General features: G+C 60.8%; 49 protein-coding genes, 1 tRNA gene and 1 riboswitch (2 of these 51 only partly in view). Of the genes, 26 read left to right on the top strand and 24 right to left on the bottom strand.

What is annotated here, in order from left to right; translation table 11 throughout:
* A protein-coding gene (locus SULPSESMR1_RS05125; RefSeq protein WP_089419848.1) for a tryptophan-rich sensory protein crosses the window boundary here: on the top strand, positions 1–21 show its 3' portion. Its footprint begins 669 nt before the window's first position; 21 of the gene's 690 nt are visible here — the last part of the coding sequence; its start codon lies off the left edge, out of view; the stop codon is at positions 19–21.
* Positions 22–46: 25 nt separating this feature from the next.
* On the opposite strand, the gene der is transcribed toward SULPSESMR1_RS05125, so the two are convergent.
* The 3 genes from der to SULPSESMR1_RS05110 all read right to left on the bottom strand — a co-directional run bounded on the left by der (position 47) and on the right by SULPSESMR1_RS05110 (position 3,670).
* A complete protein-coding gene (der, locus tag SULPSESMR1_RS05120; protein ID WP_089419847.1) occupies positions 47–1,522 on the bottom strand; it encodes a ribosome biogenesis GTPase Der in 1,476 nt (491 codons plus the stop codon).
* A 69-nt stretch (positions 1,523–1,591) separates the two neighbouring features.
* Complete coding sequence (locus tag SULPSESMR1_RS05115; RefSeq protein ID WP_089419846.1) at positions 1,592–2,944, bottom strand: PQQ-like beta-propeller repeat protein; 1,353 nt, start codon at positions 2,942–2,944, stop codon at positions 1,592–1,594.
* A 48-nt stretch (positions 2,945–2,992) separates the two neighbouring features.
* Positions 2,993–3,670, bottom strand: a complete 678-nt coding sequence (locus SULPSESMR1_RS05110) for a tetratricopeptide repeat protein (RefSeq protein ID WP_089419845.1) — start codon at positions 3,668–3,670, stop codon at positions 2,993–2,995.
* A gap of 243 nt (positions 3,671–3,913) precedes the next feature.
* Between SULPSESMR1_RS05110 and SULPSESMR1_RS05105 the strand changes: the two genes are divergently transcribed.
* Positions 3,914–5,188 carry an efflux RND transporter periplasmic adaptor subunit gene (locus tag SULPSESMR1_RS05105; protein WP_089419844.1) on the top strand — a complete coding sequence of 425 codons (1,275 nt, stop codon included), beginning with the start codon at positions 3,914–3,916 and terminating at the stop codon, positions 5,186–5,188.
* Positions 5,185–9,105 (top strand): efflux RND transporter permease subunit, encoded by a 3,921-nt coding sequence (locus tag SULPSESMR1_RS05100; RefSeq protein WP_089419843.1) that lies wholly within the window; start codon positions 5,185–5,187, stop codon positions 9,103–9,105. The genes SULPSESMR1_RS05105 and SULPSESMR1_RS05100 overlap by 4 nt, the downstream gene beginning before the upstream one ends.
* Before the next feature lie 44 nt (positions 9,106–9,149).
* Here SULPSESMR1_RS05100 and SULPSESMR1_RS05095 read toward each other — a convergent pair whose 3' ends face one another.
* The 3 genes from SULPSESMR1_RS05095 to SULPSESMR1_RS25400 all read right to left on the bottom strand — a co-directional run bounded on the left by SULPSESMR1_RS05095 (position 9,150) and on the right by SULPSESMR1_RS25400 (position 12,882).
* Positions 9,150–9,485, bottom strand: a complete 336-nt coding sequence (locus SULPSESMR1_RS05095) for a hypothetical protein (protein WP_089419842.1) — start codon at positions 9,483–9,485, stop codon at positions 9,150–9,152.
* Between the two features lie 4 nt (positions 9,486–9,489).
* The gene (locus SULPSESMR1_RS05090; RefSeq protein ID WP_089419841.1) at positions 9,490–11,334 is read right to left on the bottom strand and encodes an ABCB family ABC transporter ATP-binding protein/permease; all 1,845 of its coding nucleotides are present in this window, start codon (positions 11,332–11,334) and stop codon (positions 9,490–9,492) included.
* Between the two features lie 72 nt (positions 11,335–11,406).
* On the bottom strand, positions 11,407–12,882 hold the full coding sequence (locus tag SULPSESMR1_RS25400; protein WP_240311257.1) for a LysM peptidoglycan-binding domain-containing protein: 1,476 nt from the start codon (positions 12,880–12,882) through the stop codon (positions 11,407–11,409).
* Positions 12,883–13,013: 131 nt separating this feature from the next.
* Here SULPSESMR1_RS25400 and SULPSESMR1_RS05080 point away from each other — a divergent pair, with 131 nt between their 5' ends.
* The gene (locus tag SULPSESMR1_RS05080) at positions 13,014–13,562 is read left to right on the top strand and encodes a TIGR00730 family Rossman fold protein (RefSeq protein ID WP_089419840.1); all 549 of its coding nucleotides are present in this window, start codon (positions 13,014–13,016) and stop codon (positions 13,560–13,562) included.
* Here the strand turns inward: SULPSESMR1_RS05080 and rarD are convergent.
* The 7 genes from rarD to SULPSESMR1_RS05045 form a co-directional block, all read right to left on the bottom strand.
* The gene (rarD, locus tag SULPSESMR1_RS05075; RefSeq protein ID WP_240311258.1) at positions 13,499–14,440 is read right to left on the bottom strand and encodes an EamA family transporter RarD; all 942 of its coding nucleotides are present in this window, start codon (positions 14,438–14,440) and stop codon (positions 13,499–13,501) included. The two genes, SULPSESMR1_RS05080 and rarD, sit on opposite strands and share 64 nt — an antisense overlap.
* A gap of 110 nt (positions 14,441–14,550) precedes the next feature.
* Complete coding sequence (locus SULPSESMR1_RS05070; RefSeq protein WP_089419839.1) at positions 14,551–15,150, bottom strand: superoxide dismutase; 600 nt, start codon at positions 15,148–15,150, stop codon at positions 14,551–14,553.
* Between the two features lie 174 nt (positions 15,151–15,324).
* The gene (locus SULPSESMR1_RS05065) at positions 15,325–15,894 is read right to left on the bottom strand and encodes a sarcosine oxidase subunit gamma (protein WP_089419838.1); all 570 of its coding nucleotides are present in this window, start codon (positions 15,892–15,894) and stop codon (positions 15,325–15,327) included.
* Positions 15,887–18,907, bottom strand: coding sequence for a sarcosine oxidase subunit alpha family protein (locus SULPSESMR1_RS05060; RefSeq protein ID WP_089419837.1), 3,021 nt, complete (start codon positions 18,905–18,907; stop codon positions 15,887–15,889). Before SULPSESMR1_RS05060 ends, SULPSESMR1_RS05065 begins: the two co-directional genes overlap by 8 nt.
* 73 nt (positions 18,908–18,980) lie before the next feature.
* A complete protein-coding gene (locus tag SULPSESMR1_RS05055) occupies positions 18,981–19,310 on the bottom strand; it encodes a sarcosine oxidase subunit delta (protein WP_089419836.1) in 330 nt (109 codons plus the stop codon).
* Positions 19,311–19,412: 102 nt separating this feature from the next.
* Positions 19,413–19,730 carry a hypothetical protein gene (locus SULPSESMR1_RS05050; RefSeq protein ID WP_089419835.1) on the bottom strand — a complete coding sequence of 106 codons (318 nt, stop codon included), beginning with the start codon at positions 19,728–19,730 and terminating at the stop codon, positions 19,413–19,415.
* Between the two features lie 103 nt (positions 19,731–19,833).
* Entirely contained in the window at positions 19,834–21,078 is a 1,245-nt protein-coding gene (locus SULPSESMR1_RS05045; protein WP_089419834.1) for a sarcosine oxidase subunit beta family protein, read from the bottom strand.
* Positions 21,079–21,289: 211 nt separating this feature from the next.
* Between SULPSESMR1_RS05045 and ccmI the strand changes: the two genes are divergently transcribed.
* Genes ccmI through SULPSESMR1_RS05030 form a run of 3 tightly spaced genes read left to right on the top strand, consistent with a single transcriptional unit; the run spans position 21,290 to position 23,229 of the window.
* A complete protein-coding gene (gene ccmI / locus SULPSESMR1_RS05040; RefSeq protein WP_089419833.1) occupies positions 21,290–22,516 on the top strand; it encodes a c-type cytochrome biogenesis protein CcmI in 1,227 nt (408 codons plus the stop codon).
* Entirely contained in the window at positions 22,513–22,989 is a 477-nt protein-coding gene (gene ruvX / locus SULPSESMR1_RS05035) for a Holliday junction resolvase RuvX (protein WP_089419832.1), read from the top strand. Before ccmI ends, ruvX begins: the two co-directional genes overlap by 4 nt.
* Positions 22,990–22,998: 9 nt before the next feature.
* A complete protein-coding gene (locus SULPSESMR1_RS05030; RefSeq protein WP_089419831.1) occupies positions 22,999–23,229 on the top strand; it encodes a DUF1289 domain-containing protein in 231 nt (76 codons plus the stop codon).
* Here the strand turns inward: SULPSESMR1_RS05030 and SULPSESMR1_RS05025 are convergent.
* The gene (locus tag SULPSESMR1_RS05025) at positions 23,226–24,398 is read right to left on the bottom strand and encodes a GAF domain-containing sensor histidine kinase (protein ID WP_089419830.1); all 1,173 of its coding nucleotides are present in this window, start codon (positions 24,396–24,398) and stop codon (positions 23,226–23,228) included. The two genes, SULPSESMR1_RS05030 and SULPSESMR1_RS05025, sit on opposite strands and share 4 nt — an antisense overlap.
* A 220-nt stretch (positions 24,399–24,618) precedes the next feature.
* Positions 24,619–25,440, bottom strand: a complete 822-nt coding sequence (locus SULPSESMR1_RS05020; RefSeq protein WP_089422159.1) for a sulfite exporter TauE/SafE family protein — start codon at positions 25,438–25,440, stop codon at positions 24,619–24,621.
* Between the two features lie 158 nt (positions 25,441–25,598).
* Here SULPSESMR1_RS05020 and SULPSESMR1_RS05015 point away from each other — a divergent pair, with 158 nt between their 5' ends.
* The gene (locus SULPSESMR1_RS05015; RefSeq protein WP_089422158.1) at positions 25,599–26,774 is read left to right on the top strand and encodes a multidrug effflux MFS transporter; all 1,176 of its coding nucleotides are present in this window, start codon (positions 25,599–25,601) and stop codon (positions 26,772–26,774) included.
* A 3-nt stretch (positions 26,775–26,777) separates the two neighbouring features.
* Here SULPSESMR1_RS05015 and dusA read toward each other — a convergent pair whose 3' ends face one another.
* From dusA to dctP, 4 genes are all read right to left on the bottom strand, one after another.
* Entirely contained in the window at positions 26,778–27,785 is a 1,008-nt protein-coding gene (dusA, locus tag SULPSESMR1_RS05010; RefSeq protein ID WP_089419829.1) for a tRNA dihydrouridine(20/20a) synthase DusA, read from the bottom strand.
* 206 nt (positions 27,786–27,991) lie between these two features.
* The gene (locus tag SULPSESMR1_RS05005; RefSeq protein WP_089419828.1) at positions 27,992–29,392 is read right to left on the bottom strand and encodes a TRAP transporter large permease; all 1,401 of its coding nucleotides are present in this window, start codon (positions 29,390–29,392) and stop codon (positions 27,992–27,994) included.
* On the bottom strand, positions 29,392–30,018 hold the full coding sequence (locus SULPSESMR1_RS05000) for a TRAP transporter small permease subunit (protein WP_089419827.1): 627 nt from the start codon (positions 30,016–30,018) through the stop codon (positions 29,392–29,394). The genes SULPSESMR1_RS05005 and SULPSESMR1_RS05000 overlap by 1 nt, the downstream gene beginning before the upstream one ends.
* Positions 30,019–30,174: 156 nt before the next feature.
* Complete coding sequence (dctP, locus tag SULPSESMR1_RS04995) at positions 30,175–31,191, bottom strand: TRAP transporter substrate-binding protein DctP (RefSeq protein ID WP_089419826.1); 1,017 nt, start codon at positions 31,189–31,191, stop codon at positions 30,175–30,177.
* 475 nt (positions 31,192–31,666) lie between these two features.
* On the opposite strand from dctP, the gene acs reads away from it, so the two are divergent.
* Both acs and SULPSESMR1_RS04985 read left to right on the top strand, forming a co-directional pair.
* Positions 31,667–33,610 (top strand): acetate--CoA ligase, encoded by a 1,944-nt coding sequence (gene acs / locus SULPSESMR1_RS04990; RefSeq protein WP_089419825.1) that lies wholly within the window; start codon positions 31,667–31,669, stop codon positions 33,608–33,610.
* Between the two features lie 5 nt (positions 33,611–33,615).
* Positions 33,616–34,344, top strand: coding sequence for an adenylate kinase (locus tag SULPSESMR1_RS04985; RefSeq protein WP_089419824.1), 729 nt, complete (start codon positions 33,616–33,618; stop codon positions 34,342–34,344).
* 122 nt (positions 34,345–34,466) lie between these two features.
* Here SULPSESMR1_RS04985 and SULPSESMR1_RS04980 read toward each other — a convergent pair whose 3' ends face one another.
* Positions 34,467–34,988, bottom strand: a complete 522-nt coding sequence (locus SULPSESMR1_RS04980; RefSeq protein WP_198362855.1) for a DUF992 domain-containing protein — start codon at positions 34,986–34,988, stop codon at positions 34,467–34,469.
* Positions 34,989–35,016: 28 nt separating this feature from the next.
* Between SULPSESMR1_RS04980 and SULPSESMR1_RS04975 the strand changes: the two genes are divergently transcribed.
* On the top strand, positions 35,017–35,646 hold the full coding sequence (locus SULPSESMR1_RS04975) for a flavin reductase family protein (RefSeq protein ID WP_349813525.1): 630 nt from the start codon (positions 35,017–35,019) through the stop codon (positions 35,644–35,646).
* A 74-nt stretch (positions 35,647–35,720) separates the two neighbouring features.
* Here SULPSESMR1_RS04975 and SULPSESMR1_RS04970 read toward each other — a convergent pair whose 3' ends face one another.
* Positions 35,721–36,737: a Fe(3+) ABC transporter substrate-binding protein gene (locus tag SULPSESMR1_RS04970; RefSeq protein ID WP_089419823.1), complete on the bottom strand. Its 1,017-nt coding sequence runs from the start codon at positions 36,735–36,737 to the stop codon at positions 35,721–35,723.
* A gap of 272 nt (positions 36,738–37,009) precedes the next feature.
* On the opposite strand from SULPSESMR1_RS04970, the gene edd reads away from it, so the two are divergent.
* On the top strand, positions 37,010–38,815 hold the full coding sequence (gene edd, locus SULPSESMR1_RS04965) for a phosphogluconate dehydratase (RefSeq protein WP_089419822.1): 1,806 nt from the start codon (positions 37,010–37,012) through the stop codon (positions 38,813–38,815).
* 20 nt (positions 38,816–38,835) lie between these two features.
* Positions 38,836–39,477 carry a bifunctional 4-hydroxy-2-oxoglutarate aldolase/2-dehydro-3-deoxy-phosphogluconate aldolase gene (eda, locus tag SULPSESMR1_RS04960; RefSeq protein ID WP_089419821.1) on the top strand — a complete coding sequence of 214 codons (642 nt, stop codon included), beginning with the start codon at positions 38,836–38,838 and terminating at the stop codon, positions 39,475–39,477.
* Positions 39,478–39,721: 244 nt separating this feature from the next.
* Here eda and SULPSESMR1_RS04955 read toward each other — a convergent pair whose 3' ends face one another.
* Positions 39,722–40,597 carry a hypothetical protein gene (locus tag SULPSESMR1_RS04955; protein ID WP_089419820.1) on the bottom strand — a complete coding sequence of 292 codons (876 nt, stop codon included), beginning with the start codon at positions 40,595–40,597 and terminating at the stop codon, positions 39,722–39,724.
* Positions 40,598–40,744: 147 nt separating this feature from the next.
* On the opposite strand from SULPSESMR1_RS04955, the gene SULPSESMR1_RS04950 reads away from it, so the two are divergent.
* Positions 40,745–40,820, top strand: a tRNA-Thr gene (locus tag SULPSESMR1_RS04950).
* Between the two features lie 114 nt (positions 40,821–40,934).
* On the opposite strand, the gene SULPSESMR1_RS25335 is transcribed toward SULPSESMR1_RS04950, so the two are convergent.
* Entirely contained in the window at positions 40,935–41,087 is a 153-nt protein-coding gene (locus tag SULPSESMR1_RS25335; protein ID WP_217621146.1) for a hypothetical protein, read from the bottom strand.
* A gap of 20 nt (positions 41,088–41,107) precedes the next feature.
* Between SULPSESMR1_RS25335 and SULPSESMR1_RS04945 the strand changes: the two genes are divergently transcribed.
* From SULPSESMR1_RS04945 to cysG, 10 genes are all read left to right on the top strand, one after another.
* Positions 41,108–41,692, top strand: coding sequence for an ANTAR domain-containing response regulator (locus tag SULPSESMR1_RS04945; RefSeq protein WP_089419819.1), 585 nt, complete (start codon positions 41,108–41,110; stop codon positions 41,690–41,692).
* Positions 41,689–42,795, top strand: a complete 1,107-nt coding sequence (locus SULPSESMR1_RS04940; RefSeq protein WP_089419818.1) for an ABC transporter substrate-binding protein — start codon at positions 41,689–41,691, stop codon at positions 42,793–42,795. The genes SULPSESMR1_RS04945 and SULPSESMR1_RS04940 overlap by 4 nt, the downstream gene beginning before the upstream one ends.
* A gap of 264 nt (positions 42,796–43,059) precedes the next feature.
* Complete coding sequence (locus SULPSESMR1_RS04935) at positions 43,060–44,412, top strand: CmpA/NrtA family ABC transporter substrate-binding protein (RefSeq protein WP_089419817.1); 1,353 nt, start codon at positions 43,060–43,062, stop codon at positions 44,410–44,412.
* A gap of 66 nt (positions 44,413–44,478) precedes the next feature.
* Positions 44,479–45,561 (top strand): ABC transporter permease, encoded by a 1,083-nt coding sequence (locus SULPSESMR1_RS04930; protein WP_089419816.1) that lies wholly within the window; start codon positions 44,479–44,481, stop codon positions 45,559–45,561.
* 5 nt (positions 45,562–45,566) lie between these two features.
* Complete coding sequence (locus SULPSESMR1_RS04925) at positions 45,567–47,246, top strand: ABC transporter ATP-binding protein (RefSeq protein ID WP_089419815.1); 1,680 nt, start codon at positions 45,567–45,569, stop codon at positions 47,244–47,246.
* A gap of 3 nt (positions 47,247–47,249) precedes the next feature.
* The gene (nirB, locus tag SULPSESMR1_RS04920; RefSeq protein WP_089419814.1) at positions 47,250–49,694 is read left to right on the top strand and encodes a nitrite reductase large subunit NirB; all 2,445 of its coding nucleotides are present in this window, start codon (positions 47,250–47,252) and stop codon (positions 49,692–49,694) included.
* The gene (gene nirD, locus SULPSESMR1_RS04915) at positions 49,691–50,026 is read left to right on the top strand and encodes a nitrite reductase small subunit NirD (RefSeq protein WP_089419813.1); all 336 of its coding nucleotides are present in this window, start codon (positions 49,691–49,693) and stop codon (positions 50,024–50,026) included. Before nirB ends, nirD begins: the two co-directional genes overlap by 4 nt.
* Entirely contained in the window at positions 50,026–52,665 is a 2,640-nt protein-coding gene (locus tag SULPSESMR1_RS04910; RefSeq protein ID WP_089422155.1) for a nitrate reductase, read from the top strand. Before nirD ends, SULPSESMR1_RS04910 begins: the two co-directional genes overlap by 1 nt.
* Positions 52,662–53,621, top strand: a complete 960-nt coding sequence (locus tag SULPSESMR1_RS04905; protein WP_089419812.1) for a glycosyl transferase family protein — start codon at positions 52,662–52,664, stop codon at positions 53,619–53,621. Before SULPSESMR1_RS04910 ends, SULPSESMR1_RS04905 begins: the two co-directional genes overlap by 4 nt.
* 9 nt (positions 53,622–53,630) lie before the next feature.
* A complete protein-coding gene (gene cysG, locus SULPSESMR1_RS04900; RefSeq protein WP_089419811.1) occupies positions 53,631–55,010 on the top strand; it encodes a siroheme synthase CysG in 1,380 nt (459 codons plus the stop codon).
* Between the two features lie 66 nt (positions 55,011–55,076).
* On the opposite strand, the gene SULPSESMR1_RS04895 is transcribed toward cysG, so the two are convergent.
* Entirely contained in the window at positions 55,077–55,340 is a 264-nt protein-coding gene (locus tag SULPSESMR1_RS04895) for a DUF2312 domain-containing protein (RefSeq protein WP_089419810.1), read from the bottom strand.
* A 146-nt stretch (positions 55,341–55,486) separates the two neighbouring features.
* Positions 55,487–55,690: riboswitch (cobalamin riboswitch) on the top strand.
* Positions 55,691–55,827: 137 nt separating this feature from the next.
* Here SULPSESMR1_RS04895 and SULPSESMR1_RS04890 point away from each other — a divergent pair.
* Together SULPSESMR1_RS04890 and SULPSESMR1_RS04885 are read left to right on the top strand one after the other, a co-directional pair.
* Complete coding sequence (locus SULPSESMR1_RS04890) at positions 55,828–57,666, top strand: TonB-dependent receptor plug domain-containing protein (RefSeq protein ID WP_089419809.1); 1,839 nt, start codon at positions 55,828–55,830, stop codon at positions 57,664–57,666.
* Positions 57,617–57,671, top strand: the 5' portion of a protein-coding gene (locus tag SULPSESMR1_RS04885) for an ABC transporter substrate-binding protein (RefSeq protein ID WP_240311259.1). 818 nt of this gene lie beyond the right edge of the window; 55 of the gene's 873 nt are visible here — the first part of the coding sequence; the start codon lies at positions 57,617–57,619; its stop codon lies off the right edge, out of view. The genes SULPSESMR1_RS04890 and SULPSESMR1_RS04885 overlap by 50 nt, the downstream gene beginning before the upstream one ends.

The following is a 57,671-nucleotide window of genomic DNA, read 5'->3' as shown; positions in this document are numbered from 1 at the left end:
GTGCGCAGCGCACGTCTGTGACGACGTGCGCTGAGAGGTCGCAGCATCAGCTGCTGCGACGACCGTCGGTGTGTTTGCGCAGCTTGGAGGGCGGCGCCTTTTTGCGGCCCTTGTAGGGGTTCGAATCGTTCTGCCCGCGCATATACAGACGGATCGGCGTGCCCGGCATGTCGAAATCAATCCGCAGCGCATTTACCAGATAGCGCGAATAGCTTTCCGGCACCTTGTCGGGGTGCGAACACATCACCACAAACCCCGGCGGCCGCGTTTTGGCCTGCGTCATATACCGCAACTTGATGCGTTTGCCCTGCGGCGCGGGAGGCGGATGTGCCTCAACCATGCCGCTCAGCCAGCGGTTCAGCGCGGCAGTAGGCACACGGCGGTTCCACACGTCATAGGCTTTCATGATAGCAGCGTGCAAACGGTCCAGACCACGGCCCGTTTTGGCCGAAACAGTGATCAACGGCGCGCCGCGCAATTGTGGCAGCAGCCGCTCGAAACTTTCCTTCAGGTCACGCAGCTTGTCCTGCTTGTCGTCCTCGATGTCCCATTTATTCACCGCAATGATGACCGCACGTCCTTCGCGTTCGGCCAGATCGGCGATGCGCAAATCCTGTTGTTCAAAGGGAATCGCCGCATCCAGCAGCACAACCACAACCTCGGCAAACTTCACGGCTCGCAGCCCGTCACCGACGCTGAGTTTTTCAAGTTTGCCCTGAACCTTGGCCTTTTTGCGCATACCGGCGGTGTCGAATATCCGCATCGGTACAGGCACACCGTCATCACCCGCCCAGTCGATCCGCAACGAGATGGCGTCGCGGGTGATGCCTGCCTCGGGGCCGGTCAGCAGACGTTCGTCACCCAGAATCTTGTTGATCAGCGTCGACTTACCCGCGTTGGGGCGGCCCACAACGGCCACTTGCAGCGGTTTGGCATTGGTGGGCACCGGCACGACATCCATGTCGTCCTCGTCCTCATCCAGAATCACGTCGACTTCGGGGGCATCTTCGGCGGCGCGTTCGGCGAATTTATCGGCCAGCGGCATCAGATGGGTGTACAGATCGTTCAGCCCCTCGCCATGTTCGGCAGACAGGCGGATCGGTTCGCCCAAACCAAGGCTATAGGCCTCGATTACGCCGGCATCGGCGGCAGAGCCTTCGCCCTTGTTGGCGGCCAGAATCACATGGGCCGAGCGTTTGCGCAGGATTTCCGCGAACACTTGGTCGGTGGGGGTGACCCCTGCCCGCGCGTCGATCATGAACAGGCAGATGTCGGCCATGTCCACGGCACGTTCGGTCAGCTTGCGCATCCGTCCTTCCAGGGATTCGTCGGTGGCCTCTTCCAGACCGGCGGTGTCGATCACGGTAAAGCGCAGGTCGGCCAGACGGGCCGCGCCTTCGCGCAGGTCGCGCGTCACACCGGGTTGGTCGTCGACCAGCGCCAGACGCTTGCCCACAAGGCGGTTGAACAGCGTGGACTTGCCCACATTGGGCCGCCCCACGATGGCGAGGGTGAAAGACATGACAGTCTCCGGTTCAGGTCAGGCGCGTGGATGCGCGCCCCAAAGAGCACGCCCTAGCGCAATTCCGCATCAACGGAAAGCGTGCAATTGCCCGTTGCGGCCGACAACGTACAACGTACCACCCGCGACCACGGGTGCAGTGGTTGCGCCACCCGGTATTTCAGCGGTGCCGACAAGCGCGCCACTGACCGGATCAAAGCTGCGCAGCAGACCATCGGACGAGGCGACGCGCACGCGACCACCAGCCACAACGGGGCCATTGTGGGCATAGACTTCCGCGATTTTCTTGGGGCGGTCCTTGACGTAATTGGGCAAACGGGTGCCCCAGATACGGCTGCCATCAGAGGCATCAAGACGCACCAGCTCGTTGCGGTCGGTCACCGCAAAGATGCTGCCGCCAATGGGGTACATCGTGTCGATCGCGCCATCGTTGGCAGTCCACTGGCGCATACCCGACACAGCATCAAGCGCCACCATACGGCCCGCCTGATTGCCCGCATAAACAGTATTGCCAACTACAACAGGTGTACCGGTGACATCATCCACCTTCGACAGAGCACGGCCCGGACGTTCACCCAGCACCGACGCATCCCAGCGGCGCAAACCACCCTTGCGGAACACCGCCTGCAACTCGCCCGAGCCAAAGGCGAAAATCGCCAGTTCATCGGTCAGTGCGGGAGCAGGGGCGCCCAGAATATTCGACACCGACGTCGGTCCCGTTACCTGCCAGCTTATGCGGCCCGTTTTGGTATCAATCGCCCAACCTGTGTCGTCTCCGGCCATCAGATAGACCAGATCGCCATAAACCGTGGGCGCACCAGAGCCTGTAGCATCCAGTTGCTGGGTCCAGCGCACGCCACCGTTGGTGGTGTCCAGCGCAGTCAGCACGCCATAGCCGGAGGACACATAAAGCGTGCCATCCTTGACGGCCAGACCGCCACCGGTGGCATCGCCCGCATCATCGCGTTCGGGGCGCACATCAGCCTGCCAAAGGGTTTCGCCCGAAGTGGACGTGGCCGTGACGGTCGATCCGCTATCAAGGGTAAAGATACGGCCCGCGTCCACCACCGGATCGGCGGTAATGCGCTGGCGACGGCTGTCGCCCTGACCGATGTTGGCGCTCCAGATTCGTTGGGGCGCTGCTGACAGGGCCGGATGCACGGTGCGATAGGCAGGTGTGCCGATGGAATGTGTCCACGACCCGTTGTTCTGCGCCACAGGCAGCGAAATCGCCTGTGTGGTGTTTTCCGGTGCAACCGACACATCAAGATCGGCAGGATCGGGGTTTTGCAACACCGACCGGACAGGCTCGCGTTTGCCGGCCAGAATGGTTTCGGGCTCGTTACACGCGCTTAGGATCAGGCTGCCGCCAAGGGCCAGAGCCAAAGGCAAACGCGCCGCGAAAATGGGTTTCGATCTCATGGCTCTGCTCATTGTCGTTTCTGGTCCCGAGGCAAATTAGTCGTGTATTCAGTTGCCGTTGGCGCCGTTTGCGCCAAGGTCGGGCTCCCCACCCAGCGCCACAATCACCTGTAGCGCCCGCTGTTGCAAGTCTGGCGTCACTTCACTGTCGTCCAAAATGGTTTTAAGACGGGCAATCGCGGCATCTGTATCGCCGGTTTCCACGTCGATCATCGCCAGTTGCTCTGTCGCCAGCAGGCGCAGCGGCACCCCCGGTTGCGCCAGCGCCTCATAGCCTGCGCGGCGGTCCTCGACCGACATCGTGGCCGCGCCCTGCCCCAATATCTTGAACGATGCGATCTGGCGGTAGATCAGCGGCACGTCGTTGTTGTTGGCAACCTCTTGCAACTGCGCATTGGCCTCTTGGACGTTTCCGGCCTCGAATTCCTCCGACGCGGTCAAAAAGTTCAGCACCGCACGGGCCGAGGGCTGGCCAGTCTCGATTTCCGAGAATGCAGCCGCGCGCGCGGCGCTGTCGTCCAGCTTCAGCGCGCTGAGCATTGCGTCACCCAAGGCTTCTGCCTCGGCGCGGGTCTGTGCCTTGCGCCATTCGGTAAACGCCGCCCCGCCCACGATCAGCACAATGACCAGCACTGCGATCCAGCCATAACGACGCAACATGCCATACAGGCGGTCGCGGCGGACTTCGTCGTTCACTTCGTCAATAAAACTGTCGTTATTGCTCATGGCGTGGCCTCGGGTCTGTCACAGGGTCCGACCCTCTGGTGGGGCGCGGTTTCGCCCCTCTTAACGCGCACATGCCCGCAAGCCAAGGGGCACGCGCCCGAACCCGCCACCTGCGACCTTTTGCGAAATTGCACCGCAGGATGTAATTTTATGATCTGAACTGGTCAGTTCAGTGTATTAGGTACATATACTGTCAGCATCTGCATGGCAGAAGCGACACGTAGAATTCGAATCGGGGCGCATATGCGTATTTTTTCTATCCTTGCGGCGATTGTTGTCGCTGTCATCGTGCTGGCTTTTACCGTCGAACGCGAGGACACAATGGCCTATCTGCGCAGCGACACCGCCCCCGAGGCCGGAACCGAAACAGCCGCCCCCCGCCAGGAAGCGCCGGCCGCCGCGCCGCTGATCCGCGTCGTGGCCCAACATTCCACGGCGCGTGAAATCGACAGCGCCGTGGTGCTGCGCGGCCAAACCCAAGCCAAGCGTCAGGTCGAGGTCAAAGCCGAAACGACATCCACAGTCATGTCCGAACCGCTGCCCAAGGGCACATATGTCGAGGCGGGCCAGTTGCTGTGCAAATTGTCTCCCGGCACCCGCGGTGCGGCACTGGAAGAAGCGCAGGCGCGCCTTTCGGAAGCAAGCGCAGGCAAGTCCGAGGCACAAAGCCGCGTGCCCGAGGCACAAAGCCGCGTGGCCGAAGCGCAGGCACGTCTGGACGAAGCCCTGATCAACCAGAACGCCGCCACCAAGTTGAGCGAAGGCGGCTTTGCCGCTGAAACCCGCGTCAAAAGCGCCGATGCCACGGTCGCCTCTGCCCGCGCCGGATTGGAATCGGCCCGTGCTGGTGTCCAAGCCGCCCAATCGGGGCTGCAATCGGCGGATGCGGGTATTCAATCCGCCCAAGCGGCTGTGGCTGCCGCCGAAAAGGAAATTGAACGGCTGGAAATCCACGCCCCCTTTGCCGGCCTGCTGGAAAGCGACACCGCTGAACTGGGCAGTCTGATGCAACCCGGCGCGCTGTGCGCCACGGTGATCCAGCTGGACCCGATCAAACTGGTGGCCTTTGTCCCCGAAACCGAAGTGAGCCGCGTGCATGTGGGTGCCATCGGCGGCGGGCGTCTGGCCTCGGGTGGCGAAGTACAGGGGCGCGTGTCCTTTCTGTCGCGCTCTGCCGATGCGACCACCCGCACATTTCGGGTCGAAATTGAAATTCCCAACTCGGATATGAACCTGAGCGACGGCCAGACTGTCGAGATCCTGATTGCCACCGATGGCGCACCCGCGCATCTGTTGCCGCAATCGGCCCTGACCCTGAACGACGAGGGCACCTTGGGCCTGCGCACCCTGACCACTGACGGTGTGGTGCAATTCCAACCTGTCAAACTGCTGCGCGACACACCCAAGGGCGTCTGGCTGACAGGATTGCCCGACGCAGTCGATGTGATCGTGGTCGGACAGGAATTCGTGACCGCCGGCGTCACCGTCGACGCCACCTTTCAGGAGGCTGCTGAATGAGTGGCATTGTCGATTGGGCCGCGTCACGGGCGCGGATGGTTCTGGCCTTTGTGGTGCTGTCCCTGACGGTCGGCGCCTTTGCCTATGTCAGTCTGCCCAAAGAGGGCGAGCCTGACATCGAAATTCCGATGCTGATCGTCACCGCCCCCTTCCCCGGCATTTCGGCGTCGGATGCCGAGGCGCTCTTGATCAAGCCGATGGAAACCGAACTGGCCGATTTGCCCGGCCTGAAAAAGATGAGCGCCACCGCCGCCGAAAACTATGCCAACATCGTGCTGGAATTCGAATTCGGCTGGGACAAGACCCAAGTCATGGCCGACGCCCGCGACGCGCTAAACAACGCACAGGCGAAATTCCCCGACGGGGCTGAACAATACACCGTGGAAGAGTTCAACTTTTCCGAATTTCCGATCATCATCGTCAACCTGTCCGGCCCCGTGCCCGAACGCACGATGGCCCGCGTGGCCAAGGACTTGCAGGACGAGCTTGAATCGCTGGACGCTGTGCTGGAGGCTCCGATAGCGGGCAACCGCGACGAGATGCTTGAAGTGATCATCGACCCGCTGCGTCTGGAAGCCTACAACGTTACCGCCGCCGAGCTGGTGAATGTGGTGCAGAACAACAACCTGCTGATCGCCGCAGGCGAGATCACTTCGTCCCACGGTAGCTTTGCGGTCAAAATCCCCTCGTCGTTCAAAACCGCACGGGATGTTTATGCACTGCCCGTCAAGATCAACGGCGACCGCGTGGTCACGCTGGGCGACGTTGCCGAGATCAACCTGACCTTTGAAGACCGCGAAAGCACCGCACGCTTTAACGGTGCGGATACGATCGCCCTGCAGGTGGTCAAACGCAAAGGCTTCAACCTGATCGACACCGCCGACGTGATCAAAGCAACTGTGGCCGAACAGACCGGCGAATGGCCCGAAGGATTGAAGGCCGCCGTTACCATCGGCACCTCGAACGACCAAAGCCGTGTGGTCAATTCGATGGTGCAACAGCTTCAGGGGTCGGTCTTTACCGCCATTGCGCTGGTGATGATCGTGGTGCTGGCCGCCCTTGGCCTGCGCGCCTCGCTGCTGGTGGGCTTTGCGATCCCCACATCGTTCCTGCTGTGTTTTGTTCTGCTGGCGCTGATGGGTATCTCGATTTCCAACATTGTCATGTTCGGCCTGATTCTGGCCGTGGGGATGCTGGTGGACGGGGCCATCGTGGTGGTCGAATATGCCGACAAACGTCAGGCCGAAGGCGTGGGCCCGATGCAGGCCTATGTGGATGCGGCCAAGCGGATGTTCTGGCCAGTCATCTCGTCCACGGCAACGACCTTGTGTGCATTCCTGCCGATGCTGTTCTGGCCCGGTGTACCGGGCCAGTTTATGGGCATGTTGCCGGTCACCATCATCTTTGTGCTGTCGGCCTCTCTGATCGTGGCGCTGATCTATCTGCCTGTGATGGGTGGTGTGACCGGACGGTTGGAGCGCATGGTATCGCAAAGTGTTGCCCGCATCGCATCGCTGCCATTGTTCGCGCATATCGGGCTGATTGTGGGGTTTGTCGCTGTTGCCGGTGTGGTGATGGCGCTGACGTTTGTGCCCCACGGGCCAGATGCCGGCCCGCCCGTCTTCGCCCTGCTGGGCGATGTCTTTGCTGCGCTGGACCAGACCAACCTTCAATCCATCATGGTCACCTTTGCGACCGCCTTTGGCGTGATCGTGCTGACGGCCGCAACAGGTGGTGTCGTGCTTGCCTGTGTGGGCGGGTTGTTTCTGGCCGCGCTGGCGGTAATCGCGCGACTGGGACGCGGTGGCCGCTGGCTGGTGGCCAAGACCATCGGCAAACGTAAACAGCGTGTGCGCGCGGGCTATCAGCGTTCGCCTTTTGGTCATGTGATGGCCTTTATCGCGGGCAATCCGGTGATGCCGCTGGTGATGGTGGGCGCGGTTTTCGTCTTTGTCGGCACCACGCTGATCACGTTCATGAACAACAACAACGGCGTCGAGTTTTTTGTCGAATCCGAACCCGAGCAGGCAATCGTCTATGTGATGGCACGCGGTAATCTGGGGCTTGACGAAAAGGACGATCTGGTTCGGCAGGCCGAGCAGATCATCCTGCAACACCCCGGCGTGGCCACCGCCTTTGCCTTTGCGGGCACCGGCGGGCTGAACGCCAACACCGGCGGCGCGCAATCCCCCAAAGATGCGATCGGACAGGTGCAGATCGAAACCATCCCGTGGGAAGACCGCCCCAGCCACAAAGAGCCGGTCTTTACCATTCCGCTGATCAACTACACCTTTACGCGCGACGTACAGGATCCCGACTTTGACGGCGATGTGGTGATCGACGACCTGACCAGCCAGCTTGGCCAGATTCCCGGTATTCGTGTCGAAATTCTCAATCTGGCGATGGGTCCGGCCTCGGCCAAGCCGGTACACCTGCGCCTGAAGGGCGACAACTGGGAAGACCTGATCACAGCCACGACCATCGCACGGACCGAGTTCGACCAAACCCCCGGCCTGAAACTGATCGAAGACACCCGCCCCCTGCCCGGCATCGACTGGCAAATCGATGTGGATGTTGAAAAAGCGGGCCGGTACGGCGCTGACGTGGCAACAGTGGGTGCGATGGTACAACTGGTGACCCGCGGGTTGCTGCTGGACACCATGCGCGTTGACACCTCAGACGAAGAGATCGAAATTCGCGTGCGTCTGCCCGAACAGGACCGCCTGTTGAGCACCTTGGATACGCTGAAAGTGCGCACATCGGACGGGCTGGTGCCGCTGTCGAACTTTATCACCCGCACGCCGGTGCCAAAGCTGGCGCAGATCAGCCGTGTGAACCAGAAACGCTATTTTGACGTCAAAGCGGGCGTGCTGATCGATCTGCAAAAGCTGGTCTCGGCACAGGCCACCGGCGCGGACGCGACCACAGCCGATGCGGTCGCTACGCTTGCCGCTGACCCGAACGGCCCCCTGCGGGCCGAGGATGGCACGACCTATGCGATACTGGACTCCACCAGCACCGCGGCCGACCTGCAAGCCGATCTGGACCAAGGTAGCCTGCACATGGTGCCGGTCAACGCCAACGAACGCATCGCGGAAATCACCAAGTGGCTGGACACCAAACCCTTGCCTGCGGGCGTCGAATGGGAATGGACAGGCGATCAGGAAGATCAGGCCGAAAGTCAGGCATTCCTGAGTTCCGCCTTTACGGCGGCCTTGGGGCTGATGTTCATTATCCTGCTGGCGCAGTTCAACAGCGTCTACAATTCGCTGCTGGTGCTGGGGGCCGTGGTACTGTCCACCGCCGGTGTGCTGATCGGGATGATGGTCATGGATCAGGCATTCTCGATCATCATGACCGGCACCGGCATCGTGGCGCTGGCGGGGATTGTGGTGAACAACAACATCGTTCTAATCGACACCTATCAGGAATACGAACGCTACATGCCAAGGATCGAGGCGATCATCCGCACGGCACAGGACCGCATCCGCCCCGTGTTACTGACCACAATCACCACGATGGCGGGTCTTGCGCCGATGATGTTCGGCCTGTCGCTGGATTTCATCAACGGCGGCTTTACCATCGACAGCCCGACAGCGCTGTGGTGGAAACAGTTGGCCACCGCCGTGGTCTTTGGGCTGGGCATTGCGACGGTTCTGACACTGGTCATCACGCCCTCGCTGCTGGCGATCCGCGTATGGCTGGGCACCTATGTTCTGTGGCTGTCACACCTTCTGGCCAAGCTCAGCCTTGGCCGTGCCAGCGACGCCGCCCGCGACTGGGCGCTGAACCGGCAGGCCAAACGCGCCGACACACACGAGATCATCTGGGATGATGGTGCCACCGAGGCAAAGACGGCCAAGCCCACCGTTCCCAAAGACCCGCGCCTGGACAGCGGCCTGCGCGCAGCCGAGTAACGCACGCGCCTGCGGACCCCAACTGTGCCACTGTTGCCAGATGGTTATCCTTTGGTCTTTGTGCCTGCGTCAAGACCCGCCCACCACGCGGCATAGCTTGACGCTTCGGGGGCCGCGCCGGTTTCATCCGGCGCACCGTCGTCCCACCAGACCGGCCCGCGTTCACCCAAGGCAACCTTGGCCGCGTCCACGCGGGCGCGCGCCTCTTGCTGCGCAGCAGCATCCTCCGCCCGCCGCACTTCCAGACGCGCACGCATCATCCGCTTGATTGCAGCGCGGCGCAGGTCGTCGGGCAGCGCCGGATCGGTCATACGCCACAGCTTGCCCCTGGACAGGAAATAACGTCCGTCAGGGGTTTGCGGATGGTCCTTTGGCGCCATGCCTTCAGACCTCTTCAACCTGCTGGCGGTTCCAAAGTTGCGCATAGCGCCCCGATTGCGCCAACAGAGCCTCGTGGGTGCCGTGTTCGACGATCTTGCCCTTTTCCAGCACGATAATCCGGTCCGCCTCGGAAATGGTGCTGAGCCGGTGCGCAATGGTAACCACCGTGCGCCCCCGCCCTGCAGCCATCAATGCCGATTTGATCTCTTGCTCGGTCTCGCTGTCCAATGCGCTGGTCGCCTCGTCCAACAACAGGATCGGCGGGTCTTTCAACAAGGTCCGCGCAATGCCCACGCGCTGTTTTTCGCCGCCAGACAGCTTTAGCCCGCGCTCGCCCACTGCGGTGTCATAGCCATCGGGCAGGCTAAGTACGAAATCATGGATTTGCGCCGCTTTCGCCGCCTCTTCGATCTCGTCCTGCGTCGCACCACCGCGCCCGTAGGCGATGTTATAGCGGATCGTGTCGTTGAACAGCACCGTATCCTGCGGAACCACACCAATGGCGTCGTGCAGGCTGGTCTGGGTCACGTCGCGCACATCCTGCCCGTCGATGCGCAGCGCACCGCTGCCCACGTCGTAAAACCGGAACAACAGCCGCCCTATGGTAGATTTGCCTGATCCGGTCGACCCGACAATTGCCACCATCTGCCCCGGCTCTGCGGTCAGTGTGACCCCCTTGAGGATCGCACGCTCGGGATCATAGCCAAAATGCACATCGTCCAGTTCGATCCGCCCACCGGTCACGACCAGCGGCTTGGCGTCGGGCCGGTCCTGCACATCGGCGGGTTGCTCGAGCAGATCGAACATCTCGCCCATGTCCACCAGCGCCTGTCGGATTTCGCGATAGACCGAACCGAGGAAGTTCAACGGCATGGTGATCTGGATCATATAGGCATTGACCATGACGAAATCGCCCACCGTCAAACTGCCATTCTGCACACCGACTGCAGCCATGACCATCACACCAACCAACCCGCAGGTGATCAGAAACGACTGGCCAAAGTTCAGAAACGCCAACGAATAAGAGGTCTTGAGTGCCGCCGCCTCGTAGCCTGCCATCGCACTGTCATAGCGCCCCGCTTCACGCTCTTCGGCCCCGAAATATTTCACGGTTTCATAGTTCAGCAGACTATCGATCGCCTTTTGGTTGGCGTCAGTGTCTTGGTCGTTCATCTCGCGGCGCAATTTCACGCGCCATTCCGTAACTGTGAAAGTGAACCACACATAAAGCGCGATGGTGAAAGCCACGATGGCCAGATATACCCAGTCGAACAGCACCGTCAGGATAACCCCGATCAGCAACAGTTCCAGCACCAGCGGGCCAATAGAAAACAGCAAGAAGCGCAACAGGAAATCAACGCCTTTCACGCCACGTTCGATGATCCGGCTTAGCCCGCCGGTCTTGCGGGTGATGTGATAGCGCATAGACAGACGGTGGATGTGTTGAAAGGTCTCAAGCGCCAGCATTCGCAGTGCGCGCTGCCCGACGCGGGCAAAAATCGCGTCGCGCAGTTGCTGAAAGCCCACGTTCATCAGCCGGGCCACACCATAGGCAATGGTCAGACCAACAGCCCCTAATGCCAGCGCAGACACACCCTCGTCCGACAGCACGTTGACCGCGTCACGAAAGATGACGGGGATGTAGACAGACACCAGTTTCGACGCAAGCAACGCCAGCAGCGCCCAGACAACGCGGTGTTTCACCCACGGCAGATTGTCGGGCCACAGATAGGGCATGACCTTGCGGATGGTGCGCCAACCCGAGCGGCGCTCGGCCTCATTACGGTCAATTTCGATCCGGTCCGCGGCGTCGGTTTCCTGATCGGGGCTGGCTGTGTCGGCTGGCATGAAGGGTCCTGTTTTGCTGACCTCTTACATAGAGCCTGAAGCGCAGGGTTGCCAGTGCTGCGAAGGCCGTTCTTAGTCGGGCAGAGCAAAGACCTGACCGGGATAGATCAGATCGGGGTCACGGATGCTGTCGCGGTTCGCCTCGAAGACGCGCACGTAAAGCACGCCCTCGCCATAGCGTTCGCGGGCGATGGCCCAAAGCGTGTTGCCGGTCTGAACCGTCACCGCCTTGACCGGTGCATCCTGCGGGCCCGATTGGGCGGCCAGTGCGGCAGGGTCTTCGCGTTTGAACGGGGTTTCGGCGCGGCTGACCACGTCACCCGCTGTGTTCATCTCGTCCACGCGCATGGTATAGACGCCCGCATCGACCGCAGGCAGTTCGCCCCGCCAGCGGCCACGGTCATCGACGGGCAGCTCGACGATGGCCGCATTGTCCAGATAGACACGCACCGATCCGCTGCGCCCTGTGGCACGGCCGGACAGTTGCACACCGCCGTCTTCGGCATAGCCGATGGTGTCGATGGCGACGTTCAGTTTGGTCTGGGCTGACGGGTTGTTGACCAGTTCCACCCCCTGCGCATCGGATTTCAGGATGGCGACGCCGGAGGACGCGGGGGATGTTGGTGTCTCGGACGGGGTGTCGACAGTTGTGGTCTGCGCGGGTGCCCCTGTCGTGGCGGTGGCGTCGGGGGCAACTGCCTGTGCGGTCTGGTCTGAAACCTTGGGGGCTGCCGCCTCAGCGGTTTGCGGGGTGGCATCGGGTTCGGGCGCATCAGCGGTTTGCGCCGTGTCTGGTGTTGCCTCGGACGCAGCGGGCGCTTGCGCTGTTGCTTCAGGGGCGGCTTCTGGCGCATCCGCTGCAGCCGTGTCGACGGGGGCGTCATCCACAGGGGTGGTCGGGGTTTCGGGTGCGCCCTTGGTGTCCGCGGCGGTCACAGTTTCGGAAGTATCCGCGCCCGCCATGTCCACGGCCTCGGGCGTCTCAGCGGCAGGCGTGTCCTCAACCGGTTGCGCAGTATCGGCCATTTGCGCGGTGGCCGCAGCAGGGGGTGCGACAACCGGAGCCAACACAATCTCTTCCACGCCCGCAACATCACCATCCACGCCGCGCTGGATCACGGTCAATATCTGCGGCTGGTTGCTGGGTTCGATCAGGGTCACGGCGGCAAATGCACCCTGCCCGCTGGTCTGGGTCGTGGTATTTTCCAACCCGTCCAGCAGCACCGCAACGGTGCTGTCAGGGGCTGCGCGACCGGCCACGACAAAAATCCCGTCAGCCTCAAGGCGCACTTCGTCAATCGTGGGTGGCGTGGGTGTGTCGGCGGTTTGCGGTGTCGGGATCGCTTCGTCGTTGGGCACCGCCACTTCGGGCGCATCGGCGGCGGGTTGGGCGACTTCTCCCCCCCCTTCTGTCGTCTGCATCACCGGCACCGGCGCATCAACGGGGGCAGGTTTGAGAAAATACAAACCCACGCCAGCGACAACAACTACAACGGCTGCCGCCGTGACACCTGCGAGTGCTCCTGAAAATGATGAAAACTTGCTCATGTCGCACACGCGCCCGCACGGCGCCCCCCAGTTGGCCCAAGTGCCATTGAGGTTACATATCAAGCGCGCTAACACCGGTCAAAAGACTAGAGATGACAACACCGTTTATTTTCAAGCCACTGAGGTAAACCATGCAAAAATCTGTCTGTGTTTTCTGCGGCTCGCGCACCGGTGCCGATCCCGAATTTGCCGCACAGGCCACCGCCTTGGGAACGGCGCTGGCTGATAACGACTGGCGGCTGGTCTATGGCGCAGGCGATGTGGGCCTGATGGGCACCGTGGCGCGCGCGGCCCAAATGGCGGGCGGCGACACCTTTGGGGTGATCCCCGCGCATCTGGTCGCATGGGAGGTCGGCAAGGTCGATCTGACCCGCTATATCGTCACCGAAACCATGCACGAGCGCAAAAAAGTCATGTTCATGAACTGCGATGCTGTCGTTCTGTTGCCCGGTGGTGCCGGATCTCTGGACGAGATTTTCGAGGTACTGACGTGGCGCCAGCTGGGCCTGCATGAAAAGCCGGTAGTTGTTTTGAATTCAAATGGTTACTGGGACCCGTTCATCCAGTTGTTACAACATGTGGTTGATCAGGGCTTTGCCGACGCCAGCCTGCTGGACTATATCATTCCGGTGCCTGACGCCGCCGCCGCCGCCGCTGCCCTGCGCGACGCCCTGTCCTGAGCGAACATGCTTGCCGCATAGATCACCAGCGCGATCCAGATCAGGCCAAATGCGATCTTGTGCCAGCCTGTAAACGGTTCCGAGAACACGAACACCGCACAGGCAAACTGCAATGTGGGGTTGAGGTATTGCACCAACCCGAGTGACGTCATGCGCACCCGCCGCGCCGCATAGCTGAACAGGATCAACGGCAGCGCCGTCACCGGCCCCGAGACCAGCAACACCCCCATCGTCAACGGCCCCGCGTGAAAGGCAGACCCGCCCGTGTGTTCCGATTGCAACAACACAATCAGCGCGATGGGCAACATCAGCAACACTTCGGCAGTGACAGAGACCACAGGCCCCACATCCAGTCGTTTTTTGATCAGCGCGTAAAAGCCGAAACTGATGGCCAGCGTCAGCGCGATCCACGGTGGCGCCTGCAATCCGACGGTCAGCAAAACCACAGCGCCCGTTGCCAGTGCAACAGCCACCCATTGGCTGGGTTTCAGCGCCTCGCCAAAGACCACGCGGCCGATAACCACGGCCACCAGTGGCAGAATGTAATAGCCCAGACTACTTTCGGTGGTGCGCCCTGCCCCCACGGCCCAGATAAACAGGAACCAGTTGGTGGCAATCATCAGCGACGCCAGCGCCAGCGTGACGAATTTGGCCCGCGTATCCATCGCCTGACGAACCTGCCCCAGACGCCCCTGCAACGCCAGAACGCCACCGAAGAACACCAAAGACCACACCGTGCGGTGCGCCAGCACTTCGATGGCGGGCACATGGTCGACCAGTTTGTAAAAGATCGGCGACAGCCCCCAGATGGTGCAAGCGCCGATACCGGCCAGAACGCCTTTGGTCTGCGGCGACAGGATCAGGGGGGTGCTGCTCATGTGGCATCAAGAGCGCGATTGCCTGCGCCCTGCAAGGGCAAATGCCCGCGAAACGCAAAACGCCCCGCAGTCTCTTGCGGGGCGCTTGTTCTGATCGTGGCCTGTGGCAATTACATGCGCGAGGCGACGTTTTCCCAATCGACAAGGTTGTCGAGGAAGTTTGTAAGATAGTCGGGGCGCTTGTTGCGGAAGTCGATGTAGTAGGAATGTTCCCACACATCGCAGCCCAGCAGCGCGGTCTGGCCAAAGCAAACGGGGTTCACGCCGTTTTCGGTTTTGGTGACCTTCAGGCTGCCATCGGTGTCACGCACCAGCCATGCCCAACCCGAACCGAACTGGCCCGCGCCTGCGGCTTTGAACGCATCCTTGAACTTGTCGACCGAGCCAAAGCTTTCGATGATCGCTTTTTCCAGTTCGCTTGGCATTTTGCTGACGTCGGGGCCCATCATTTCCCAGAACTGGTTGTGGTTCCACAACTGGCTGATGTTGTTGAAGATGCCGGATTGCGCGACAGCTTTGGGGTCATAAGTCCCCTTGATGATCTCTTCAAGAGACTTGCCGTCCCACTCGGTGCCTTCAATCGCCTTGTTGCCATTGGTGACATAGGCGTTGTGGTGAATGTCGTGGTGGAATTCCAGCGTTTCTGCGGACATGCCTTTGGCAGCAAGTGCGTCATGCGCATACGGAAGGTCGGGAAGTTCAAAAGCCATGGTTCGGGCCCCCTTTTGAGATTGAATGTCTTCTGACTGACAGAAAGCGTCAGCTTCTGCAATATCAAGGCATGAGGCGCAGAAATGTTCCATGAACGGCGAAAACAATTAGGGCAATCCGCGCGCCAAGGGTGCCCCGCAGTTCGACGCACCCCGCAAGCAGCGCGGTTTTTCCTAGAAAAAACCGACCTCTGACCCCGGCTGGGCCGCCACTTTCAACAGATCAAACGCATATTGCGCGTTGCTGCGAAAGGTGATGATGCGGAACGTGTCAGGTGCGTGCAGCCAGAAGGCCGCAGGGATCTGCGCCATGCGGCTCCGGCGGAACATACCTTCGGTGAAACCGGCAGGCGATAGATCGACCGGCACCAGCTTGGCCAATACCTCGCGCGCGTTGGGGCCGCTAAGTTCAAACACCGCGCGGGCGTCCGACACATCGACGCACAGCGCAAACGCTTTCGCCAGACGGGTGTTCATCTGCGCGAGGGTATCGGCGACCGTGTCGCGCGGGCACAGCACCAACAGCTCGTCGGGGCTCATCCAGCAGATGCCGTTATTCTCCTTGCAGTTGGCGTGATTGGGCGCAGGCATGTCCATGCCCGCAGCACCGGTGGCTGCGGATTTGATCGCGGCACTGGCCAGATCCCCGCGCAGGGTGAGCATGCCTTGCAGGCCGATCTCGCGCACTTGGGCGATTCCATCTGCATAAGTTGCACCGTTCAAGGCGCTGAGAGTATTAGACATTCGGCTTCTCCCCTTCGGGATCATAAAACACGGGGCTGACGATCTTGGCTTTATACTCAGTGCCATCGGTGCCGGGAAAACCCAGAACCTCGCCCATGCGGTCGGGACCGTTCAGCACCAGACCCATTGCAATCCCCCGCTCCAGATTGGGCGAGTGATAGGTCGAGGTCACACGGCCCTGCGTCTCGCGCTGGCCGTTGGCATTGGTGCCCTCGCCGACAGCATAGGCCCCGTCCGGCAGGGTCGATCCATCAACGGTTTCCAGCCCCACCAACTGCCAGCGGGCCGGATCGACCATATGGCTGCGCTGTTGGCCCCGCTTGCCGATAAAGTCTTCTTTCTTCTTCGAAATCGCCCAGTGCAGACCCAGATCCTGCGGGATCACGGTGCCGTCGGTTTCGTCACCGATCATGATGAACCCTTTTTCCGCGCGCAGGATGTGCAGACATTCGGTGCCATAGGGCATCACGCCCAAACCCGCGCCAACGGCCATCAGCGCATCCCACAGCGCTTGCCCCTGCGAAGCCTTTACCGCGATTTCATAGCTCAGCTCGCCCGAGAACGAGATACGGTAAACCCGCACGTCAAACCCGCCCAGCGTGCCATCTGCCCAATCCATAAAGCCCAGGGCATCGGCGCTGACGTCCATACCACCCAGATGTTCAAGCGCGACACGTGCCTTAGGGCCCACCACGGCGATCTGGGCGTATTGTTCGGTCACGTTGGCAACGTAAACCTGCCACGTCCACCATTCGGTTTGCAGCCATTCCTCCATATGGGCATGGATACGCTCGGCCCCGCCGGTGGTGGTATGGCACAGCCATGTGTCGTCGTCGATGCGCGCCACAACGCCGTCGTCAATGAGAAACCCGTTTTCATCGCACATCAGGCCATAGCGGCATTTGCCCTGTTTCAGCGTCGACATCATGTTGGTGTACATCATGTCCAGAAACTTGCCCGCATCCGGCCCGCGCACGATGATCTTGCCCAGCGTGCTTGCGTCCAGCAGGCCAAGCGCTTCGCGGGTGTTCTTGGTCTCGCGCATTACCGCATCATGGGTGGTTTCGCCGCTGCGCACATAGGCATAAGGGCGACGCCACTGGCCGACGGGTTCCCATTCGGCACCGTTTTCATCGTGCCAGTCGTGCATCGGTGTACGGCGCAGGGGCTGGAACACATCGCCGCGCGCCTCGCCGCCGATGGCACCCATCGAGATCGGCGTATAGGGCGGGCGGAAGGTGGTGGTTCCGGTCTGCGGGATCGGTTGATTCAGACTGTCCGACAGGATCGCCAAACCGTTGATATTGCTCAGCTTGCCCTGATCCGTCGCCATGCCCAGCGTGGTATAGCGTTTGGCATGTTCAACCGACTGGAATCCCTCTTGGGCGGCCAGTTGCACGTCGCTGACCTTGACGTCGTTCTGATAGTCCAGCCACGCCTTGCTGCGCAGCTTGATCCCCGCCCCGTGCGGCATAAGCCAGACAGGGGCCATCGGAGCCTCGGGGGTATCGTTGGACTTGGGGGAAGTGGCTGCATTTTGGTCCGTTTTGTGGCCGGCGGCGGCTGCCGCGGCTTTGCCTGCGGCGTCGGCATCGGCCAGCACATCGCCCAGCAGCAACATTCCGCTGGCACTGCCTGCGGCGGTCACAAAGGGCAGACCGTCAGCGCCTGTCGGTGCTTTGTCCACATCCGGCTTGAACGCCGCTTGGGCCGCGTCCCAGACCAGTTTACCACCACAGTGCGACCACAGGTGAACCACCGGCGACCAGCCGCCCGACATGGCCACAACATCGCATGGAATCTCTTCCAGAACCGACCCTTCGCCAGCCTGCGAACAGACCGCAACGCCGGTCACGCGCTTGCCCCCCAAGACGGTCGCGACACCGTAGCCCATCAACACCCTAATGCCCAAAGCCTTGGCCTGTTCCATCAGCGCGCTGTCAGTCGGCAGAACCCGCGCATCAAGGATGGCCGACACGTCTAATCCTGCGTGTTTCAAGGTGATTGCCGTAAGGTAAGCGTTGTCGTTGTTTGTCACAACAACCGTGCGGTCGCCCGGCGACACGCCGAAATTGGTGACATAGTCGCGCACAGCCGATGCCAACATGACCCCCGGAATGTCGTTTCCGGAAAAGCTGAGCGGGCGTTCGATGGCCCCTGTGGCGGTCACGATCTGCCCCGCACGGATGCGCCACAGCCGGTGGCGCGGGCCTGCGGTATCGGGCGCGTGATCGGTCAGACGCTCGTAGCCCAGAACATAGCCGTGGTCGTAAACACCCGCCCCCATCATCCGGCGTCGCAACGTGACATTGTCCATCGCACGCAAGGCCGCCACGGTTTCATCCACGTAGTTATCCACAGGCTTGCCAGCGATCTCGCCGCCGTCCACGGGCGCGCGCCCGCCCCAGTGGGCGGTCTGTTCAATCAGCATGACGCGTGCGCCGGTGTCGGCAGCAGCCTTGGCTGCCTGCAAACCGGCCACACCGCCGCCGATCACCAGAACATCGCAAAAGGCGTAGAAATGTTCGTAGGTGTCCGCGTCGCGGTCTTTGGGTGCGGCGCCCAGACCTGCGGCCTTGCGAATAAACGGCTCGTAGACGTGTTTCCACAGCGGACGCGGGTACATGAACGTCTTGTAGTAGAACCCCGCAGGCATGAATCGCGACATTTGCGTGTTCAGCGCGCCCACATCAAATTCCAGACTGGGCCAGTGGTTCTGGCTTTTGGCGCTCAGCCCGTCGAACAGCTCGGTTGTGGTGACGCGCTGGTTCGGCTCGAACCGGCCCCCCTGCCCGAGGTTCACCAGCCCGTTGGGTTCCTCTGCACCGCTGGCGACAATGCCGCGTGGACGGTGGTATTTGAAACTGCGGCCCACCAGCATCTGGTCGTTGGCCAACAGGGCCGAGGCCAGCGTGTCGCCCTCGAAACCCTTCATGTGTTTGCCATTGAAGGTGAATGGCACGGCGCGGGATTTGTTCAGCAGGCGGCCGCCTGTGGCAAGACGAGTGCTCATGGTTTCAGACCTTTGCGCGGGCGGAAGGTTGGGGAGCCTCCGGCGGGAGTTTTGTCAGCAAGATGAAGACGGGTCATTGGAACTCTCTCCATGTCCAGCCGGGAACTTTGGCGGTTATCTTGTCACGAAGGGTTTGGGGTGGCTCGTGGGTTTGGGCGGCATAGGTGCCGTAAACCTCAAGCGTGGTGGTGCTGCGCGCGGCGTGAAACCACTTGCCGCAGCCGTTGACGTGACGCCAGCGTTCGAAATGCACGCCCTTTGGGTTTTCGCGCATGAACAGATACTCTTCGAACTGGTCCTCGGTCGATCCTGGGCCAAAGCGTTGCAGGTGCGCTTCACCGCCTGCGTGAAATTCGGTCTCTTCGCCGGTCATGCCGCAGCAGGGACAGGTCAGGATCAACATGGGCGGGCCTCGTTTTGATGTGCGGACATGACAAGGCCGCACGCATTGCTGCGCGCGACCTGATCGGAGTGCGTAAAAGTGATGTCGCGTGCGGCGGCGGGTTTAGTTGCCGTCGGTTGCGCTTTCAGCAGCGTCACCGACGCTTTCGGCAGCACCTTCAATAGCTTGGCCTGTGCTTTCTGCTGCGCCTTCGATGGCATTACCGGCATCTTGGGCGGCGTCGCCTGCACCTTCGACGGTGACATTGACGTCACTGGCGCCACTCGTGGTTTCGACGTCGCCGCCAAAGATGAAATAGGCCAGCACACCGACGACGACGACAAGTGCGCCGACGATAAAGGCCATGCTCGAATTGGACTTTGTGGTGGTTGTGTGGACAGGTTCGTTGGGTGTTGTGCGGGGTGTTTCATTGTCGGCCATTGGTCGTCTCCTTGCGTGATCAACGTCGCAAGTAGAACGTCAGAACAACCAAACCGGTTCCTGCCCCCCCAAACAGAGCGGCGAAAATCTGCCAAAGCGGCCATCAGTGCGCCACCCCTGCGGCAACGCTTTCGTCAATAAACTTGCCTTCGCGGAAGCGGTGCATGGAGAATTCATCGGTCAACGGCGACTGACCCTTGGCCATCAGTTCGGCCATCGCCCAACCCGATCCGGGGATCGCCTTGAACCCGCCGGTGCCCCAGCCGCAGTTGAGGAACATACCCTCGATCGGGGTTTTCGACAGAATGGGTGACCGGTCGCCCGTCACGTCCACAATCCCGCCCCACTGGCGCAACATCTTCAACCGCGAGATCATCGGAAAGGTTTCGATCAGCGCACGCACGGTTTCCTCGACGTGGTGGAAGCTGCCGCGCTGAGTGTAATTGTTATAGCCGTCAGTGCCACCGCCGATGACCATCTCGCCTTTGTCTGATTGCGACAGATAGCCGTGGACGGTGTTGGCCATGACAACCACATCCATACAGGGTTTGATGGGTTCGCTGACAAGGGCCTGCAGGGCGACGGATTCGATCGGCAGGCGAAAGCCCGCCATTTCGCACAGGTGGCCCGAATGCCCCGCAACCACGCCGCCCAGTTTGTCACAGTCGATGGCCCCACGCGTGGTGTCGACGCCCACGACCTTGCCGCCTTCGGTGCGCACGCCGGTCACTTCGCAGCGCTGGATTACGTCCATGCCCATGTCGGAACAGGCCCGCGCATAGCCCCACGCCACCGCATCATGGCGCGCGGTGCCGCCGCGGGCCTGATACAGTCCCCCCAGCACCGGATAGCGTGGGCCGTCGATGTTGATGATCGGCACCAGTTCCTTGACCTTTTGCGGGCCTATGAACTGGGTTGTGACCCCTTGCAGCGCATTGGCATGGGCCGTGCGCTGATAACCGCGCACCTCGTGCTGGGTCTGGGCCAGCATGATGACGCCGCGCGGGCTGAACATGACATTATAGTTCAGATCCTGCGACATGGTTTCATACAGGCTGCGGGATTTTTCATAGATCGCCGCCGAAGGATCCTGAAGATAGTTCGACCGGATGATCGTGGTGTTGCGGCCTGTGTTGCCGCCGCCCAGCCAGCCCTTTTCCAGAATCGCCACATTGGTGATGCCAAAATTCTTGCCAAGGTAATAGGCGGTGGCCAGCCCGTGCCCGCCTGCGCCAACTATGATCACATCGTATTTGGCTTTGGGCTGGGCGTCACGCCATGCACGGTCCCATCCGGTGTGATGGCGCGCGGCCTCGCGGGCGATGGCAAAGGCTGAATAACGTTTCATGGGCACGGTCCTGACAGGATTCGGGGCTAGGCGGTCGGCTGGTTCTGTATTGAGTGAGACTGCGATTTGAAAGGATACTCTCGGCGGCACTTTCTAACAGGTTTGCGACACGCGCAGCAATTGCCGCATGTGCGCAGGGGGCGCGGCCTTTTGCCCCTTTTTATGACAGGGCAGCTTGGATACACCCCGTGGGACATGAAAGAAGGCTAATATGGACATCTGGGGTTTCGGAATAATCGCGGTAGGGTTGGCACTGGTGGTGTCCGCCCTTCTGGCAGCAGCGCTGCGGGCGGGGCGTGCGCAGGCGCAACCGACGGCCTCTTATGATGTTCAGGTCTACCGCGACCAACTGGCCGAGGTTGACCGCGATCTGGCCCGTGGCACCATCGCCGCCGAAGATGCCGCGCGCGTGCGCACCGAAGTGTCGCGTCGTATTCTGGCCGCTGACAAGGATGCGCGGCTGGCCGACAACAAGGGCGGGCGCGGCAGCGTGGCACTGGCCGTGGTTCTGGGGATGCTGTTGCTGGCAGGCAGTGGTGTGCTGTATTGGCAACTGGGTGCTTTGGGCTATGCTGATCGGGGCCTGAAAACACGGATCGAACTGGCCGCCGAACGTCGCGCCGAACGCCCCACGCAGACGCAGGCCGAAGCGGGTCAGCCGCAGCAACCGCTGGCACAAGAGGACAACGCCGATTACGCCGCCCTGATTGAACAGTTGCGGGCCACCGTGGCGCAGCGCGCTGACGATCTGCAAGGTCACATCCTGCTGGCGCAGACCGAGGCGCGTTTGGGCAATTTCTCGCAAGCTGCCAAGGCGCAAGCCGTCGTGCTGCGACTGAAAGGTGACGCAGTCACCACAGCCGATCTGATCACCCAAGCCGAATTGCTGATCTTTGCGGCGGGCGGTTATGTCTCGCCCGAGGCCGAGGACGCGTTGCGCCGTGCACTGAACATCGACGATACAGACGGCAGTGCGCGGTTCTACTGGGGTGAAATGCTGATCCAGACCGGGCGGCCCGATCTGGGCTTTCGCATCTGGGACGCGCTACTGCGCGCAGGCCCCGCCGATGCACCGTGGATGGCGCCGATCCGCGACCGGATGCCCGAACTGGCCGATCTTGCGGGCGTGCAAGGCTATACCCTGCCGGAAAGCGATACTTTGCGTGGCCCCAGCCAGCAGGATATGAACAACGCCGCAAGTATGACGCCGCAAGAGCGGATGCAGATGATCGAAGGCATGGTGGCTTCGCTTTCGGATCGTCTGGCGACCGAAGGCGGCCCTGCCTCCGAATGGGCCAGACTGATCACGGCGCTGTCAGTTCTGGGCCGATTGGACGATGCCCGCGCGGTGCTGGACAATGCCCGCGCAACCTTTGACGATGACCAGACCGCGCTGGACATCCTGACCAGCGCCGCAGAACAGGCGGAACTGGAATGATTTTCGATGACACCGCCGAATTTATGGCTGCCCTGCCGCCGATGCGGTCACTGATCGGGCTGGATCTGGGGGACAAGACCATCGGCGTTGCGGTCTCTGACATGTTCCTGTCGGTCGCCACGCCGCTGGAAACCGTCCGGCGTAAGAAATTCGGCGTTGACGCAGCCCGCTTGCAAGAGATCATCACCCACCGCACCGTGGGTGGCATCGTGCTGGGCCTGCCGCGCAATATGGACGGGTCCGAAGGGCCACGGTGCCAGTCGACCCGCGCCTTTGCCCGCAATTTCGAAAAGCTGTGGGATGGCCCCGTGACCTTTTGGGATGAACGCCTGTCCACCGTGGCCGCCGAACGCGCATTGCTTGAGGCGGATACGACACGCAAGCGTCGCTCGGAGGTGATCGACCATGTGGCGGCTGCCTATATCCTGCAAGGGTTGCTGGACCGCTTGCGGGTTCTGCGCGCCCAAGGTTGAGGAAACCCGATGACCGACCCCGTCTGGACCCGAAACGAGATTGAAAGCCCCTGCGTGCGCATCTGCGTGGTGCATCCCGAAACCCGGCTGTGTACGGGCTGCGCGCGGTCCATCGACGAGATCGGTCGCTGGTCACGGATGACCGCAGAGGAACGCGCGGCGATTATGGCAGAACTGCCCGACCGCGAGGTTGCCCCCAAAGGGCGACGCGGCGGGCGGGCGGCACGGTTAAAGCGCTAGGCAAGCGGCATCCGGAAAGAGAATTCTGTCCGATCGACGTCTGATGTAACATCCAGTGTGCCGCCATGTGCTTTCGCAATTTCCGAGGCGATATACAGACCAAGGCCCAGACCATTGTGAGCGGCGTTGGTCGCACGTTGATGAAAAGGCAGGAACAAATCTGCAATCTGCTCTGGCGGGATCATCGCGCCTTCATTCGTGACGGACAACTGGAAAAACCCGTCATCGGTTTTGGCCACAATACGGATCGGCCGGCCCTGCGCGCCGTGGGTGATCGCATTTCCAAGCAGATTGGACAGCATCTGCGCAATACGGTCCCGGTCGCAGTCTACGTTCTGCGGCAGATCAATGTCGCATTCGATCACATGATCCGGCGATATTGCTTTCATTTCCAGGACGATCTGTTCGATCACCGGCTCCAATGGCTCTAACGCGTCGCGGTTGATGATAATTCCACCTGTTTGCCGTTGCCGCGCCTGATCCAGAAGGTTTTCAATCAGGTTGGTCATCCGCCCCAGTGAAGCAGTCATCAACGACACAATCTGCAAGGTACGTTCATCCTGCACGGCACGCTCGAACATGCGTAAACCAGCCCCGAGGGCGCTGACGGGATTGCGCAAATCATGTGCCAGAATGGAAATAAACTCTTGCTGCAAATTGGTCAGTTGCCGTTCATCGCGGACAGCGTTTTCGCATTCTTGCGGTGTGTCGTTGGTTTCCAGACTTTCACCGATCATCTTTGCAAACAGCCGGAACATGGCAAGTAAGTTCTCGTCTTTTACATTGCGCGGTTCGGTATCAATCGCACAAAGCGTGCCGAAAAACGTGCCGTCGTTCCTGCGGATCGGAATCGAAACATAGCTTTGGATGTTGTATTGCGCGGGGGGGTGATGTTTGCAAAAGGCCGGGTCACTTGAAACGTCGTCAATGACGATTTCCATGTCAGATTGCCGGACTTTATGGCAAAGAATGGTTTCGACATCCAGTTCGTCGCCCGGTGTCAGGCCGAATGAGATCTTGTCCACTGCGTAACAGGTTACCCACCGCGTTTCAGTCACGCGCGCAACTGCCGCAAACCCCATACCGGTTGCCAGTGAAACCGTTTCCAGAAAGGACGGAACAAGCGTATTGCGCCCGATTTCGTCTATGTCATCTTTTAAATCATGCATTTCGGATCATTATATCACATCCAGATTATACTTTATCGCAAAACAACTGGCACCGGTTCCAAAGGTCGCGCCATGCCATGGATACGATATTTCGCAACGCTCTCACCGCCATATAAAACGGCGCTGAACCCGATCAAGCTGTTAATACAGGCACCGCTTTATCAAGATATGCGCCGCGGATTGTGCACACCGACGTGCGATTGGCCTAAAGCTCGCCCCGTCAATATCCCATCGCGCGCCGCAGCATGTTCAGCGCCACCAGCACCAGAAACACCGCAAACACCCGCTTGAGCGGTTTGGGGTCCATCGCATGGGCCAGCTTTACCCCCCAAGGGGCCGTAACCAGCGTCATCGCGATGATGATGCCAAAAGCCACAAAGTTCACCGAACCAATGGTCAGCGGGGGCACCGGCATGGTCATGTCCACCGTCAGAAACCCGACCACCGACGGCACCGCAATCAACAGACCAAAGCCCGCAGCGGTCGCCACGGCGCGGTGAATGGGCACGTTGTGCAAGCTCATAAGCGGCACCCCAAAGCTGCCTCCGCCAATCCCCATCAGCACCGACAAAAACCCGACCAAGGGCGAATAGGTCCACCGCCGCGGCCCCTTGGGCATCTCGTCAGCCAAGCGCCAATGCGCGCGCCCAAAGCCCATATACAGCCCCACCACCAACGCCAGCGCACCAAAGATTGCCTGCAAAGTGGACGAGCGCAGTTGAGCGACCACCAACATGCCCAGAACAGCCCCGATCACGATGCCCGGCGCCCAACCGCGCAGGATCGTCCAGTCAACCGCGCCTTTTTTGTTGTGGCTGTGTACCGACCGCAGCGATGTCACGATGATCGTTGCCAATGACGTCGCCAGACACATCTGCATCAACTGCGGGCCGTCATAGCCAAGGGTCTGAAACGCATAGAAAAACGCAGGCACCAGCACGATGCCGCCACCGACCCCCAAAAGACCTGCCAACACGCCGGCAAAGGCTCCGATGATCATCAGCATGATCAGCATTTGCAACAAAAGCATGGTGTCCGGCATCTTGAATTGTCCCATTGGTGTATTTGCGCACATCTAGACCGCAGCTGACGCGCAACCACAAGTTCAAAGCCCACCTTGGCAATCAGAAATCACAGGCGTATGCCCCTGCTGCAACGCGGCACAACCGCGACCTGTCATTTCAATCCAAGGAGACACCGATGTTGCGCATAGCACTTGTTCTGGGGCTGCTGGTCATGATCGGGCCATTTGCGATTGATATGTATCTGCCTGCGATGCCCGACATTGCAGCCGATTTCGGAGTGGACGAGCCTGCGGTGCAAATGACGCTGACCGCGTATTTCCTGGCGCTTGGCGTGGCGCAACTGGTTTACGGGCCTCTGTCGGACCAGACAGGGCGCCGCTTGCCTGTGTTTTTGGGGCTCGGCGTGTTCTTCATCGGGTCGATGGGTGCCACGCTGGCCGGATCGGTCGAAGCATTGACCGGATGGCGTGCGGTTCAGGGGCTGGGCGGGGCTGCGATGATGGTCATGCCCCGCGCCATCGTGCGCGACCTGCACACCGGCAACGAGGCCACGCGGCTGATGGCGATGGTGATGCTGGTGATGTCCGTCTCGCCGATGCTGGCACCGCTGGCGGGCAGCTTTGTCATCTCGCTTGGATCCTGGCGCACTGTGTTTGCGGTGCTTGCGGGTGCGGCGCTGATCGCAGCCATGGTGATGGGCGTAACTCTGGGCGAAACGCTGCCCCCTGAAAAACGCACGCCGGTGCGGGTAAAATCACTGATGCAAAACGCCGGTATTCTGTTTCGCGATCGCGGCTTTATGGGTCTGACAATGATCGGCGGCTTTGGGATGGCCAGCTTTTTCGTCTTTATCGCTTCGGCCCCTTTTGTCTACGTGCAGGAATTCGGCCTGACACCCACACAATTCTCGCTGGCCTTTGCGGTCAACGCGATCGGCTTTTTCTCGGCGTCGCAGATGGCCGCCCCCTTGGGCGAGCGTCTGGGGATGCGTCCGCTTGTGCGCTTTGGCGTGACCGGATTTACGTTTTGCGTGCTACTGCTGTTGCTGATCGTGGCATCAGGGTTCCAGAACCTGCCTGTGGTCATCGCCGGACTGTTCTGCGCCAATGCCTGTCTGGGTGTGGTGATCCCCACCACGATGGTGCTGGCGCTGGATGCGCACGGCGAGCGGGCGGGTCTGGCTTCGTCTCTGGGTGGCACGCTGCAAATGCTGGCGGGTGGTCTGATGATCGCGGCCACGGGGCCGTTCTTTGACGGCACCGTACTGCCGATGCTGGCGGCGATTGCGATCTGCGGCGTGATGGCAATGGGCTTTGCCCTGTTCACCGTGCCCCGTCGCGTGCGGGCATAGCGCTCAGGCGCGTGCCACTTCGGCGGCTTGGGTGATATGGGTCAACGCCTGTTCAACCAGTTCCGGCCCCGCGCGCTCGCGGTGCGCCCCTTCGGACAATGCCCGACGCCAGCCGCGCGCACCGGGGCGGCCCGCGAACAGGCCCAGCATATGACGGGTGACCTGATGCAGACGGCCCCCCTCGGTCAGATGCGCCTCGATGTAGGGTAACATTCGGGCCACAGCCGCTTCGGCAGTGGTGTCTTCGCCCGTCCCGTAAATGCGACGGTCCGCGCTGCTTAGAATATCCCAAGGCTGATGATAGGCCGCACGGCCCACCATCACCCCGTCCACCCCCCCGTCAAGGAATTCAATCGCCTGATCCAGCGTGGTAATCCCGCCGTTGACCGAAATGTGAAGATTGGGAAACAGCCCCTTCACCTGCCGCACCAGATCGTAATCCAGTGGCGGAATATCGCGGTTTTCCTTGGGGCTGAGGCCCTGCAACCACGCCTTGCGCGCATGGATCGACACACGTTCAACCCCTGCACCCACCATTTGCGACAGAAACTCGGGCAATACCTCTTGCGGGTTCTGGTCGTCCACACCGATGCGACACTTCACCGTCACTTCGATGTCCACCGCGTCTTGCATCGCGCGCACACAGTTTGCCACCAACGCGGGCTGCCGCATCAACACCGCGCCAAAGGTGCCTGATTGCACGCGGTCAGACGGGCAACCGACGTTCAGGTTGATCTCGTCATAGCCTGCCACAGCGCCAATCCGCGCCGCCTGCGCCAGTTCGACCGGATCCGAACCACCAAGCTGGAGTGCCACGGGATGTTCGTCGGCATGATGCTGCAACAAATGCAATGCCCCGCCCCGCACCAGCGCGGGCGACGTCACCATTTCGGTGTAAAGCAACACGTTGCGTGACAGCAAACGGTGCAGATACCGACAGTGCCGGTCCGTCCAATCCATCATGGGTGCCACAGACAGTTTCGCTGCCCGGGCGGCGGTGGTGTGGGGCATTCGCTCGGTCTCCTATGGTCCGCAATCGGCGTTTGCGGCCATTTCAGGCGCATCCATTGTCCGCCGGTCTCGGGCGCACCAGCCCCCTTTATAATAGGAAGCGGAAGTCTACAAACCGGAAGGCCGCCCGCCCGATCATGCCACGCGACATTCCGAACGCAAAAGGCCCGCACGAATGCGGGCCTTTGTTCGTTATTTCCACATGATCAGCCCGCCAGTGACGGCAGCCAAAGCACAATGCCCGGAAAAGCCACCAGCAGACCGATGGTCACCGCATCAGCCAGAAAGAACGGTGTCACACCCCGGAACACATCCTGCACGGTCAGATCGTCACGCACGCCCGCGACGACAAAACAGTTGAGACCGATGGGCGGGGTGATCAGGCAGAACTCGGCCATCTTCACCACCAGAATACCGAACCAGATCGCGCACATCGGACCCGACATGCCAAAGGAACTTTCGGCAGCCGATACAAACTCGCCCCCGTTCAGCGCCATGACGGCGGGATATACAACAGGCAACGTCAGCAGCAGCATTCCGATCGCGTCCATAAACATGCCCAGCACCGCATAGGCCAGCAGGATGCAGATCAGGATCAGCATCGGTGCCATGTCCAGCGAGGTGATCCAGTCAGAAAACGCCCCCGGCAGGTCGGCAAAGCCCAGAAACCGCACATAGATCAGCACGCCCCAGATGATGGTAAAGATCATCACCGTCAGTTTGGCGGTTTCGATCAGCGCATCTTTCAGCTGGCTCAGCCGCATACCGCGATACAGTGCCATCAGGAACACGATGAACGCACCCACGGCGCCGCCTTCTGTCGGAGTGCCCCATGCCTCGCCAAAGGGGTTGTAGACAAAGAAGATGATGATCACGACCACCGCCACGATGGGCAGAGCGGGCGGCAGTGACGCAAAGCGTTCACGCCATGTGAACCCCGAAACCGGAGGCCCCACATTCTTGAACACCACCGCAATGCCGATGATCAGGATCGCATAGACCACAGCCGAAAAAGCACCGGGAATGAACCCCGCCAACAGCAGCTTGCCGACGTCCTGTTCGACGATGATCGCATAGATCACCAGAATGGCCGAAGGCGGGATCAGCGAGGCCAGCGTACCACCGGCCGCCACAACACCTGCGGCAAATTGCTTGTTATAGCCGATTTTCAGCATTTCGGGGATGGCGATACGGGCAAAAACCGCTGCGGTGGCCACAGAGGCGCCCGACACGGCAGCAAAGCCCGCAGTGGCAAAGACGGTCGAGACAGCCAGCCCCCCCGGCACCCATGCAATCCAGCGTTTTGCGGCCACGAACAGGGCCGTTGTCAGCTTGGCATAATAGGCCAGATAACCGATCAGGATGAAGGTCGGGATCAGGCTAAGCGCCTGCGACGAGACCTTGGAATGGGGCACCTGCCCCGCGATCTTGACGCTGATTTCCACAGCTTTGCCAAAACGTTCGGGGGCATAGTCAAATCCGTTCCAGCGCAGCCAGACCAGACCGACAAAGCCCGCAAGACCAGCGGCAAAGGCCACGCGCATACCCAGCACGACCAGCACCAGCATACCACCCGTGGTCCACAGACCAATTGTAATCGGATCCATCAGTCGTCTCCCAGCGCTTCGGCTTCAAGTTTGGCCTGTTCAGCCACGGTCAGGATCAGCGGCACCGCCACGGGATTTTCCAACCCCAGCACCAGCGCGCGGGTGTAGCCCCATGCCTGAAGAACCAGCCGCAATGCCAGCACCGAAAACGCTGCCGGCACGATCAGCTTGCTGGGCCAGATCGGAATGCCGATGTCAATGGAACTGTCGCGGCTGCAAAACGGGCGCGCGCAGTCGAACGAACGGTCGAAATGCGCCCAACTGCCCCAAATCAGCGCGACGATCAGCACAAGGATCAGCAGGATCGAAACCAGCTCGAACAGCCATTTGACACGTCCGCTCAGCGCACCGACCAGCATGTCCATGCGAATGTGTCCGCCGCTGCGCTGCACATAGGACACGCCCATGATCGCAATCAGCGGCATCGCCGCCTCGATATAGTCGACATAGCCCATCAGCGGGCTACCAAAAAACTTGCGCCCCAGCACCGACCAAGTGGCCAGAAACATCAGCGAAAACACGGCAATACCGCTGATCAGTGCAAAAAACCATTCAATGGGCAACAAGGCCCTGTCCAGTCTGCTGAGCAAACTGCTGTCTTCCAGAACCGATGACGTTCCTGCCATGTCTGTCCCCTTTAATTCTGTCGTGTGACCGGCGTTAAGGCCCGGTTTTGACGCGGTTCTCTTCCGATTGTGAAAAGCCACCGCAAGACGGGCTGCGGTGGCTTGTCGGTATCGGTTCGGGGCTGCCCGATTTCAACAGAGCAGCCCCGTGGTATCTTAACTGCCAGACTTGGCTTCGGCCAATGTCTTTTCGACCAGATCGTACAGATCTTGACCCGGCAAGCCCTGGCTTTCCATGTCTGCGATCCATGCGTCGCGGATCGGGGCAGCCGCCTTGGCGCGGAAATCGGCGATCGCTTTTTCGCTGAGCATGACTTTTTCAACGCCCTTCTCTTCCAGAACCGTATCCCAGCGCTTCAACAGCTCACCGTAGTTGACAAGGTAATGGTCGATCGCCTCGGACACCGAGCTGTCCAGCGCTTCACGCTCTGCATCGCTCAGAGAATCGTAGGCGTCGATGTTCACCACCACGGGGCAGTTTACTGTGCCGGGATTCAGGTTGGCGGTCCACCAGTCGGCCTGATTGATCGTGCCAAAGCTGAGGTGCGCGTGCTGGGCAAACGCCACCGTATCCACAACACCCGATTCCATTGCCTGATAGGCTTCGGCAGATGTCACCGATGTCGGCACGGCGCCCACCAGTTCGAACGCTTCGCCGATGCCGCCCGTGGCACGCACGCGCATACCGTCAAATTCGGCCAGTTCGTCGCGTGGCTCGCCTGTGCCCACAATGTTGTATTGCGGCATCGGCGACGTCATCAACAGCTTGGCATTCCACTGCGCCATCTCGTCGACAGCGGCAGGGTGTGCATAAACCGCGTTGGACACGGCGACTTCCTGTTCTAGGTTCTCGACGCCCAGAAACGGCAATTCCAGAACGGTGATCACGCGGTTCTTGTCGGGGTGGTAGCCTGCGCAGAACTGGGCGATTTCAAATGCACCAATGCTGATACCGTCAAGGTTTTCGCGGTTCTTTGACAAACCGCCATAGCTGATGTTCATGGTGAATTCGCCGTTGGTCTTTTCAGAGACCAGCTCGGCCAGTTTTTCGACGTGTTCGGTAAAGGCGCGGCGTTTGCCCCAGACACTGACGTTCCATTCGGTTGCAGCAGCTTCAAGTGCAAAGGTACATGTCAGCGCGCCTGCGACGGCGCCCAGCGTATATTTGTTCATAATACTCTCCCTATGCGCGCCTGCTTTGGCACGCTTGGGTCTAGGCTAACCTGCGATTTGCGTCCTGCCAATACCCAGTGACCCTACAACGACCGCCGTGGGGGGCGCGAAATATTGTTGCGTGATTCTGGCATTTTGCGACACCTGCGGCCATACGGCACAGGCATGCTGGATGCCGGTGCAGCGTCGGGGTGCCCCGAGAGCCGCAAACCGACCCGGACAGTGCCACTCCCGTTTGACATGCAATCGCCCGAAAATATGGGGAAATTGCCGCGCCTTGATGACAAATTTACAAAATGTTCGCGCTCTCGGAAAAAAATTTACAGCGAAACCGTTATATTCCCGTAAGTTATTCCCTTCTTTTCACTTCACGGTATGATCACGATCACATCAGGGAGGATGGACCAGCAGACACGCAAAGGCGTGTCCGCCCTCTTGCCCTGATCGACCAAGATCGCAAGGGAGGAAGCCACCGATGTCGAAAACCTACGCTCCGCACGCTGACATGGCCGCGAACGCGCATATCACTGCCGCTGATTATGAAGAGATGTATAACGCATCCATCGCCGATCCCGAGGCCTTTTGGGGCGAGCACGGCAAGCGCATCGACTGGATCAAGCCCTATAGCCGCGTCAAGGATGTCTGCTTTGATTACGGCAATGTCTCGATCAAGTGGTATGACGATGGCACGCTGAACGTCGCTGCCAACTGCATCGATCGCCATCTGGCAACACGCGGCGATCAGACCGCGATTATCTGGGAACCCGACAGCCCCGACGACGACGCGCTGCACATCAGCTACCGTGATCTGCACAAGGCCACCTGCAAGATGGCCAATGTGCTAAAGGGTCTTGGCGTCGAAAAAGGTGACCGCGTGGTGATCTATATGCCGATGATCCCCGAGGCAACCTATGCCATGCTGGCCTGCGCACGGATCGGGGCCATTCACTCGATCGTCTTTGCCGGCTTTTCGCCCGATGCGCTGTCGGCCCGTGTGAATGGCTGCAACGCCAAAGTGGTCATCACCGCCGATGAGGCTCCCCGTGGCGGGCGCAACACGCCGCTGAAAACCAACGCAGACAAGGCGTTGGCCAAATGCGACGATTCCGTGCAGGCATTGGTGGTGCGGCGCACAGGTGCGGATGTGCCGTGGTCCGACCGCGACCATGATTACAACGCGCTGGCCGCCGCTGCGTCCGACGACTGCCCCCCGACCGAGGTGAACGCCGAAGACCCGTTGTTTATCCTGTACACATCCGGCTCGACCGGCCAGCCCAAGGGCGTGGTCCACACAACCGGCGGCTATCTGGTCTATGCGGCGATGACGCACCAGATCACCTTTGATTACCACGATGGCGACATCTATTGGTGTACTGCCGATGTGGGCTGGGTCACTGGCCACAGCTATATCGTCTATGGTCCGCTGGCCAATGGCGCGACCACCGTGATGTTCGAAGGTGTGCCCACCTATCCCGACGCCAGCCGCTTTTGGCAGGTCTGCGAAAAGCACAAGGTCTCGCAATTCTACACCGCCCCCACCGCGATCCGTGCCTTGATGGGTCAGGGCGATGATTTCGTCAAAAAGGCCGACCTGAGCAGCCTTAAACTGCTGGGCACCGTGGGCGAGCCGATCAACCCCGAGGCATGGAACTGGTACAACGACGTGGTAGGCGGCGGGCGTTGCCCCATCGTTGACACATGGTGGCAGACCGAAACCGGCGGCCACCTGATGACCCCCCTGCCCGGCGCCCATGCCACCAAACCCGGCGCCGCGCAAAAGCCGTTCTTTGGCATCGAGCCCGTGGTTCTGGACCCGACAGACGGTTCCGTTATCGACGGCAACGACGTCGAGGGCGTCTTGTGCATCAAAGACAGCTGGCCGGGCCAGATGCGCACGGTCTGGGGCGATCATGAACGCTTCGAGCAGACCTACTTCAGCGACTTCAAAGGTTATTACTTTACCGGCGACGGGTGCCGCCGCGACGCAGATGGCGATTACTGGATCACGGGCCGCGTCGATGACGTGATCAATGTGTCGGGCCACCGCATGGGCACCGCCGAAGTTGAAAGCGCGCTGGTTGCCCACCCCAAAGTCGCCGAGGCGGCTGTTGTCGGGTATCCCCATGATATCAAAGGGCAAGGCATCTATTGCTATGTCACCTTGATGAGCGGTGACGAACCGTCGGAAGACCTGCGCAAAGAGCTGCGTACATGGGTCCGCAACGAGATCGGCCCCATTGCCTCGCCCGACCTGATCCAGTGGGCTCCCGGCCTGCCCAAGACCCGTTCGGGCAAGATCATGCGCCGCATCCTGCGCAAAATCGCCGAGGACGATTTCGGCGCGCTGGGGGACACCTCGACATTGGCCGATCCGTCTGTTGTGGATGAACTGATCGCCAACCGCATGAACAAAGGCTGACACCCATGACCCAGAGCAAGACCCCGGCAGATGTTGCCGCCGCCGCCATCGCGTCCCCCGTGCTGATCCTGCTGGGGCCTCCGGGTGCTGGCAAGGGCACGCAGGCGCGTATGCTTGAACAGCGCTATGGGCTGGTGCAACTCAGTACAGGCGACCTGCTGCGCGCAGCGGTTGCCGAAGGGTCCGAAGCAGGCAAAGCAGCAGATAAGGTGATGAAGTCGGGCGGTCTGGTCAGTGACGACATCGTAATCGCCATCCTGCGCGACCGTCTGGCTGATCCTGACACCGCCAGGGGCGTGATCCTTGACGGCTTTCCGCGCACCACTGTTCAGGCCGAGGCGCTGGACGATCTGCTGGCCGAAAGCGGCCAGCAGATTGATGCGGCCATCAGCCTTGAAGTCGACGACGAGGCGATGGTCCACCGCATTGCGGGCCGTTTCACTTGTGGTGCATGCGGCGAGGGGTATCACGACAGCTTTAAACAGCCCAAAGTCGAAGGGGTCTGCGACGTCTGCGGTGCCACCAACATGAAGCGCCGGTCGGATGACAACGCCGAAACCGTGGCCGAACGTCTGGCCGCCTATCACAAGCAAACGGCGCCGCTGATCACCTATTATGAAAAACGCGGCACCCTGCAACGCATCAACGCGATGGGCGCCATCGACGAGATCGCCACAACTGTCAGCCGCGCCGTGGCAGAGGCAACGCGCAACCGCAGCATGCGCTCGGCCTGAGCGACCGTGTTTAACGCGGGTATAATTGGGTTACACAACACACCAACCTTTGGAAATGCGATGGGGTCAGGCAACCGCTCGACCCCATCGATCAATCCACTTACGAAATCGCGCCGGTCAACTTACTGCGCAGGCACGGCCACCAGATCCATCCGGTTTACCGCGACGGCCAGATTGATACCGGTCTCGCCCGAGATGCTGAACGGTTGCAGGGCATATGTCTGGTCCGAACCGCCCAACATCGCGTTGGCGCCCAGCCCCACCCCGGCCGAAGCTGATGCGCTGACACCACGATAGGTGCCTGCAAGCGCGCCGGTAACGTGCGCTTGCTCTGTCGGGGCCAGAACCACCCATTTGATCACCGCACCATCGCTGCGGCCCAGATCAATGCCGAATTTCTCGATCGAACCGGTGTAAACCTCGTTCGGCAGACCTTCGGCAGCCGGATGGAATGTGCAGGCCAGATCCTTGGTCGATCCGAACACAAAGCCCTGACCGCCCTCGACCTTGCAATCCAGCAAACCCAGTTCGGCGCGGTCTTTTGCTTGGGCCTGTGCTGTGCTGGCCATGCCGAACGAACCAGCGGCAACGCCTGCTGTCAGGGCCAGTGCAGCGGTGATATTTCTGGAGGTGATGCGTGTCATATTCGTCTCCCATAATTTTGCGGTGCTGATGTTGCCCGCGCTGACAGAACAACGTGGCAAAGCACTGCAATGTTCCGGCGCCTTTGCGACAGCCCGTGCAAGCCTTGATGGGATATGGACACCACCGGCGGAACATGGCACCCGTCGTCGGATGAGCGTTTACGACGAAACATTTGCACCCGGCCCTGACACCGGTGTGCCCCTGCGCCACGCTTTCGGGCGCTTTGGCACGGGTGTGACCGTGATCACCACCGCGTCCAGGATCGGGCCGCTGGGCTTTACCGCCAATTCGTTTTCGTCCGTGTCGCTTGAGCCTGCTTTGGTGCTGTGGTCGCTGGCGAACACATCGCGTCGGCACGATGCCTTCGCCGAGGCGCAGCATTACAGCATACACATACTCACCGACGCACAAGCCGATCTGGCGCTGCATTTCGCCAATCGGGGCGACGGTTTTGACGCCTACCCGCACGATATCGGCCAGCACGGCGTGCCGCTGTTGCACGACTGTCTGGCGCGCTTTGATTGCACGCATTTCGCCGCCCATGCGGCAGGCGATCACAGCATCATCGTGGGGCGTGTGACGCAAGTGGCTGCCAAGGCCGACGGCGTCGGGCTGGCCTTTGATCAGGGCCAATACGGGCGGTTTCAGGCGTTTTGATCTTCAACCTTTGAAACGCAAAATGGCGCGGTTTCCCGCGCCATTTGCTGTCATTTCAAACGCGTGTCAGCAGATCACTGCCAGCCCACCTCGTTAAAGATTTTCTGGGCGGTAGGCACGTTTTCGGCCACCGCCGACAGATCGACATCATCAGGTTTAAACATGCCCAAAGCCGCGACCGACGGGCTGAGACCCACACCCGGCACGGCGGGATATTCGTCGTTGCCAGCCGAGAAATACTGCTGCGCTTGGTCCGATGCCAGATACTCGAGGAACGCCACCGCGTTGTCACGGTTGGGCGCATGTGCGGCCACACCGCCACCCGACAGGTTCATGTGCGCACCTTCGGCGTTTTGCGACGGGAACACCCAACCGATGTTGGCAATCGCCTCTGCTTCCAGTCCTTTTACATCGGTGCGTAGCGCACGGGCAAAGTAATAGGTGTTGGAAATCGAGATGTCGCACTCGCCCGAAACAAGACCACGCAACTGGTCGGTGTCACCACCTTGCGGATCGCGGGCAAAGTTGTCGACAACACCCTGGGCCCAAGCCTTGGCCTCTTCTTCGCCAAAGTTTTCGATCATCGCAGCCAGCAACGTCTGCGCATAGGCGTTGGTGGACGATCGGTGACACACCTGCCCCTTATAGGCCGGATCGGCCAGATCAAGATAGGTTAGCGGCGGGTTGGTCACGTTCGTCTTGTCGTAAAAGATGATCCGCGCACGCTGTGAGAACGCAAACCATTCGTTGCCCGCATCTTGCAAATAACCCGGAATACGTTGCTCCAATACATCGCTGTCCACCGATTGCAGAACGCCCGCGTCCTTGGCCCGTTGCAGGCGCGATGTATCCACTGTCAACAGCACATCAGCGGGCGAGTTTTCCCCCTCGGCCTGCATCCGCGCGATCAGTTCGTCGGCATTGCCTTCGATGCGGTTGATGGTGATGCCTGTGGCCTCAGTGAAGTCGGAATAAAGCCGCTCGTCAGTGTCGTAGTGACGCGAGGAATAAAGGTTCAACTCACCATCTGCATAGGCCGGAAGGGCCAACAGCGAAGCAAAGGCAAGGGTCAGCGGTTGTGCGAAGCGCATAGGTAAACTCCTGTTACGGCAAATTCTGATTAAAACAGTCAATTACTTAAATCAGCCCTTGCGTCAAGTACGTGACGCAAAAATAGGCCAGTTGCCAACGCACACGGGGCCCGCACCTGCGCCTGTTTCGCTTTCACGCGCGCGGTCTGCTATAGTGCAACCTGATCGCGCGCGGCCCATATTCGGCATCTATCTACGGGTTGAAAACAAAGTCCGTTAGCGCTAACAAGACAGCAGCCAAACGACACATATCCGCAAAGGGGGCGCCGAACATGGCACTCGACCCTAAGATTCAGGACGTTACAGCCCGCATTATCAAACGCTCGGAGGACAGCCGCGCGCAATATCTTGACCGGATGCGCCGCGCCGCCGAAGACGGCCCACGCCGCGCGCATCTAACCTGCGGCAATCAGGCACATGCCTTTGCCGCAATGGGCGCCGAAAAAAACCCGCTGGTCGAGGGTATCAGCCCCAATATCGGTATCGTCACGGCCTATAACGACATGCTATCGGCCCACCAGCCTTTCCAGCGATTCCCCGATCTGATCAAACAGACCGCTTTGGCCAACGGTGGCACGGCCCAGGTGGCAGGTGGAGTGCCTGCCATGTGCGATGGCGTGACCCAAGGCCAGACCGGCATGGAACTGTCGCTGTTCTCGCGCGATGTCATCGCACTGGCGGCGGGCGTGGCCCTGTCGCACAACACATTTGACAGCGCCGTCTATCTGGGTGTCTGCGACAAGATCGTGCCGGGGCTGATTATTGCCGCCGCCACCTTTGGCTATATCCCGTCGATCTTTCTGCCTGCGGGGCCGATGCCATCGGGCCTGCCGAACGAGGAGAAATCCAAAGTGCGGCAGCTGCACGCCTCGGGTGAAGTGGGCCGCGACAAGTTGATGGAGGCCGAAATGGCATCCTATCACGGGCCGGGCACCTGCACATTCTATGGCACCGCCAATTCGAACCAGATGCTGATGGAATTCATGGGCCTTCACCTGCCCGGTGCATCCTTTGTGAACCCCGACACAGACCTGCGCGACGCACTGACCCATGCAGGTGCCAAGCGCGCGCTGGAAATCACCAACCTTGGCAATGATTATCGCCCCGTTTGCGATATTCTGGACGAACGTACCTTTGTGAACGGACTGGTGGGGTTGATGGCAACGGGCGGGTCGACCAACCTTGTCATCCACATCATCGCAATGGCGCGCGCCGCGGGCGTGCAGCTTGACCTGCAAGACCTGTCCGACATCTCGGATGCCACACCATTGATGGCGCGGGTCTATCCCAACGGGCTGGCGGACGTGAACCATTTCCACGCAGCTGGCGGTCTGACCTATATGATCGGAGAGTTGCTGGACGCCGGCCTGTTGCACCCCGACACCGTCACGGTAATGGGCGACGGTCTTCAGGACTATACGCAAGAACCCAAACTGATCGGCAGCGAAGTCCACTGGCAAGATGCCCCGCGTGACAGCCAGAACACCCGCATCCTGCGCCCCGCCAGCGATCCTTTTGCCCCCCAAGGCGGGCTGAAACAGCTGAACGGCAACCTTGGGCGCGGCGTCATCAAGATTTCCGCCGTGGCCGACGAGCATCAGCTGATCGAGGCCCCTGCCCGCGTCTTCCATGATCAGGAAAAGGTAAAGGCAGCCTTTAAGGCGGGCACCCTGACCGAAGATTGCGTGATCGTGGTGCGGTTTCAGGGGCCCAAAGCCAACGGTATGCCCGAACTGCACGCGCTGAACCCGCTGATGGCGGTGATGCAGGGACGCGGGCAAAAGGTGGCGCTGGTCACTGATGGCCGTATGTCCGGTGCCTCGGGCAAGACGCCCGCTGCAATCCACGTCAGCCCCGAAGCACTTGATGGCGGGCTGATCGCCAAAGTACGCGATGGCGACATGATCCGGCTGGACGCCAAGGCCGGAACCCTAGAGGTTCTGGCAGAGGGAATCGAAGACCGCGCCCCTGCAACTGCCGATCTAAGCGGCAACACCAACGGCGTGGGCCGCGAGCTTTTCGCCATGTTTCGCGCCACAGTTGGCGGGGCCGACACCGGCGCTGCCGTCGTGGTTTAAGATTTAACAGGAGACAGACAATGACACCCCAAGACGCCAGCGCAGCAGCCCTGCGCATTGCGCAAATGGCCCCGATCATTCCGGTTCTGGTGGTCGACGATATTGCCCACGCCACCCCGCTGGCCCGCGCATTGGTGGCAGGAGGGTTGCCCGCGCTTGAGGTGACGCTGCGCACCCCTGCCGCACTTGATGTGATCCGCGAGATGGCAGGTGTTGAGGGCGGCATCGTGGGGGCTGGCACCCTGCTGACACCTGCGGACGTCCAAGCCGCCAAAGACGCAGGCGCGCAATTCGGTGTCTCGCCCGGTGCCACCGACCGCCTGCTGGATGCCTGCGAAGAGGCCGACCTGCCCTTGTTGCCCGGAGCCGCAACCGCATCCGAAGCGATGCGCCTGCTGGAACGCGGCTATACGATGCTGAAATTCTTTCCCGCAGAAGCCTCGGGCGGGGCTGCCGCGATCAAGGCCATCGGTGCCCCGATCCCGCAGGTGATGTTCTGCCCCACCGGCGGCGTCAGCCCCGCCAATGCCGCCGATTACCTGAACCTGTCGAACGTGGTCTGCGCAGGCGGATCGTGGGTCGCCCCCAAAGAAATGGTTCTGACCGGTGATTGGGACGGCATCACCGCATTGGCGCGCGCCGCAGCGCAATTGCAGCGCTAAGACAGAACCGCGCCTGACATGTCGTCATGCACAACAGAGCATTAGCGTTGTCCGGATCAATGGCCGCTCATTTTTCAAGACGGCCATTGATCCGGGTCAGATTGCGGAATGCATCGCGCAGGTAACTCGAAATCTGGCTGAAGTTTCTTGGCCTCTCCAAACCGCGTAAGTTGCCTTGGCGCATCCCTCAGGGTGCTTGTGACACCACCCCACACGCGCTTGGGGGCAAGACCGCCGCCACGCACTAGGGCGCGATCAGCGTCACCCCCGGCAATCGCTGCACACGCAGCATGTCTTCGTCGTAAATTTCGGTCATCTCATCGACCAGATCATCGGTCCAGCCGGGCATATCTAGCTCTTCCTCGATCTCGTCCTCCAGCGCGTATTTGTCCAGAAACGCAGCAATCACCCGCCGCTTTTGCATTTCGGTCATCACCGGATGGCTCTTGAGATAGGCTCGGAACCGCTGCATGCCCTCGGGTGACATGATGTCACCAAGAACGTCAAAGCCGCCGACGATCTTCTCGTTATGCTCCAACCCTGCCATCTCGCGAATGATTTCGGCCCAGATCAGTGGCGTGTCCTCGTTGCACCACACGGTGATGTTCACCTTGGGGGCCGCCGCGCGCACCTCTTCCAGCATATCCGACCAGCGCACATCTACCGGATCGACGCCGCCCAGAAACTCGTCGACAGTCTCATGCGGCGATGCCTTGAACACCGCAGGCAAGAACGCCGCCGGATTGCGCAGGGCCGTGAACATCTCGATCTGGTCGTTCGGAAACAGCTGGCTCATCTGCGCCATCCGCTCGGGTGCATTGGGATAAAGCCGCCCGTCACGCACCGAGGCGCGCGGCGCGCCGAAAATATGCGCGTGACTCAGGATCACACGGTCTGCATCTTCGGCATCCAGTATCGCATCCAGCAACACATCACGCGCGCCCGGCGCGGGGGCCGTATTTTGCATCGCCCCGAAAGTATCGCGCAACAATTTGCGATACCGTGACGGTCCAGGAACTGCCACACCCTTGGATGCAAAGTCTTCCTTGTTGCGAAGCAAGCATTTGACCAGCCGCTCCTCCTCGGTGAAATGCGCGCCTGTGTGAAGAACAATTTGCATAGGTGTGTGTTGGCTCCCGTAAGGCTTTGCCTGTGCATCTGTTATATCGGTTTTGACGGTCGGGAAAACCACCAAACACAAACTGCGTGCGGATGTGCATTTTGATCTTGCGCGTTTCGTAACAGCACAGTAAACGAGCGCCCGAGTGCCCCTATAGCTCAGCTGGTAGAGCAACTGATTTGTAATCAGTAGGTCCGCGGTTCGAGTCCGTGTGGGGGCACCATTTTCATTTCCAGATACGTAGACTGACACGAGATCAGGCTTTGTTTGCAAGGCTCGAGCAGAGACCCCGTCCGGCGTCGTCTTTTCGTGTCCGGCTGCCCCATCAGCTCCCGCTTCAACATAGCTCTTTAGCCAAGGCAAACACCGCTGCTGGGTCGCGATCACGGGGCGGTGATTTTGCCTTGGCACTGCCGGTCGCGCCTAATTTTAAGGCGCTTGCTGAAAATAGTGGCGCAAGTTCCGCTTTCGCATTGCCAATCAATCCCATGTCTGCTGACGGTTTCCCCTATGCAGCGGGTGCTTAAAATCACAATCGTCGAGACCGATCCGGCCCGTGCCGCGCTGATCGAAGAAAGTCTGGCGCGTGCCGGACAATATGAGTTGAACACCGTCAGCGACATGACGCGCCTGACTGCCGCCATTGCAGCACACAATCCCGATATTGTTCTGATCGACCTTGATAACCCCTCACGCGACTCGCTTGAGGAACTGACTCTCGCTTCGGCCCCGCTGGAACGCCCCGTGGCGCTGTTTGTCGACCAGAGCGACGCGAACCTTACCAGAATTGCCATCGAGGCCGGTGTGTCGGCCTATGTTGTCGACGGGCTGCGGGCGGACCGGCTGAAGCCGATTATTGACGCAGCTGTTGCCCGCTTCACCTTGTTTCGCCAGATGCGCACGGAACTGGCCACCACCAAACGTGCGTTGGAAGAACGCAAGGTGATCGACCGCGCCAAAGGTCTGCTGATGAAGGCCAAAGGCATTGATGAACAAGCCGCCTATGATCTGTTGCGCCGTGCAGCAATGGATCAGGGCCGCAAGGTCATTGATGTCGCCGAGGCGCTGGTTACCACGGCGGGACTGTTGTCATGACCACTAAAATGCCGGTTGCCTTCCTGCCGCTGATCGACGCCGCCCCGCTGATCGTTGCGGTTGAATTGGGTTTCGACAGGGCCGAGGGGATCACGCTGGACCTGCGCAGGGCACATTCGTGGTCCAGTTTGCGTGATATGGTGTCATTCGGGCAGGTCACAGCGGCACAGATGCTGTCGCCCATGCCAGTGGCAACGGCCCTCGGGCTTGGCGGCACCGGCGCGCCGCTTGCCAGCATGGCCGTTCTGTCGACGAATGGCGAAATCATCGGTGTCAGCAATGATATGGCGACGCGGATCAGAGGCAACGGTCACAGCTTTGGTGACGGCTTTGGCGATGCCCACGCGGCGGGTCGGGCCCTGATCGCGGCGGCGGACGGCCCTTTGCGGATCGCTGTCCCGTTTCCCTTTTCGATGCACGCAGAGTTATTGTATCATTGGCTGACGGCGCTTGGTCTGCCCGCCCCTGCTGCACTTGATATACGCACGGTTCCACCGCCGTTGATGGCTGGAGCCCTTGCCGCAGGCGAGCTTGACGCCATTTGCGTGGGCGAGCCGTGGGGGTCGATGGCGGTTGAAACCGGCTCTGGCGCTTTGTTGCTTCCGGGCTGCGCGGTCTGGCCCGGTGCGCCTGAAAAGGTGCTGGGCGTGCGCGCCGAACTGGCAGACGCCAACCCCGAACCCCTGCGCGCCATGATCCGCACCCTGTGGCGTGCGGGTGAATGGCTGACCGATCCGCAAAGCCGCACGACGGCCTGCGCATTTTTGGCCCAACGCGACTATCTTGATGTGCCCGCCGAGGTGATCGACCGCGCCCTGTCCGGTCATTTCACGATCACGCCGCGTGGTGAAAGCCGGATCGTGCCTGATTTTGTCGATTTCACCCGCTATACCCCGCAACCGGACCACGCCGCGTGGATCGGAGAGCGTCTTGCCGCGCGTTTGGGGCTGGATAGGACCACGGCGCGGGCCGCCGCTGTTGCCACCTGTCGCACCGATCTGCACCGCGATGCCTTGCTCGCGATTCCCGGCTATGTCCCGCACGAGGCTGCGATGGGCCATTCGTTTGACGGTCAAGAATTCAGCCCCGCACCGGAAGAGTGATCGAAAATGCAGCAGATTTTCGCCGCAACGCAGAAATCTGCCCCGCTATCAGGCCAAATCAGCCTTCGACATTGATTCAACCAACTGCTTCGCGGCAGAACAAACGCAGGAAGACAATGGCGTCTCCCTACTCCCAATTCCCAAAGTCCGGGTAATCCGAGCACAGCCGCTCGACCCTTCGTGCAAATGCGCGAGGCTGGTCAGCGGCTATTTTTCGTTTGTCCGGGGTGCCCTCCCGCCCCGGACCTCACAAGGGACAATTTCATGAAGAAACTTGCAACCTACCTACTGGCGACCACCCTGATTACCGGCCCGGCTTTTGCCGAGATGCTGGATCTGGAAAAAGACGAACTGACATTCGGTTTCATTAAACTGACCGATATGGCCCCGCTCGCAGTGGCCTATGAGAACGGTTATTTCCTTGATGAAGGTCTGTTTGTCACACTCGAAGCACAGGCCAACTGGAAGGTGCTGCTGGACGGCGTGATCGGCGGGCAACTGGACGGCGCGCATATGCTGGCGGGCCAACCGCTGGCTGCGACAATCGGGTACGGCACGCAAGCGCATATTATCACGCCCTTTTCGATGGACCTGAACGGCAACGGGATCACTGTGTCGAACACGGTCTGGGCAGAAATGAAGCCGAACATTCCCACCAACGCCGACGGCCTGCCACAGCATCCGATCAGTGCCAGCGCCTTGCTGCCCGTGGTCGAAAGCTACCGCGCAGAGGGCAAGCCGTTCAACATGGGCATGGTGTTCCCCGTCTCCACGCACAATTACGAACTGCGCTACTGGCTTGCAGCTGGCGGGCTGAACCCCGGTCTTTACAGCCCTGACGACACGTCGGGCCAGATTGGCGCCGATGTGTTCCTCTCCGTCACACCGCCCCCGCAGATGCCTGCAACGCTCGAGGCGGGCACAATCGACGGCTACAGCGTGGGCGAGCCGTGGAACCAGCAGGCGGTAGTCAAAGGCATCGGTGTGCCGGTGATTACCGATTACGAGCTGTGGAAGAACAACCCGGAAAAGGTCTTTGGCATCACCGCTGATTTCGCCAAAGAAAACCCCAACACGACGCTGGCCCTGACCAAGGCGCTGATACGTGCGGCCATCTGGCTGGACGAGAACGACAATGCCAACCGTGCCGAAGCGGTCGAAATTCTCAGCCGCCCTGAATATGTCGGTGCAGATGCCGCTGTAATCGCGGCCTCGATGACCGGAACCTTTGAATACGAGCCGGGAGATGTGCGCGAAGTTCCTGATTTCAATGTATTCTTTCGTTACAATGCAACCTATCCCTATTATTCCGATGCGGTCTGGTACCTGACGCAAATGCGCCGCTGGGGCCAGATTGCGCAGACCAAAGACGACGCATGGTTCGATGAAACGGCCCGTTCCGTCTATCGCCCCGACATCTACCTGAAGGCAGCGCGCTTGCTGGTAGACGACGATCTGGCCGCAGAGGCGGATTTCCCTTGGGACAGCGACGGCTACAAGGCACCAACGCCCGCTGCCGACATCATTGATGCAATCCCCTTCGATGGCAAAACGCCGAATGCCTATATCGACAGCCTGCCCATCGGATTGAAGTCCGGTGAGGTCGTTGGCGGCTGATATACCTGCGCCGCCCGACACCGTGGCGGCGCATTTTCCACCCCTTTTACAGTTCCGGAGACCGCCATGACCGTCGTCGACCCCGATCACCTCGAAGCCAAGCACAAAGAAGCACGCCGCGCCGTCTGGTTCACGCGCATCAATAAAGCCGATGCATGGTTTTCTGTTCTTGGCCTTGCATGGGTCACGCCCCTGCTCAAGGCCGCTGCGGGCGACAATCCACGCGGCCAGATGCGGGATGTGTGGCGGCTGTTGGGTGTGCCGCTGTTGTCCATCGCGATTTTCCTGATGCTGTGGGCCGCATTGGCGCCGCGTGTCGTCACATCGCTGGGCGCAATCCCCGGACCTGTTGCCGTCTGGGATCAGGCCAAAGAGTTGAACGCAGATGCCATCGACAAACGCCAGAAAGCGGCTGTTTTCTATGACCGGCTGGATCAACGCAATGCGCGCCTGATCGAGGCAGGCAGAGCTGACGAGGTCAAGCAGATCGCCTATACCGGCGCACCCAGCTACTACGACCAGATATGGACCTCGATCAAAACTGTGTTTTTCGGCTTTCTGGTCGCCTCGGTCATCGCGATCCCGCTGGGCATCGCTGCGGGCCTGTCGCCCACGGCCAATGCCGCGCTCAATCCGTTGATCCAGATCTTCAAACCGGTGTCGCCGCTGGCATGGCTCCCGATCGTTACCATGGTCGTCTCTGCCGTCTATGCAACGAATGACGGGATGTTTTCCAAATCCTTTCTTGTTTCCGCGATCACGGTGACGCTGTGTTCGCTCTGGCCGACCCTGATCAACACCGCACTTGGCGTGGCGTCCATTGACCGCGATCTGATCAGCGTCAGCCGCGTCCTGAAAATGAGCCCCTACGCCAAGATCACCAAGCTGGTTCTACCCTCTGCACTGCCGCTGATATTCACCGGACTGCGTCTGTCGCTGGGCGTGGGCTGGATGGTGTTGATCGCCGCTGAAATGCTGGCGCAGAACCCCGGCCTTGGCAAATTTGTCTGGGACGAGTTCCAGAACGGATCGTCGCAATCGCTGGCACGGATCATCGTCGCAGTGCTGACAATCGGGATCATCGGTTTCTTGCTCGACCGCGTGATGTTCGCGATGCAGTCGTTCTTTACCTTCTCGGCACAGCGGTGAACGACATGGGTATTCTCGACTTCAAAAACATAAACAAGGGGTTTGGCGAAGGCACACACCGCGCCGAAGTCCTTCAGGACATCACCCTGAGCGTGAAAGAGGGCGAATTTCTTGCCATCCTCGGATTTTCCGGCACCGGAAAGTCCACCCTGATGAACCTGGTCGCGGGACTTGAGGTGCCCGACAGCGGCACCCTGACATTCCGTGGCGCGCCCATTTCCGGACCGGGACCGGATCGGGGTCTGGTGTTCCAAAGCTATAGCCTGATGCCGTGGCTGACCGTGCGCGGAAACATCATGCTGGCCATCGAAGCCGTGCACGGAAAGATACCAAAGGCTGAAAAGACGGCCAAGGCCGATCATTATATCGCGATGGTCGGGCTTGCACATGCCGCCCACCGCCGCCCCGCAGAACTGTCTGGTGGTATGCGCCAGCGGGTTGCGGTGGCGCGTGCGCTGGCGATGGAGCCCGATCTTTTGCTGCTGGACGAACCATTGTCGGCGCTGGATGCGCTGACCCGCGCCAATCTGGCAGACGAAATTCTGGAAATCTGGGAAGCCGACAAAAAGACCTGTATCCTGATCACCAACGATGTGGACGAGGCGATATTGCTGGCGGACCGCATCATCGTGCTGAACCCCAATGGCACGCTTGCCGATCCGGTCGCGGTGAATATCCCCAGACCACGCAACCGCGATGCGATGAACCACGATACCGGTTTCAAAAAGCTGCGCGCGCAGATCACCCAATATCTGATGGATGTCGGCATCGCGGCCAAAGTGACGGAAACACGCCACCTGCCCGACGTGACGCCGATCCACCAGACGATCCCTGCCGTGGTCAAAGACGCCCGCGAAGGCATGATCGCGGAACGCTTTCTCGACTTCTCCCAGCTTCACAAAGTTTACCCGACCCCCAAGGGGCCGCTGACAGTGGTCGAAAACTTCGATCTAAAGGTGAATCAGGGCGAATTTATCAGCCTGATCGGCCACTCCGGTTGCGGCAAGTCGACAGTGCTGACCATGGCCGCCGGTTTGAACGCAATTTCCAAAGGGGCAATCAAACTGGACGGGCGCCACGTCGAAGGGGCCGACCCCGAACGTGCGGTGGTCTTTCAGTCGCCCAACCTGTTTCCGTGGCTTACCGCCAAGCAGAACGTCGCGATTGGCGTTGAAAAAGTCTATCCCAAGGCGTCGCAGGCCGAGCGGCAAGAGGTGGTGGAATACTACCTGGAACGCGTGGGACTTGGCGATGCAATGGACCGTGACGCACATTCGATGTCGAACGGCATGAAACAACGTGTCGGCATCGCGCGTGCCTTTGCCCTGTCCCCCAAACTGCTGCTGCTGGACGAGCCTTTCGGGATGCTCGACAGCCTGACACGCTGGGAATTGCAAGAAGTCCTGATGGAAGTCTGGTCGCGCACCAAGGTGACGGCAGTCTGCGTGACCCATGACGTGGACGAGGCAATCTTGCTGGCTGACCGTGTTGTCATGATGACCAACGGCCCGCAGGCCACGATCGGCAGGATCACCGAGGTGAAGCTGCCCCGTCCCCGCACCCGCAAGGCGCTTTTGGCCCACCCTGACTACTACAATTACCGGCAGGAGGTTCTTGATTTCCTGACAGAATACGAACACGGCGCGAAACCTGCGCCGAAACCCAAAAACATCGCTGCGGAGTAAGCCATGACCAGAAATCTGATCATCATCGGGGCCGGTATGGCCTCGGGCCGGATGCTGGAGCATCTGTTTGAAACCCAACCCGATGCGTGGAATGTCACGCTGTTCAACGCCGAACCCCGTGGCAACTACAACCGGTTGATGCTGTCACCCGTTCTGTCGGGCGAAAAGACCTTTGCCGACATCGTGACCCATGATGCTCAATGGTACGAAGCGAATGGCGTCACCTGCCGCTTCGGGGAAAAAGTGCTGCGGATTGACCGCGACGCGCGTCTTGTCGTCGGCGAGAATGGCGCGGTGCCCTATGACCGTCTTGTGATCGCCACCGGATCGAACCCCTTTATGATCCCGCTGCCCGGCCATGATCTGCAGGGTGTTATTCCCTACCGCGATCTGGACGACACCGAAACCATGATGGCCCTTGGCGCCACGCCCGGATCGCGGGCCATTGTCATTGGCGGCGGCCTGTTGGGGCTGGAGGCGGCGGCCGGCATGAAGGCACAAGGCATCGACGTGACGGTTGTTCACGTCATGGCCCACCTGATGGAACGCCAGTTGGACGAAGCTGCCGGCTATCTTCTGAAAAAGTCGTTGGAGGAAAAAGGCATTACTGTCCTGACTTCTGCCAACTCCAAAGAGATACTCGGCACCGACGGTCGCGTCAGCGGCCTGCGTCTGGACGACGGAACAGAGATTTCGTGCGATCTGCTGGTCATGGCGGTTGGTATCCGCCCGAACGTGGCCCTTGCAAATGATGCCGGTCTGGCCGTCGGGCGCGGTATCCACGTGGACGACGCGATGGTGACATCAGACGCCAATATCCTCGCCCTTGGCGAATGTATCGAACATCAGGGCGCGGTTTTTGGCCTTGTGGCCCCTTTGTACGATCAGGCCAAAGTGGCCGCCGATACGCTGGGGGAAAGGACCGCGGCCTTTATCCCCAAAGAGGTCGCCACAAAGCTGAAGGTGACGGGCTGTGATTTGTTCAGCGCGGGCGATTTTGCCGAAGGTGACGGACGCGACGACATCGTGTTTCGCGACCCGGCACGCGGCATCTATAAACGTCTGGTTCTGCAAGGCACCCGTCTGATCGGTGCGGTCATGTACGGTGACACGGCAGATGGCGCATGGTTTCACGGACTGATCAAAGACCGCAGCGATGTGTCGGACATGCGCGACACGCTGATATTTGGTCCGGCTTTTCAGGGAGGCACCCCCTCGGACCCGTTGGCAGCCGTTGCAGCCTTACCGGATGACGCAGAAATCTGCGGCTGCAACGGCGTTTGCAAATCAAGAATTGTCGATGTGATCAACGGCGGCGCAACCAGCCTGACCGATGTACGTGCCCAGACCAAAGCCAGCGCCTCTTGCGGATCGTGTACAGGGCTGGTCGAACAGGTCATGGCGCTGACTTTGGGCGACGGGTTCGAAGTACAGACCGTCAAGCCGATGTGCCCCTGCACGCCGCTGACCCATATGGACGTGCGCCGCCTGATCAAAAGCCGCGCGCTGAAATCAATGGCCGCCGTGATGCAGGAATGCGGGTGGACCACCTCTTGTGGCTGTGCGTCGTGCCGTCCGGCGTTGAACTACTACCTACTGTGCGATTGGCCCGGCGAATATCAGGACGACGACCAAAGCCGCTTTGTGAACGAACGGATGCACTCCAACATCCAGAAGGATGGCACATATTCGGTCGTACCGCGCATGTGGGGTGGGATCACCACATCAGACGAGCTGCGCGCGATTGCGGATGCTGCGGACAAATACGCCGTTCAGACCGTCAAGGTGACAGGCGGCCAGCGTATCGACCTGCTAGGCGTGAAAAAGCAGGATCTGCCCGACATCTGGGCCGATCTGAACGCGGCGGGCATGGTCAGTGGACAGGCCTATGCCAAGGGGCTGCGCACGGTGAAAACCTGTGTCGGCACCGATCATTGCCGCTTTGGTACGCAAGACAGCACCGGCCTTGGGATCCGAATGGAAAAGGCGCTTTGGGGGGCGTGGACACCCGCCAAGGTCAAGATGGCCGTGTCCGGCTGCCCCCGGAACTGCGCCGAAAGCACCTGCAAGGACGTGGGCGTGATCTGCGTAGACAGCGGCTATGTCTTGCACATCGGTGGCGCTGCGGGCCTGCACATTCAGGGCACCGTCGTGATGTGTACCGTCAAGACCGAGGACGAGGTTCTGGAACACACTGCCGCAGTTGTTCAGCTCTACCGCGAAGAAGCCGCCTATCTTGAGCGGATGTACAAGTGGATGGAAAACGTAGGCCTCGACCACATCGTTGCGCGCGTCGTGACAGACGCGGACAGCCGCCGCGCCTTGGCCGACCGGTTCTATTTCGCGCAGCAGTTCATGCAGCAAGATCCGTGGGCCGAGCGCACCAAACCTGCCTATCGCGCACTTTACGCGCCGCTGGCAGATCTTACGCTGGAGGCCGCAGAATGACCGACTGGACAGATATTGGTGCGCTGGAAGACATCCCCGAACGGGGGGCCCGCGTCGTGAAAACCCATCTGGGCTGCGTCGCAATCTTTCGTACAGCGGAAAACGAGGTGTTCGCCATCGACGACGCCTGCCCGCACAAGGGCGGCCCGCTAAGCGAGGGCATCGTGCATGGTCGGTCTGTCACCTGTCCGCTGCACAACATGGTGTTGCGGCTGGACACGGGACTGGCGCAGGGCGCTGATACGGGCGCAGTCAACACCTATGCCATACGTGTTCAAGGCGGGCGTATCCTGCTTGATGTCCAGAACCTGCGCCGTGGACGGGTGGCATGATGGACGGGACGCCGCACAGGGATGAAATCCGGACCACCTGCGCCTATTGTGGTGTCGGATGCGGCGTGCTTGTGCGGCCCGACGGTAACGGTGGCCTGTCGGTGCGCGGAGACCCCGACCATCCTGCCAACCACGGGCGGCTGTGTTCCAAGGGCTTTGCCTTGGGCGAGACCCTTTCGCTGGACGACCGGCTGTTGTCGCCGCGTGTCAACGGCACCGACACGGACTGGGACACGGCGCTGTCTTTGGTGGCGGACCGCTTTTCGCAGAGCATCGCCAGACATGGCCCTGATTCTGTTGCACTCTACGTCTCGGGCCAGTTGCTGACCGAGGATTACTACGTCGCCAACAAGCTTATGAAAGGCTTTATCGGCTCGGCGAACATTGATACCAACTCGCGCCTTTGCATGGCCTCTACAGTTGCAGGGCAAAAACGCGCCTTTGGCACCGACACCGTTCCGGGCACCTACGAGGATCTGGAACTGGCCGATCTGGTGGTTCTGGTCGGCAGCAACCTCGCGTGGTGTCATCCTGTGTTGTACCAGCGGCTTGCTGCGGCCAAGGCAGCGCGGCCCGCCATGAAGGTCGTCGTGATCGACCCCCGCCGGACGGCCACATGCGATCTGGCGGATATGCATCTGGCGCTTGCTCCGGGCAGTGATGTTGCCCTGTTCAACCGCCTGCTGTCAGCGATCAACGACGGCGGTGCCCTCGATACTGCCTTTTTGCGCCATGTCGATGGCTTTGACGCGGCATTGCGCGCAGCTCGGGCCCAAGACAGAAATGTCGCGGGCTTGCCTGCGGACCAGCTGGACGCATTCTGCCATCTGTGGCTGCGCACGGAAAAGGTCGTAACCGTCTTCAGTCAGGGGGTGAACCAGTCTTCTTCCGGCACGGACAAGGTCAACGCGATCATCAACTGCCACCTTGCCACGGGCCGCATCGGCAAGCCTGGCATGGGGCCGTTTTCCGTCACCGGCCAGCCCAATGCGATGGGTGGCCGCGAGGTGGGCGGGCTTGCCAATGCGCTGGCCTGTCATCTGGACATAGAAGACCCCGCGCACCGCGATCTGGTGCGCACCTTCTGGGACGCGCCAACGATGCCGCAAGCCGCCGGATTAAAGGCTGTCGATCTGTTTGAAAGGGTGCGCACCGGCCAGATCAAGGCGTTGTGGATCGTTTGCACCAACCCCGCCGTGTCGATGCCCGATGCGGATGCGGTGCGCGATGCGATCGCGGGCTGCGATTTCGTGGTGGTCAGCGACCTGACCGCCAAGACGGACACCGCGCGGTTGGCCCACGTTCTGCTGCCCGCGACAGGCTGGGGCGAAAAGAACGGCACCGTCACCAATTCCGATCGCACGATCAGCCGCCAACGCGCTGCGCTGCCCGCCCCCGGCGCGACGCGGCCCGATTGGGCGATCATGGCCGAGGTTGGCCGCAAGATGGGCTGGCACAAGGCGTTCGACTTTGCGTCCCCTGCCCAGATATTCGATGAATATGCCGCCTTGTCGGGTCTGGCGGCGGCAACCGGACGCGACTTTGACATATCCGGCCTGACCGGTTTGGGCGAAGCGGGCTATGCCGCTTTGCAACCGACGCGCTGGCCTGTCACCAAAGATGGCGGCACCGAACGGTTCTTTGCTGATGGCCGGTTCTTTACCCCCGAAGGACGCGCCCGAATGATCCCCGTCACGGCACGCCCGCCCGAGGCCCGCACCAGCCCACGCTTTCCATTCGTTCTGAACACGGGCCGCATCCGCGATCAGTGGCACACGATGACCCGCACCGCCAAGGCCCCTCGTCTGAACCAGCATCTGGGTGAACCGTTTCTGGAAATCCACCCGCAGGACGCCGCAGCCCTTGGCATCGCACCTGCAACGCTGGTCACTGCAACCAGCCCCACGGGGCGCTGTGTGCTGCGGTCGCTGATCACCGACAGGGTGCAGCGTGGTCAGGTCTTTGCCCCGATGCACTGGACCGGGGAAACCGCCCCCACGGGGCGCATCGACGCGCTGGTGCCGGGCATCGTGGACCCCGTTTCGGGCCAACCCGAAAGCAAGGCCGCTGTTGTGGCACTGGCACCCTTTGATGCCGCGTGGTTCGGCTTTGCGGCCAGTACCGACAAGCTGGCCCCCGACTGCCCTTACTGGGCGCGCAGCCGCGTTGAACACGGCTGGCGGGCCGAACTGGCAGGCAACCATGCCCCGCAGGATTGGGAGACCGACGCCCGCCGTCTGTTCGCCCTGCCCCATGCCCGTTGTCAAAGCATTGCAGACCCCGCGACCGGCACCGCCCGCATGGCGTTTCTGGACGGGGACAACCGCCTGCTGGCGGCACTCTTCGTGTCCAGAACACCGGTCGCACTGTCGCGCGATCACCTTGTGTCGCAACTCGGACAGGGTGCAACTGCGCCGCTCTCGGGACGCCCCAGCGCCGATATGCCGGACCCAGGTCCGGTCGTCTGCGCCTGTTTGGGCGTCGGGCTGAACACCATCGGTGCGGCCATCGACAGTGGACAGGCGGCGACCGTCGCACAGGTGGGCGCCTGCACCGGCGCGGGCACAAACTGCGGCTCTTGCAGGCCCGAGATTGCGGTGCTTCTGGCCGCAGCCCAGCGCGTCGAGGCGGCAGAATGACCCTTGCGCCCTATGTTGCCATCCTCGGGCGCGGTCAAGGCCGCGCGCGGTCTCTGACACAGGCCGAGGCTGAGGCCGCGATTGCGCTGATCCTGTCAGGGAACGCAGCCCCCGAAGCCATCGGCGCCCTTTTGATGCTGATGCGGATGAAGGGGGAAACCGCCGAAGAAATAGCAGGACTGACAGCCGGTGCGCGGGCGTCCCTGCCCCGTTGGGCGGGTGCGGCCCCCGCGATCGACTGGCCATCCTATGCCGCCGGACGCACCCGTGGTCAGCCGTGGTTTCTGGCGGCGGCCAAGCTGGTGGCGCAGGCGGGCCATCCGGTCCTGTTGCATGGCTGGAATTCGCATCAGGCCACAGGTGCAAGCGTGCGCGCGGCGCTGCCCGACGTCGGGATCGCACAGGTAGCTTGGACCGAAGCGCCCGACGCCTTGGCGCAGAGCGGTATCGCATATGTCCCGCTGGCGGGTATTTCACCCGCTCTGATGGATCTGCTGCGCTTGCGTGATGTGCTGGGTTTGCGATCGTGCATCAACACCGTGCTGCGTATGCTGAACCCCGGCAGCGCTCCGATTGCGGTGCAGGGTGTTTTTCACCCCTCATACCGCGAATTGCAGCGCGATGCGTCCTTGCTGCTGAACCAGCCCTGCTTGCGCGTGCTGAAGGGCGGCGGGGGCGAATTCGAACATCATCCCACCAAAGACATCACCTTGCACGGATTGCACAACGGCGCGATATGGGAGGGTCAGACCGGCACCGCGCTGACCGGCCACCTGCGCCTGTCCGAAACCGACAGCCGCTTGTCGGATGTCTGGAACGGCACCGTACAAGACGAATTTGCCACTGCGATCATCACCAGCACGGCGGCGCTCGTGCTTGGTGCCTGCGGGCGTGCCGACGCAAACCACTTGGCACTGGACCTTTGGGCCCGCCGCCACCACGCCAAAGCCGCCTAGAGGATCATCATGCACAGCTTTCCAATGTTTATCCGCACCACCAACCGCCGCGTTGTCATTGCAGGCGGCGGCGAACAGGCCGCACAAAAGGCGCGCCTGATGTTGAAAACCGACGCGCGGCTGGTGCTGCTTGCGCCTGATCTGGATGCTGAGCTGGCTGATCTGGTCGCAACAGGCGTCGCGGTACAGGATGCGGCGCCAGTTACCCCGCGCAGTTTTGCCGACGCCGCACTGGTGTTCATCGCCACGGGCTGCCCCGGACTGGATGCGGCCCTGCATGCGCTGGCCAAACAGGCGGACGCGCAGGTCAACGTCGTTGACCAGCCGTCCTTGTGCGACATGACCACACCATCACTGGTCGACCGCGATCCCGTGGTCGTGGCAATCGGCACCGAAGGAACGGCGCCCGTGCTGGCCCGCCGGATCAAGACCGAAGTCGAACAGATGCTGGACCCGCGCCTTGGCACCTTTGCCGCACTAGCGGGCCGTTTGCGCGGCGCGGTGGCCGCACAGATCCCGAAAACCGACCGCCGCGCCTTTTGGCGTTGGGCCTTTGCCGACGCCCCTTGGCAATTGCACAAAACCGGACAGGAACGCGCCGCTGCCGACCTGCTGAAGCAGACGGTTTCCACACGCGACGTGCCTGCGCAGCAAGGCCATATCGCACTGGTCGGCGCAGGCCCCGGTGCACGCGATCTGCTAACCTTGCGCGCCGTTCAACGCCTGCAAGAGGCCGACGTGATCTTTTATGATCGGCTTGTCGATCCACAGGTGCTGGAACTGGCCCGCCGCGACGCCGAGCGCGTTTTTGTCGGCAAAACCGTGGGCGCGCACCTGTGGCCGCAAGACCGGATTTGCGCGCTGATCGTTGCCGAAGCAGCCAAAGGCCGCCGCGTTGTGCGTCTGAAATCCGGTGATCCAGGCATATTCGGCCGCGCGACCGAGGAACTTAATGCCGCCCGTGTTGCACATATTCCGGTCGAAGTTGTACCGGGTGTGACTGCGGCGAGTGCAGCGGCGGCAATCATGGGTCAATCGCTGACGGAACGCAGACAGACCGATACACTGGTCCTGACCACCGGACGCCACTGCGAAGACGATGACGAAACGACAGACTGGGCGCGCCACGCTCTGCCGGGCACAACTTTGGTGTTCTACATGGGCGTGGGGGCTGCGCAGAAAATCCGACACTCTTTGCTGGCACAGGGCATCGCGCGCAGAACAAAAATCACCATCGCCGCAGATGTCAGCAAATCAAACCAGCGTATCGTGTCCACGACGCTCGCCGATCTGCCAGAGGATCTGGACCAGAGCGGTATTACCGGCAATGCGCTGGTGATGCTGCGGATTGCATCCCAGCCCGCACAGGCGATCGCTCAAATCGCATGACTGCGACAAGCGATACTGGCAACAGGGCAAGGGCGTGCAGGGCGCAACTGCGCCCCGCGACTTGCGTCAGGACATTCCCAGCGCTTCTTTGTACATCTCAAGAACCGCTTCTTCTTCGGCAATGTCGTCAGGCTCGCGCTTGCGCAGGGCGATGACCTTGCGGATCACCTTGGTGTCGTAACCGCGCCCTTTGGCTTCGGCCATCACCTCTTTTTGCTGCTCGGCAATATCTTTTTTCTCGGCGTCCAGACGTTCGATCCGCTCGATGAACTGGCGCAGTTCGTCTGCTGTTACGCGGTAGCTGTCGGGGTTGGTGGCAGTGTCGGTCATGGGGCGCGTCCTTCATTCGGGGCCAATCGGGGCTTGTCTGGCAAGACCCAACCGTTATCGTCCCGACTTGCCGCCTGCAAGACAACTTTGACGCACCACTCTGCCGCAAGGTCGTTTTCGCGTCTTGATCGGCAGCGATGCACAGGCTAAGCCACCCCTACTTTGGTTCGGCGGGGTAACCCGTCGTTAAAGGGAACGCGGTGCGGGAAACCATCCCCAAATCCGTGACTGCCCCCGCAACTGTAAGCGGTGAGCGCGACCGTCATATGCCACTGGGGGGTCACCCTCGGGAAGGCACGGCCCCGCATCGACCCGCAAGTCAGGAGACCTGCCAAAGCGATCACCCGGATACGAACGCGGGGGGCGTGCGTGTCGGCGGCCTGACCGCTTTGGTGGCGTTTCACCGGCGGAAGGCGCTTCAACCTTTCCCATTCCGACGACCAAGGGCCGCCCGCAACAGGCCCGTCCGTAAGGGGACACGACTTTTATGAAACACCTGCTTGCTTCGGCATCCGTACTGGCACTGGCCACCCTGCCACGCGCCGCAATCGCCCAAGACGATGCTTTTGATCTGGGCACCATCACGGTATCGGCCAGCCAGACGCCGGTCGAGACTTCGCGCACCGGCACCGTGGTCGAGATTGTCGATCAGGAGACGATCGAGAACAGCACAAGTATTCGCGTGGCCGATACGCTGGACACACTGCCGGGCATTTCGCTGTCAGGCAACGGCGGTTTGGGCACCGCGTCGACATTGCGCATTCGCGGGCTGCCTGCGCGCTATGTACCCGTATATATCGACGGCATCGATATGACAGACCCCTCCGGCACGCAAACCTCCTTTGGTTTCGGGCCACTCACCACTGCAGGCATCGGCAGCATCGAAGTGTTGAAAGGGTCCCAATCGGCGCTTTACGGCTCCGAAGCGATTGGCGGGGTCATCAATATCTCGACCCTGCGCGCGACGGAGAACGGCACACAGTTGCGCTACAACTTCGAGGCAGGCAGCTATAACACCTTTGCCAGCAGCTTTGGCGTGGCAACCAAATCAGATCGCGGCGAACTGGCCTTTACCATCAGCCATGTCAGCACCGACGGATTTTCAGCCGCAGATGAAAACGACGGCAATACCGAAGCAGACGGATACAAGGGCACAACGCTGATCCTGACGGGGGCCTATCAGGCGACCGAACAGGTGAAGCTGGGCTTTGCGCTGAATTATATCGACAGCGAAACCGATCAGGACGGTTTTCCGGCGCCCGCCTTTACTCTGACTGATACAGCAAATCAGGAATTTGCCACCCGCTTGGGGGCACGGATCTATGCCGAGATCGAGTCAGGTGCAGTCGATCACACCCTGTCGCTGGCCTATTCCGAGATCAACCGCGATTACCCCGTCGGTACCACCAACGCATTCAGCGGCGAACGCACCGAGCTTTCGTACAAGGGCGTCACGCAGGCGGGTGCGGTCGATCTGGCCTTTGGTGCCAGCTATTCCGAAGAAAAATTCGCAGCCGACGCAGTGACCGGCACCTACCGGATCGCCTCGGTCTTTGGCGAGGCGCAATATGCCGTGTCCAATGACATCGACCTCAGCTTTGCGCTGCGCCACGATGACCATTCGACCTTTGGCGGATTCACAACCGGCCGGCTGGCGGCGAACTGGCGCGTCTCCGCAAACACCACATTGCGTGCGGCCATCGGGACGGGTTTCCGCGCGCCATCGCTGTATGAACTGTTTGGCCCCTTCGGAAGCCCTACGCTGGAACAAGAAGAAAGCCGCAGCGCCGAATTCGGCGTCGAACACCGTTTTGTCAACAACGCCGTGGTCAAGGCAACGGTCTTTTACACCGAGATCGACAACCTGATCGATTTCGCGGGCGCCGGTTATACTCAGGTTCCGGGCACCTCGACATCCAAAGGGGTCGAACTGTCGGGCCGGGTTGCACTGGGTGCGGGGACCGATCTGTTCGGGTCCTACACCTTTACCGACGCCACAGGCGCCAACGGCGCCCAACTTGTCCGCGTGCCCAAGCATGACTTTGTTCTGGGGGTCGAGGCCGATCTGACTGACAAATTGTCGGGCCAGTTGGTGGTGAACCACGTCGCGGGTCGCGCCAATGAAAGCGATTTTAGCACATTCCCCGCAACGCCGGTCCCGATGGCTGACTACACCGTGATCAACGCCTCGGCGACCTATGATTTCAGCGACACCACCCAAGGATACATGCGTCTGGAGAACCTGACCAACGAGCAATACCAGACCTCACTCGGCTATGGCACTTCGGACCGTGCTGTGTACTTTGGCGTCCGTGCGTCGTTCTGATCTGA

The sequence above is a fragment of the Pseudosulfitobacter pseudonitzschiae genome (assembly GCF_002222635.1).
Classification (GTDB): domain Bacteria; phylum Pseudomonadota; class Alphaproteobacteria; order Rhodobacterales; family Rhodobacteraceae; genus Pseudosulfitobacter; species Pseudosulfitobacter pseudonitzschiae_A.
This window is presented reverse-complemented; position numbering and strand designations above follow the sequence as displayed.

Coding starts and splice junctions, on each gene's coding strand:
- der (WP_089419847.1), bottom strand. CDS start 1,522: ATGTCTTTCACCCTCGCCATCGTGGGGCGGCCCAATGTGGGCAAGTCC.
- SULPSESMR1_RS05115 (WP_089419846.1), bottom strand. CDS start 2,944: ATGAGATCGAAACCCATTTTCGCGGCGCGTTTGCCTTTGGCTCTGGCC.
- SULPSESMR1_RS05110 (WP_089419845.1), bottom strand. CDS start 3,670: ATGAGCAATAACGACAGTTTTATTGACGAAGTGAACGACGAAGTCCGC.
- SULPSESMR1_RS05105 (WP_089419844.1), top strand. CDS start 3,914: ATGCGTATTTTTTCTATCCTTGCGGCGATTGTTGTCGCTGTCATCGTG.
- SULPSESMR1_RS05100 (WP_089419843.1), top strand. CDS start 5,185: ATGAGTGGCATTGTCGATTGGGCCGCGTCACGGGCGCGGATGGTTCTG.
- SULPSESMR1_RS05095 (WP_089419842.1), bottom strand. CDS start 9,485: ATGGCGCCAAAGGACCATCCGCAAACCCCTGACGGACGTTATTTCCTG.
- SULPSESMR1_RS05090 (WP_089419841.1), bottom strand. CDS start 11,334: ATGCCAGCCGACACAGCCAGCCCCGATCAGGAAACCGACGCCGCGGAC.
- SULPSESMR1_RS25400 (WP_240311257.1), bottom strand. CDS start 12,882: ATGAGCAAGTTTTCATCATTTTCAGGAGCACTCGCAGGTGTCACGGCG.
- SULPSESMR1_RS05080 (WP_089419840.1), top strand. CDS start 13,014: ATGCAAAAATCTGTCTGTGTTTTCTGCGGCTCGCGCACCGGTGCCGAT.
- rarD (WP_240311258.1), bottom strand. CDS start 14,440: ATGAGCAGCACCCCCCTGATCCTGTCGCCGCAGACCAAAGGCGTTCTG.
- SULPSESMR1_RS05070 (WP_089419839.1), bottom strand. CDS start 15,150: ATGGCTTTTGAACTTCCCGACCTTCCGTATGCGCATGACGCACTTGCT.
- SULPSESMR1_RS05065 (WP_089419838.1), bottom strand. CDS start 15,894: ATGTCTAATACTCTCAGCGCCTTGAACGGTGCAACTTATGCAGATGGA.
- SULPSESMR1_RS05060 (WP_089419837.1), bottom strand. CDS start 18,907: ATGAGCACTCGTCTTGCCACAGGCGGCCGCCTGCTGAACAAATCCCGC.
- SULPSESMR1_RS05055 (WP_089419836.1), bottom strand. CDS start 19,310: ATGTTGATCCTGACCTGTCCCTGCTGCGGCATGACCGGCGAAGAGACC.
- SULPSESMR1_RS05050 (WP_089419835.1), bottom strand. CDS start 19,730: ATGGCCGACAATGAAACACCCCGCACAACACCCAACGAACCTGTCCAC.
- SULPSESMR1_RS05045 (WP_089419834.1), bottom strand. CDS start 21,078: ATGAAACGTTATTCAGCCTTTGCCATCGCCCGCGAGGCCGCGCGCCAT.
- ccmI (WP_089419833.1), top strand. CDS start 21,290: ATGGACATCTGGGGTTTCGGAATAATCGCGGTAGGGTTGGCACTGGTG.
- ruvX (WP_089419832.1), top strand. CDS start 22,513: ATGATTTTCGATGACACCGCCGAATTTATGGCTGCCCTGCCGCCGATG.
- SULPSESMR1_RS05030 (WP_089419831.1), top strand. CDS start 22,999: ATGACCGACCCCGTCTGGACCCGAAACGAGATTGAAAGCCCCTGCGTG.
- SULPSESMR1_RS05025 (WP_089419830.1), bottom strand. CDS start 24,398: ATGCATGATTTAAAAGATGACATAGACGAAATCGGGCGCAATACGCTT.
- SULPSESMR1_RS05020 (WP_089422159.1), bottom strand. CDS start 25,440: ATGCCGGACACCATGCTTTTGTTGCAAATGCTGATCATGCTGATGATC.
- SULPSESMR1_RS05015 (WP_089422158.1), top strand. CDS start 25,599: ATGTTGCGCATAGCACTTGTTCTGGGGCTGCTGGTCATGATCGGGCCA.
- dusA (WP_089419829.1), bottom strand. CDS start 27,785: ATGCCCCACACCACCGCCGCCCGGGCAGCGAAACTGTCTGTGGCACCC.
- SULPSESMR1_RS05005 (WP_089419828.1), bottom strand. CDS start 29,392: ATGGATCCGATTACAATTGGTCTGTGGACCACGGGTGGTATGCTGGTG.
- SULPSESMR1_RS05000 (WP_089419827.1), bottom strand. CDS start 30,018: ATGGCAGGAACGTCATCGGTTCTGGAAGACAGCAGTTTGCTCAGCAGA.
- dctP (WP_089419826.1), bottom strand. CDS start 31,191: ATGAACAAATATACGCTGGGCGCCGTCGCAGGCGCGCTGACATGTACC.
- acs (WP_089419825.1), top strand. CDS start 31,667: ATGTCGAAAACCTACGCTCCGCACGCTGACATGGCCGCGAACGCGCAT.
- SULPSESMR1_RS04985 (WP_089419824.1), top strand. CDS start 33,616: ATGACCCAGAGCAAGACCCCGGCAGATGTTGCCGCCGCCGCCATCGCG.
- SULPSESMR1_RS04980 (WP_198362855.1), bottom strand. CDS start 34,988: ATGACACGCATCACCTCCAGAAATATCACCGCTGCACTGGCCCTGACA.
- SULPSESMR1_RS04975 (WP_349813525.1), top strand. CDS start 35,017: ATGTTGCCCGCGCTGACAGAACAACGTGGCAAAGCACTGCAATGTTCC.
- SULPSESMR1_RS04970 (WP_089419823.1), bottom strand. CDS start 36,737: ATGCGCTTCGCACAACCGCTGACCCTTGCCTTTGCTTCGCTGTTGGCC.
- edd (WP_089419822.1), top strand. CDS start 37,010: ATGGCACTCGACCCTAAGATTCAGGACGTTACAGCCCGCATTATCAAA.
- eda (WP_089419821.1), top strand. CDS start 38,836: ATGACACCCCAAGACGCCAGCGCAGCAGCCCTGCGCATTGCGCAAATG.
- SULPSESMR1_RS04955 (WP_089419820.1), bottom strand. CDS start 40,597: ATGCAAATTGTTCTTCACACAGGCGCGCATTTCACCGAGGAGGAGCGG.
- SULPSESMR1_RS25335 (WP_217621146.1), bottom strand. CDS start 41,087: ATGGGATTGATTGGCAATGCGAAAGCGGAACTTGCGCCACTATTTTCA.
- SULPSESMR1_RS04945 (WP_089419819.1), top strand. CDS start 41,108: ATGCAGCGGGTGCTTAAAATCACAATCGTCGAGACCGATCCGGCCCGT.
- SULPSESMR1_RS04940 (WP_089419818.1), top strand. CDS start 41,689: ATGACCACTAAAATGCCGGTTGCCTTCCTGCCGCTGATCGACGCCGCC.
- SULPSESMR1_RS04935 (WP_089419817.1), top strand. CDS start 43,060: ATGAAGAAACTTGCAACCTACCTACTGGCGACCACCCTGATTACCGGC.
- SULPSESMR1_RS04930 (WP_089419816.1), top strand. CDS start 44,479: ATGACCGTCGTCGACCCCGATCACCTCGAAGCCAAGCACAAAGAAGCA.
- SULPSESMR1_RS04925 (WP_089419815.1), top strand. CDS start 45,567: ATGGGTATTCTCGACTTCAAAAACATAAACAAGGGGTTTGGCGAAGGC.
- nirB (WP_089419814.1), top strand. CDS start 47,250: ATGACCAGAAATCTGATCATCATCGGGGCCGGTATGGCCTCGGGCCGG.
- nirD (WP_089419813.1), top strand. CDS start 49,691: ATGACCGACTGGACAGATATTGGTGCGCTGGAAGACATCCCCGAACGG.
- SULPSESMR1_RS04910 (WP_089422155.1), top strand. CDS start 50,026: ATGGACGGGACGCCGCACAGGGATGAAATCCGGACCACCTGCGCCTAT.
- SULPSESMR1_RS04905 (WP_089419812.1), top strand. CDS start 52,662: ATGACCCTTGCGCCCTATGTTGCCATCCTCGGGCGCGGTCAAGGCCGC.
- cysG (WP_089419811.1), top strand. CDS start 53,631: ATGCACAGCTTTCCAATGTTTATCCGCACCACCAACCGCCGCGTTGTC.
- SULPSESMR1_RS04895 (WP_089419810.1), bottom strand. CDS start 55,340: ATGACCGACACTGCCACCAACCCCGACAGCTACCGCGTAACAGCAGAC.
- SULPSESMR1_RS04890 (WP_089419809.1), top strand. CDS start 55,828: ATGAAACACCTGCTTGCTTCGGCATCCGTACTGGCACTGGCCACCCTG.